We start from the raw sequence: 54,353 nt of genomic DNA, 5'->3' as shown, positions 1-54,353 counted from the left end.
TGACGTGGCGGAAGTCCTTGCTGGAAGCCCCCTCCACCATGTAGGTGGCCAGCGTCCAGGGGCTGCCGGAGAAACCGATCAGCGGCACCCGGCCGTTCAGCTCGCGGCGGATGGTGGAGACTGCGCGCATCACGTAGTCCAGGTCGCGCTCGGCGTCCGGCGCCTGCAGGGCCTCCACCTCGGCCGCGGTGCGCACCGGCTTGCGGAATTTCGGCCCCTCGCCGGTCTCGAAGTAGAGCCCCAGCCCCATGGCATCGGGGATGGTCAGGATGTCCGAGAAGAGGATGGCCGCATCCAGGGGGTAGCGTTCCAACGGCTGCAGGGTGACCTCGCAGGCCAGCTCCTGGTTGCGGCACAGGTCCATGAAGCTGCCGGCATGGCCACGCACCTCACGATACTCCGGCAGGTAGCGGCCGGCCTGGCGCATCATCCATACCGGGGTACGGTCGACGGGTTGACGCGCCAGGGCGCGCAGAAAGCGGTCGTTCTTGAGTTCCATGCGGGCGCTCGTCCACGGAAAATGTGGGCATCATTGTACCCCATCGAACGGCCCGGGGATGAGCCCCGTGACACAACGGTGAGCCGGCCCGGCCTTCCTGATAGAATGGCCCTCCACCCGTCGGCAACGCCGTGGTCTTCCACCGAGGTACATCGTGACGATTCGATTCATCGCCGCCTCCCGGCTGCCCACCCCCTGGGCCACCTTCACCATGCATGGCTTCGAGGACGATGCCACCGGCAAGGACCATATCGCCCTGACACTGGGCGACGTGGCCGATGGCGAACCGGTGCTGGGACGGGTCCACTCCGAGTGCCTGACCGGCGATGCACTCTTCTCCATGCGCTGCGATTGCGGCTTCCAGCTGCAGGAGGCGCTCAAGCGCATCGCCGAGGAGGGGCGGGGCGTGCTGCTCTACCTGCGGCAGGAAGGCCGCGGCATCGGCCTGCTCAACAAGATCCGCGCCTATCACCTCCAGGATGCCGGCGCCGACACCGTGGAAGCCAACGAACAGCTGGGCTTCGCCGCCGACCTGCGCCGCTACGACCTCTGCGTGCCGATGCTCGATCACCTGGGGATCAAGGCGCTGCGCCTGATGACCAACAACCCCCGCAAGGTCGACGCCCTGACCCAGGCCGGCGTGGTGGTCGTGGAACGCGTCCCGCTGACCACCGGTCTAAACCCTCACAACGAGCAATACCTCACCACCAAGGCCGGCAAGCTGGGCCACATGATGGCGCTGGGCGACTTCACCCAGGCCAGCGACGTGGATATCGAACGCAAGCCCTGAGCCACCGGGTCCCGGCATCGGGCTGGCTCCTCGGCAGGAGGCTCCCCGATGACCCACCCCGCCCGCGACGACGAGACGCCCTTCAGTGGCCTCGAGGAACTGCTGCACAGCATCAGCCATGGCATCGGCGCGGCGCTCAGCCTTGCCGGAGTGGTGGTGCTGCTGGTGCTGGCCAGCCTGGCCACCCGGGTCGACCCCTGGAAGCTCGTCGGCATCGGCTTCTACGGCGTCAGCCTGGTGCTGCTCTACACCGCCTCCACCCTCTACCATGGGGTCCGCCACCCGCGCCTGAAGGGCCTGTTCCAGTCGCTCGACCACTGCGCGATCTACCTGCTGATCGCCGGCACCTACACGCCCTTCCTGCTGGTCAACCTGCGCGGCCCCACGGGCTGGACGCTGTTCGCCACCGTCTGGTCCCTGGCCCTGGCCGGCATCGCCTGCAAGCTGGCCTGGCCCCACCGCTTCGCCGCGCTGCGGGTCACCATCTACCTGGTGATGGGCTGGCTGATCGTCGTCGCCGGCGACGAGCTGGCGGCCCGCCTCTCCGATACCGGCCTCGCCCTGCTGGTCGCCGGTGGCGTCACCTACACCCTGGGCGTGGCCTTCTATGCCATCAGCGCCATCCCCTTCAATCACGCGATCTGGCACCTGTTCGTCATGGGCGGCAGCGCCTGCCACTACTTCGCGGTCTACACCGCGGTGCTGCCCTTCACGGCCTGAGGGCGCCTCACGCCGGCTCGGCCGCGGCACGCTCGCGAGCCACCGCCCTGGCCAGGGCCGGGCGGGAAGCGCAGCGCTGACGGTAGGCCTCCAGCGCCACCGGCAGGCGGGTCTTGAACTGCACCGCCCAGCTCAGGGTATGCCCCAGCAGCAGATCCGCCAGAGTGAAGTGGTCGCCCACCAGCCAGCCCTCGCCCTCGAAGCGCCGCCCCAGCGCCTCCAGCGCCTGCTGGAACTCCCAGGCCGCGGTGGGGAGCACCGCCGGCACCCGCCGCTCCCGGGGCAGGGCGAACTTGTGCTTGGCCTGGGTCCAGAGCGCCTGCTCCAGCTCGCCCGTGGTGAAGAACAGCCACTGGTCGACCCGGGCGCGATCCTCGAGGGAGGCCGGCAGCAGGCCACCCGGCTCGCCATAGCGCTCCGCCAGGTAGCGGCAGATCGCCGCCGACTCGAACAGCGTCAGGTCGCCATCCACCAGCACCGGCACCTTGCCATCGGGATGGCGGGCGAGATGGGCGCCTTCCCGGCCCACGCCGGCCGCCAGGTTTACGTGCTGGCAGGCGTAGTCGAGCCCCAGCTCCTCCAGGGTCCAGGCGACCCGCAGCGAGCGGGAGGCGGGAAAGCTGTACAGGGTGATCATCGCGCGGCTCCGTGGGCAGTGCATCGGTCCCGCTACGCTAGCGCAGGGCGCGGCCGGTGGCGAGGCGCGGTGACGGCCGGGCGGGCGGCACGGCAGAGACACGAGCACGGCCACCCGGCCGATGTCAGGCGGCGCGCGCCTTGCGGATGCGCTCGTAGGCGCTGCCGATCTCGCTGGTGCGCTCCTTGGCGACCTCGCGCATGCTCTCGGGCAGGCCCTTGGCGGCGAGCTTGTCGGGGTGGTTCTCGCTCATCAGGCGGCGGTAGGCCTTCTTGATCTCGACGTCGCTGGCGTCCTGGTCGACCCCCAGCACCCGGTAGGCATCCTCCAGCGAGGGGCCCTCTTCGCCCGCCCCTCGGGGGCCACCGCGCAGCATGGCCTCGACCTGGGCGATCTCGGCCTCGCTGCACCCCAGGCCCCGCACCACCCGCATCAGCATCTCGTGCTCGGCGGGGTGCAGCTGGCCATCGGCGGCGACCGCGGCCAACTGCACCTGCAGGAAGACCTGACGCAGCGCGGGCTGGTGTGCCGCGATGCGGCGAACCCGGGCGAGCTCGGCGTCCAGGTCGAAGTCGTCGCCCTTGCCGCGGGTAAAGTCGGCGCGGGCCTGGGCGCGCTGGGCCTCGCTGAGCCGCAGCCGATCCCACAGCCGGCGGGAGGCTTCCAGTTCGTCCTCGGAGACCTGGCCATCGGCCTTGCACAGGCACCCCATGACGGCGAAGGTCGATTCCAGGAACTGGGACTGGAGGCCGACCAGCTTGTTCAGCAGGCGCTTGCGCAGGCCTCTACCCAGCCAGTAGCCCAGGGCGCCGCCCACCAGCAGGCCGATGGGGCCGCCGATGGCCAGCCCCAGCAGGGCACCGATCAGTATCAGGAACAGCATCGTAACCTCGTGAGCGAAAGATGACGGGGGTCAGGGCAGCCGAGTGCGGATCGAGGCCTCGAGGCCGTCCGCGTCCAGGCCGCACTCGACGAGCAGTTCGGCGGGCTTGCCGTGCTCGACGAAGGCATCGGGCAGCCCGAGGTTGAGCACTTCCACCTGCACCCCCTCGGCCATCAGCAGCTCGTTGACCGCACTGCCGGCCCCGCCGGCGACCACGTTCTCCTCCAGGGTCACCAGCAGGTCGTGCTCATCGGCCGCGGCCAGCACGGCGTCACGGTCCAGCGGCTTGATCGAGCGCATGTTGAGGTGGCTGGCGTCGAGGCGCTCGGCCACCTCTGCCGCCGGGCCATTGAGGCTGCCGAAGGCCAGCAGGGCCACCCGCGTCGCCTCGCCGCTGCCACGACGCCGCCACTCGGCACGGCCGATCTCGATCGGCTCGAGGTGATCGGGCGTGGTGACGCCCGGGCCGGTGCCGCGCGGGTAGCGCACCGCCGCGGGACCGGGGTGGTGGTAGGCGGCGCTGAGCATCGCCCGGCACTCGGCCTCGTCGGCGGGGGCCAGCACCACCAGCCCCGGCACGCAGCGCAGGTAGGAGAGGTCCAGGCTGCCGTGGTGGGTGGGGCCGTCCTCGCCCACCAGGCCGGCGCGATCGATGGCGAAGGTGACATCCAGCCCCTGCACCGCCACGTCGTGGATCAGCTGGTCGTAGCCACGTTGCAGAAAGGTGGAGTAGATCGCCACCACCGGCTTCATGGCCTCGCAGGCCAGGCCCGCGGCCAGGGTCACCGCATGCTGCTCGGCGATGGCCACGTCGAAGTAGCGCTCGGGGTACTCCTTCGAGAAGCGCACCAGGTCGGAGCCCTCGCGCATGGCCGGGGTGATGCCGACCAGCCGCTCGTCCACCGCCGCCATGTCGCACAGCCAGTCGCCGAAGACGCGGCAGTACTTCTGCTTGCGGCTGGCCGACGGGCTGGCCGGCTTGAGCGGCGGCGGCGTCTCGCCGTTCTTCTCCAGCTTGGTGATGGCGTGGTAGCCGATGGGGTCGGCCTCGGCGGGCAGGAAGCCCTTGCCCTTGCAGGTCTTGACGTGGAGGAACTGGGGCCCCTCCAGGTCACGCATGTTGCGCAGCGTCTGCACCAGCAGCGGCAGGTCATGGCCGTCGATGGGCCCGATGTAGTTGAAGCCCAGCTCCTCGAAGAGCGTGGCCGGGCTGATCATGCCCTTCATGTGCTCCTCGGTGCGCCGCGCCAGCTCCAGGGCCCCGGGCAGGTGGGAAAGCACCCGCTTGCCGCCCTCTCGCATGCTGGTATAGGGCTTGCTGGTGAGGATGCGCGCCAGGTAGCTGGCCATGCCGCCGACGTTCTCGGAGATCGACATCTCGTTGTCGTTGAGCACCACCAGCAGGTTGGCATCCACATGGCCGGCATGGGCCAGGGCCTCGAAGGCCATCCCGGCGGTCAGGGCGCCGTCGCCGATCACCGCGCAGACCCGCCGCTGCTCGCCCCGGGTGCGGGCGGCCAGGGCCATGCCCAGGGCCGCCGAGATCGAGGTGCTCGAATGGCCCACGCCGAAGGTGTCGTACTCCGACTCGGCGCGCCGCGGGAAGGCGGCAAGGCCGCCGTACTGGCGGATGCCGGTCATCGCCTCGCGACGCCCGGTGAGGATCTTGTGGGGGTAGGCCTGGTGGCCCACGTCCCAGACCAGGCGGTCGTAGGGGGTCTCCAGCGCCTGGTGCAGGGCCACGGTAAGCTCCACCACGCCCAGGCCGGCGCCGAAGTGGCCGCCGGAGACGCCCACGCTGTAGAGCAGGTAGGCGCGCAGCTCGTCGGCCACCTGGGCCAGCTGGCCGGCGTTCATGGCGCGCAGTGCGGCCGGGGTATCCAGGGTATCGAGCAGCGGCGTGGCCGGACGCTCGACGGGGATGTCATCGAACAGCTTCATGAGGGCCCTGTAGTGTCAATGGTCACGCTCGATCATGTAGCGGGCCAGGTCGGCCAGGGGGCTGGCGGCCTCGCCCAGTGGCGCCAGGGCCGCCACCGCCGTCTCGACCAGCTCGTCGGCCCGTCGACGGGCACCCTCGAGCCCCAGCAGGCTCGGGTAGGTGGGCTTGGCCCGGGCGGCGTCGGCCCCGGAGGTCTTGCCCAGGGTGGCGGTGTCGCCGGTCACGTCGAGGATGTCGTCGTGGATCTGGAAGGCCAGGCCGATGGCGTCGGCGTAGGCATCCAGGGCGGCCAGCCGGGGGTCGGCCTCGTCCACGGCGACCAGGCCGCCGAGGCGCACCGCGGCGCGGATCAGCGCACCGGTCTTGTGGCCATGCATGGCCGCCAGGGCCGCCGCGTCGGGATGCCCGCCGACGGCGGCGAGGTCCAGCGCCTGGCCGGCCACCATGCCGTCGCGCCCGGCGGCGCCGGCCAGGCCGGCGACCAGTGCCGGCAGCCGGGGATGAGCGGTTCGCGCCAGCACCTCGAAGGCCAGCGCCTGCAGGGCGTCACCGGCGAGGATCGCGGTGGCCTCGTCATAGGCCCGGTGCACCGTGGGCTGGCCGCGGCGCAGGTCGTCGTCGTCCATGGCCGGCAGGTCGTCATGGACCAGCGAATAGGCGTGGACCAGCTCCAGCGCCATGGCCGAGGCGTCCAGATCGTCCTCCGCCGCCCCCAGGGCGCGGCCGGCCGCATAGACCAGCACCGGCCTCAGCCGCTTGCCTCCCACCAGCAGGCCGTGGCGCATGGCCGCCTCGAGGCGCGGCGAGGGGGCCGAGCGCGCCGCGAAGAGGGCCTCGAGACGGGCATCGACCCGGGCCCGGTCCGCGGCCAGCCGGTCGGCCAGGGCATCAGCGCTCACCATCGTCCTCCGCGGCGGGCGCATCGAAGGGTTGCAGGTCGACGCCGCCGGCCTCGCCCTCGGTCAGGGTGCGCACCCGCAGCTCCGCCTCGTCGAGCCGACGCTGGGCGTCGCGGGTCAGGCGCACGCCCTGCTCGAAGGCGGACAGCGACCCCTCCAGCGACAGCTCGCCGGACTCCAGTCGCTCGACGAGCTGCTCGAGCCGCTCGACGGTGGCGGCGAAGTCGGCCGGTGCCGGCTCGGCGCCGTTGCCTTGGCTGTGCTGTTCCGCCATCGCCTCTCTCGCTGGTGGCTGGTTCATGGGCGGACAGTATACACGCTCTCCCCGGGGGGTCGTCTGCCCCGGCCGGCCCCCGCGCAACTTGCATGCCATTCATCCATGGCGCTCAGCATTTTCATCCTCGCTCATGCCGGCTGTGGTAAGCTATCGGCCCTGTTTCGAGCCTGCCCTTGGGCCCCAGGCTCTTCAGCATCTTCATGACACATGCATGCGGCGCGCGCCGACGAAGGGGTTGAATCGACCATGGCCAAAACGTCCCTGGACAAGAGCAAGATCAAGATCCTGCTGCTCGAGGGCGTCCACCAGAGCGCGGTGGACAACCTACTCAATGCCGGTTACACCAACATCGAGCACCTGCCGACCTCGCTGGACGAGGCGACACTGATCGAGAAGATCCGTGACGTCCACTTCATCGGCATCCGCTCGCGCACCCAGCTCAACGAGCGCGTCTTCGACGCGGCCGAGAAGCTGGTGGCGGTGGGCTGCTTCTGCATCGGGACCAACCAGGTGGACCTCGATGCCGCCCTGGTACGCGGCATTCCGGTCTTCAACGCCCCCTTCTCCAATACCCGCTCGGTGGCCGAACTGGTGCTGGCCGAGGCGATCATGCTGCTGCGCGGCATCCCCGAGAAGAGCGCCCGCGCCCACGAGGGCGGCTGGCTGAAGTCGGCCAAGAATGCCCATGAGGCGCGCGGCAAGACGCTGGGCATCATCGGCTACGGCAGCATCGGCTCTCAGCTCTCGGTGCTCGCCGAGTCGCTGGGCTTCGACGTCATCTACTACGACGTGGTGACCAAGCTGGCGATGGGCAATGCCCGCCAGGTGGCCAGCCTCGAGGAGCTGCTGGCCCGTGCCGACGTGGTCAGCCTGCACGTGCCGGACCTGCCCTCCACCCGCTGGATGATCGGCGAGCCCGAGATCGCCCTGATGAAGCCGGGCAGCATCCTGATCAACGCCTCGCGCGGCAGCGTGGTGGTGATCGAGGCCCTGGCCGAGGCGCTGAAGGCCGGCCGCCTCAACGGCGCCGCCATCGACGTCTTCCCGGTGGAGCCCAAGGGCAACGAGGAGGAGTTCGAGAGCCCGCTGCGCGGCCTGGCCAACGTCATCCTCACCCCGCACATCGGCGGCTCCACCCTCGAAGCCCAGGAGAACATCGGTATCGAGGTCTCCGAGAAGCTGGTCACCTACTCCGACAACGGCACCACCGTCAGCTCGGTCAACTTCCCCGAGGTGGCCCTGCCGGCCCACCCGGGCAAGCACCGCCTGCTGCACATCCACGACAACGTGCCCGGGGTCCTCTCCGAGATCAACCGCGTGCTCTCCGAGAACGACATCAACATCCTTGGCCAGTACCTGCAGACCAACGAGCGAATCGGCTACGTGGTCATCGACGTGGACAAGGCCTACGGCTCGCGGGCCCTGGAAGCCCTGCGCCAGGTGAAGCACACCCTGCGCGTGCGGGTACTCTACTCCGAGAGCAGCTACGCCGACTGACCCCCGTTGCCTCCCGTCAGACCGGAGCCGTCGCGTCGATGACGCGGCGGCTCTTTTCGTGAACGGCACCCATGCCGCAGGGTTTCCAGCCGGCTCACTCCCGGTCCCCAGGCACGCCCCTGCCGGTCGCTCTCGAGCAGCATGCCGGGAGCCGACGGGCGTTGAGCACCACGCTCTTGACAGTTGACCCAACGCCTTCCATTTTGTACACAATCCATGCCAGTCAATGGATGACAGTTAGAGTACACACATCATGTCGAAGGTACCTGAACCAGGACTCCGGCCCAGCGCGCGACCTGGGTAACCCTTTGTCCATTCAGCGGCCGCTTGACGGCCCACCGGGAGGACAACATGCCCCAGCCCAACCCGACCCTGTGGATCCGGGCCCCCCGTGCCTGCAGCGATGCGCGTGCCGCCGGCGGCGTGGTGATTCAGGACGGACGCATCGTGGAGGCGATGCCTTCAGGCGTCACACCGACAACACCGGTGGATGAGGTCTTCGACGCCTCGGCGCATGTGCTGCTGCCCGGGCTGGTGAATACCCATCATCACTTCTACCAGACTCTGACCCGGGCCTACTCGCCGGCCCTGAACAAGGAACTCTTCCCCTGGCTGACGACCCTCTACGACGTCTGGGCCAATCTCACCGAGCGCCAGCTCGCCCTCGCCAGCGAACTCGCCATGGTCGAGCTGCTGATGTCCGGCTGCACCACCGTGGCCGACCACCACTACGTCTTCTCCGGCGCGCTGGAGAATGCCATCGACGTCCAGGTGGAGACCGCCCGCCGCCTCGGCGTGCGGGCCGCCCTCACCCGGGGCTCGATGAGCGTGGGCCGCGACGACGGCGGCCTGCCGCCCCAGTCCGTGGTGCAGGACGAGACCACCATCCTCGACGAGAGCGCCCGGCTCATCGACGCCCACCACCAGCGCGGCGACGGCGCCATGACCACCATCGCCCTGGCGCCCTGCTCGCCCTTCTCGGTGAGCCGCGAGCTGATGCAGGAGAGTGCCCGCCTGGCCGAGGAGAAGGACGTGCGCCTGCACACCCACCTGGCCGAGACCGAGGACGAGACGGCCTACTGCCAGCGCCTCTTCGGCATGCGCCCGCTGGACTACCTGGAGGCCACCGGCTGGCTGGGCCCGCGCACCTGGCTGGCCCATGGCATCCACTTCGACGAGGACGAAGTGGCGCGGCTCGGCGCGGCGGGTACCGGCATCGCCCACTGTCCGTCGTCGAACATGGTGCTGGGCTCCGGCATGTGCCGCACCCTGGAGCTCGAGGCCGCCGGCTGCCCGGTGGGCCTGGCGGTGGACGGCTCGGCCTCCAACGATCACTCCAACCTGGCCGAGGAGATGCGCCAGGCCCTGCTGCTGGGCCGGCTGCGCTACTCGCCGAGCCGGGTGACCCATGACGACGTGATCCGCTGGGCCACCCGCGGCTCGGCGGCCTGCCTGGGGCGCACCGACATCGGCGGGCTGGCACCCGGCCAGCAGGCCGACCTGGCGCTTTTCCGGCTGGACGAGGCCCGCTTCTCGGGTGCCGAGAACCCGGTCGCGGCCCTGCTGCTGTGCGGGGCCCACCGCGCCGACCGGGTGATGGTCGCCGGGCACTGGCGCCTGATCGATGGCCGGCCACGGGACCTCGACCTCGACGCCCTGCTGGCCCGACATGACCAGGCCGCCCGCGAACTGCGCGGCTCGCGCTGATTCCCTTCCCGCTCCCTCTGTTCTCAACCACGTCCAACAACGACAACAGGAGACACCCCATGACCACCGAGTCTTCCGCCGACGCGACGGAGCGCCGGGTGCGCAGCACCCAGGACGTCGATACGATGCCGCCCCTGGGGCGCGCCATCCCGCTGGGCATCCAGCACGTGCTGGCCATGTTCGTCAGCAACGTCACGGTGCCCATCATCATCGCCGGTGCCGCCGGCCTGTCCGAGGAGCAGACCACGCTGATGATCCAGGCGGCGATGTTCGTGGCCGGGGTGGCCACCCTGGTGCAGTCGCTGGGGATCGGGCCCATCGGCGCCCGCCTGCCCATCGTCATGGGCACCAGCTTCGGCTTCGTGCCGGTGCTGATCCCCATCGCCGTGGGCATGGGCATTCCCGCCGCCCTGGGCGCGGCTCTCTGCGGTGGCGTGGCCATGGCCCTGGTGGGGCTCTTCCTGCCTTGGGTGCGCTTCCTCTTCCCGCCGGTGGTAACCGGCACCTTCGTGATCATGATCGGTACCCTGCTGATGCCGGTCGGCTTCGCCTATGCGGGGGGCGGCTTCGGCGCCGAGGACTTCGGCTCCCTGCATCACCTGCTGCTGGCCGGCCTGGTGCTGGTGGTCACCGTCGGCCTGCACCAGTTCGGCCGCGGCATCTGGTCGGAGATCTCGCCGCTTGCCGGCCTGGTGTCCGGCTTCGTGGCGGCCGTCGTCTTCGGCTACGTGGACTTCTCCTCCATCGGCTCCGCCGACTGGTTCGCCCTGCCGATCCCCTTTGCCATCGGCCTCGAGTTCCACCTGGCGGCGATCCTGCCGGTGGTGCTGCTGGCCGTGGTGACCTGCGCCGAGTCGATCGGCGACATCGTCGGCACCACCGTCGGCGGGGTGAACCGCGAACCCACCCAGAAGGAGCTCTCCGGGGGCGTGATGGCCGACGGTCTGGCCAGCGTCTTCGCCGCCATCTTCAACGCCTATCCACAGATCAGTTTCAGCCAGAACGTCGGCATCGTGGCGCTGACCGGCGTGGTCAGCCGCTACGTGGTGGCCATCGGCGGCGCCTTCCTGGTCATCGCTGGCCTGCTGCCCAAGCTCGGCGGCCTGGTCTCCAGCATCCCCAACTCGGTGCTGGGCGGCGCGGTGCTGATCATGTTCGGCATGATCGCCAGCGCCGGCATCAAGATGCTCAGCGGCATCGACTTCAACAAGCGCAACATGCTGATCATCGCCATGTCTCTGGCCGCCGCCATCGGCCTGCCCGCCCAGGAGGGGCTCTACGCCGAATACTCCGAGAACGTCCAGGCGATCATCGAATCGGGGCTGATCCCCGGCGCGCTCTGCGCCATCGTGCTCAACCTGATTCTGCCCCGCCAGGACCGGGTGTTCCGCAGCGACGTCTGAGGTCGCCGACCCCGCCCCGCCGCGCCTCGAGTCGGCGGGGCGTCGGCGCTCAGAAGCAGGTCTCGAGGACCTCGACCACCGCCAGCGACTCGTCGACCCGGCACAGGCGCCGCCACTTGTCGAAGGTCAGGCAGGGATGGGAGATGCCGAAGGCGACGATGTCGCCCACGCGCACGTCACCCGCCGCCTCGGGCAGGCGCACGAAGGCGTGCTGGTCCATGAGCTTCTCCACCCGCCAGCCCTCGACCGGCAAGGTCCGTTCCGCCGTCCCGCCTTCGCGATAGCGGCGCAGCGCCCGCGGCAGGCGGTCGCCGCCGACATCGCGACGCCCCATGGCGACGATGGCCAGGCCCGGCTCCGGCAGCGACTGCACCTGGGCGAAGACCTCCAGGGCCGGGCGCAGCCCCTCGCCGAGGGCCGGCCGACGCCCCAGCACCCGGGCCTGCGCCTCGCCGTAGAGCCCGTGGTCGTGGGTCACGTAGCAGCCGGGCCGCATCACCCGGCGGACCTGACCGTCCAGCCCGGCATCGCGGAAGGCCTCGGCGACGATGTCGTGCCAGGCGGACCCCGAGGCAGTGACCAGCGGGCGCGCCACCGCCAGCCGGCCGGCGCGCTGCAGGGCGATGAGGGTGTCGACCAGGTCGGCCGCATAGGCCGCCACCGCCGCCTCCGGAGAGGCCCCCGCCTCGGCCTGGACCAGGCCCTCGTAGCCCTCCACGCCGGCGAGCTCGAGGCTGGCCGCCGCGTCGACCACGGCGGCCAGCGCCAGCACCTCCTCGCGGCTGCGACAGCCGCAGCGCCCGCCCGGCACCCCCCGCTCGATCAGCACCGGCAGGCGCAGGCCACGCCCGGCGAAGAAGGCGTCCAGCTCGCGGGCATTGTCGACGGAGTCCACCAGGCACCAGAGCTCGGCTCCGGCCTCGAGCAGCTCCGCCACGATGGCCATGTTGGCCCGCCCCACCAGCTGGTTGGCCAGCAGCAGGCGCGTCACGCCATGGGCGAAGGCGGCCCGGCACTGGGGGGCGGTAGCCAGGGTGATCGCCCAGGCGCCGCCTTCCCGCTGGCGGCGAAAGAGCGCCGGGGCCATGGTGGTCTTGCCGTGGGGCGCCAGCAGGGCGCCATGGGCATCGCAGAAAGCCTGCATCCAGCCCAGGTTGTGGGCCAGCGATGCCTCGTGCAGCACCGCCGCCGGCAGGCTCACGTCCGCCAGCAGGCGGGGGCCGGTCTCGGGCAGCCCCTTGTGCTCGGCGCGGGCGGGCGCCGCCAGGCAGGCGGTGGACTCGGGGGACACGTCGTTCATGGGCACTCCTCGCCAGGGACCATCTTTGGTCGCAAGCCTAACGAAAGCACTGCCCGGGGCGCTAGGCTGGGAGCTCTTCCTTCCACCGGAGTCCCCACGATGCAGGACGATAGCCCCCTGGTTCGCCGCCATGAAGACGATGGCGTGACCACCCTGACGCTGAACCGGCCGAAGCAGTTCAACGCACTCTCCGAGGAGATGCTCGAGGCGCTGGGTGGCGAGCTCGACCGCCTGGCCGACGACGCGCACGTGCGCTGCGTGGTGCTCGCCGCCGAGGGCCGCGCCTTCTGTGCCGGTCACGACCTCAAGCAGATGCGTGCCAACCCCGACGAGGCCTACTACCAGCAGCTCTTCGCGCGCTGCGGGGCCGTGATGCAGGCCATCGTCGACCTGCCGGTGCCAGTGGTCGCCCGGGTGCAGGGCATCGCCACGGCGGCGGGCTGCCAGCTGGTGGCCAGCTGTGACCTGGCCGTGGCGGCGCGTTCGGCGCGCTTCGCCGTCTCAGGCATCAATGCCGGGCTGTTCTGCTCCACCCCGGCGGTGGCGCTGTCGCGCAATGTCGCCCGCAAGCGGGCCATGGAGATGCTCTTCACCGGCGAGTTCATCGACGCCGACCAGGCCCGCGTCTGGGGGCTGGTCAACCGGGTCGCCGACGACGCGGCTCTCGACGAGGCGCTGAGCGCACTCACCTCAAGCATCTGCGCCAAGAGCGCGGTCGCGGTGCGTACCGGCAAGGCGATGTTCCACCGCCAGCTCGCCATGCCGCTGGACGAGGCCTACGCCTACGCCGGGGAGGTGATGGCCTGCAACATGATGGCCGAGGACGCCGGCGAGGGGATCGACGCCTTCATCGAGAAGCGCCCGCCCCAATGGCGACACCGCTGAGACCACGGCGGCATCGCGGGATGGAAGCCATTTCCGCAACCGCGACAGCGCCCGGTCGACAAGGTATCCTGTGGCCTTAAGAGAACGCGGCAGGAGGACGATCCGGGTGAGCGAAGGCAAGCGCAGGACAGCGGGACGGCCCGCGGGGTCGGGCAAGAGCACCAGTGGCCACAGCCAGTCGCTGGTGCGCGGGCTCAACCTGCTCGAGCGCCTGGCGGCCAGTCCCGGCGGCCTGGCCCTCTCCGAGGTGGCCGAACAGGCGGAGCTCGCCCCCTCCACCACCCACCGGCTGCTGCAGGCCCTGCAGAGCCAGGGCTTCGTCACCCAGGACAGCGAACTCGGCGTGTGGAAGATCGACGTCAAGACCTTCCGCATCGGCAACAGCTTCCTCGAGGCCCGCGACTTCGTGGGTACCAGCCGCCCCTTCCTGCGCCGCCTCACCGCCCAGACCGGCGAGACGGCCAACCTCGGCGTGCGCGACGACGGCACGGCGGTGTTCCTGGCCCAGAGCGAGTCGCCGCAGATGATGCGCATGATCACCCGGCTCGGCTCCCGGGCCCCCCTGCACGCCTCGGGCGTCGGCAAGGCATTGATGGCCTGGCTACCGGACGACGAGCTCGAGCGCATTCTCGACGAGCGGGGCCTGGCACGCGTCACCGAGAATACCCTGCACACCCCCGCATCGCTGCGGGAAGGGCTGGCGGAGATCCGCCGCCAGGGCTTCGCCTGCGACCGGGAGGAGCACGCCATCGGCCTGCAGTGCGTGGCCGCCTGCATCCACGACGAGCATGGCACCCCGCTGGCCGCCATCTCGGTCTCAGGCCCCAAGGCGCGCATCCCCGAGGCGCGACTGGCCGAGCTGGGCGCGCTGGTGCGCGACACCGCCGCCGAGATCACCGCCCGGCTGGGCGGCAAGGTACCGACGGCCTGACCGCGTCGCCTGCCCCCTGACCCGCAGACAGCGCCCGGCCATGGCCGGGCGCTGTCGTGTGGGCGGTGCGCTTAAGAGACAGGCCTAGCCGATCCGCTCCAACTGCCGCTCCAGCTTGCCCATGGCATTGAGCAGGTCACGGTACTCGCCCGCACTGAGGGTCGCCACGAGCTCCGCCTCCCACTCCTGGGCCTCCGGGATCAGCCGCGAGAGCAGCTCGGCTCCCTCGCGGGTCAGGTGCAGGTCATGCACCCGCTGGTCCCTGGCGGAGGGCGTCCGGGTCACCAGGCCACGATCGACCAGCGCCTGCACCGCCCGGGAGACCCGCGCCTTGTCCATGTTGGTGTAGGTGCAGACCTTCTTGGCGGTGAGATCATCGCAGTGGCTGAGCCAGGCCAGCACACGCCACTGGGCCACGTTGAGGTCGTAGCGCTGTGCGTACATGCGCTCCAGTTCGTCGCTGATGCGGTCGGCCAGCCGGTTGAGCCGATAGGGGAGAAACTGGTTGAGGTCCAGCCGGCCGGGCCCCTGCTGCGGTACTCCTTGATGCTCCTCGCCTGACGGCATCCCACCCTCCTCCTTGTCTGAGGCCCCGAACTCATCCACAGACGAATAGTTGCATATGAAACCACCTCGGTCTAGCATCGAGGAATTGGTTTCACTTGAAACTGAATACTGGAGCACAATGACAATGACGGCCCCCCTCCGCTACCAGAGCGGCTTTCGCAACCACTTCGCCACCGAGGCCCTGCCGGGGGCGCTGCCTGTCGGCCAGAACTCGCCGCAGCAGTGCGCCTACGGCCTCTACGCCGAGCAGCTGACCGGCTCCGCCTTCACCGCCCCGCGCCACCAGAACCTGAGAAGCTGGCTCTACCGCATCCGCCCCTCGGTGGTGCAGAGTGCCTACCAGCCGCTGGAGAACCGTCGGGTCCATACGTCTCCCCTGGACAAGCCGGCGGCCGACCCCAACCAGATGCGCTGGGACCCGGTCCCACTGCCCGACGCGCCCACCGACTTCGTCGACGGCCTGCTGACCATCGCCGTCAACGGCGATGCCGGCGCCCAGAGCGGCGTGGGCGTTCACGTCTATGCCTTCAACGAGGACATGACCGAGCGCTTCTTCTACACGGCGGATGGCGAGCTGCTCTTCGTCCCGCAGCAGGGCGCGTTGCGGCTTCGCACCGAGTTCGGCGAGCTCGAGGTCGCCAGCGGCGAGATCGCCGTCATCCCGCGCGGCGTCAAGTTCCAGGTACGCCGTGCCGCCGGCGTCGAGGCCGCCCGCGGCTATCTCTGCGAGAACTACGGCAGCCCCATGGAGCTCCCCGGTCTCGGACCCATCGGGGCCAATGGCCTGGCCAACCCGCGCGACTTCCTGAGCCCGATGGCCGCCTTTGAAGACCTCGAGGGTGACTTCTCCCTGGTGGCCAAGTTCTCCGGCCGCTTCTGGGAGACGCGCCTGAACCACTCGCCGCTGGACGTGGTCGCCTGGCACGGCAACTACGCCCCCTACAAGTACGACCTCGCCAACTTCAACACCATCAACACGGTGAGCTTCGACCACCCCGACCCGTCGATCTTCACCGTGCTGACCTCGGCCTCTGACACCCCGGGAATGGCCAACCTGGACTTCGTGATCTTCCCGCCGCGCTGGATGGTGGCCGAGAACACCTTCCGTCCGCCCTGGTTCCACCGCAACCTGATGAGCGAGTTCATGGGGCTGGTGCATGGCGAGTACGACGCCAAGGCCGAGGGCTTCCTGCCGGGTGGCGCCAGCCTGCACAACTGCATGTCGCCCCATGGACCGGATGCCGAGACCTTCGACAAGGCCTCCACGGCCGAGCTCAAGCCCCAGTATCAGGGCAATACCCTGGCCTTCATGTTCGAGAGCCGCTACGTCTACCACCCCACCGCGGCGGCCCTGGAGGCGGACTTCCGTCAGCGCGACTATGTGGATGTCTGGTCGACCCTGCGCTCGAACTTCACCCCCGATCAGCGCTGACCCGGACCGATGCACCATCGCGGGGCCGGAAGGCCCCGCCCCTGACGAAAGGACCGAATTCGAATGAAACTGGCAACGTTGAAGAAAGGCCGCGACGGCGAACTGATTCTCGTCTCTCGTGAACTCTCCCGCGCAGTAAGCGCCGCCGACATCGCCCCGACTCTCCAGCAGGCCATCGAGGCCTGGGACGCCGTGAGCCCGACGCTCGAGGCCCGCTACGCCGAGCTCAACGACGGCAAGGCCGCGGGCGCCTTCGACCTCGACCAGAGTACTCTGCACTCCCCCCTGCCGCGCACCTACCACTGGGCCGACGGCTCCGCCTACCTCAACCACGTCAAGCTGGTGCGCCAGGCGCGTAACGCCGAGATGCCCGATACCTTCTGGACCGACCCGCTGATGTACCAGGGCGGCGGCGACAAGTTCCTCGCCCCGACCGAGGATATCGAGGCGATCAGCGAGGAGCACGGCATCGACTTCGAGGGCGAGATCGCGGTGATCACCGACGATGTCCCCATGGCCGTCACGCCCGAACAGGCGGCCAGGCACATCAAGCTGGTGATGCTGGTCAACGACGTCAGCCTGCGCGGCCTGATCCCCGGCGAGCTCGCCAAGGGCTTCGGCTTCTTCCAGGCCAAACCGGCTTCCGCCTTTTCGCCCATCGCGGTCACCCCGGACGAACTGGGCGATGCCTGGCAGGAAGGCAAGGTGCACCTGCCGCTGACCGTGCACTTGAACGGCGAGACGTTCGGCACGCCGGAGGCCGGGCCGGACATGATCTTCAGCTTCCCGCAGCTGGTGGCCCATGCGGCGAGGACCCGCTACCTGGGCGCAGGCGCCATCGTCGGTTCCGGCACCGTCTCCAACCCGGACCCCGACGGCGGCCCCGGAAAGCCGGTGACCGAGGGCGGCGTGGGCTACAGCTGCCTGGCCGAGGTGCGCATGGTGGAGAAGATCCTCCACGGCGACAGCAGGACCCCCTTCATGCGCTTCGGCGACCGGGTCCGCATCGAGATGTTCGACCGGGAAGGCAGGAGCATCTTCGGCGCCATCGACCAGCAGGTCGTCAAGTACGAGCCCGAGTAAGCGAGCGGAGATGCGACGATGACCACGCTCTACGGCTACTTTCGCTCGTCGGCCGCCTACCGGGTGCGGATCGCCCTGAACCTCAAGGGTCTGGCCTACGACCAGGCCCCGTTAAACCTGGTGCAAGGCGAGCAGCTCGCGGAGACGAACCTGGCGCGCAACCCCCAGGGCCTAGTGCCCTCGCTGATCACCGATGAGGGCGTCACCCTGACCCAGTCGATGGCCATCTGCGAGTACCTCGACGAGCGCTACCCGGAACCGCCGCTGCTGCCGGAGGACATCACCGAGCGCGCCCGGGTGCGTGCCCTGGCCCAAGTCGTGGCCTGCGAGATCCATCCCCTCAACAACCTGCGGGTACTCAAGCATCTGGTCGGTGAACTCGGGGTGGACGAGGAGACCAAGCTGGCCTGGTACCGCCACTGGATCGCCGAGGGCTTCCAGGCGCTGGAGTCCCTACTCACCGCCGAGGCCGGAACCGGCGATTTCTGTCATGGCGACACGCCAAGCCTGGCAGATATCTGCCTGGTGCCTCAGGTGTATAACGCTGAACGTTTCGAATGCGACCTCTCTGCCTACCCGACGATCCAACGTATCTCGGCCAACTGTCGTGCCCTGCCTGCCTTCCAGCAGGCGGCACCGGAGGCACAGCCAGACGCTCGCTGATCGCCCAAGCGAGCCAATGAAGCGGGCAAGGCACTCGGCAAGTTGCAATCAACCGGGGGACAGATACCGGCATATGGCCAGGGCCCAATGACACGTTTCGCCGGATGACCTCAGCCAGCGGCGAGGCGGTCGAACGCCCTGGCGTTGGGGCAGAAACCGCGGCACGCCTCGACCTCGGCACCGGCGCGCATGGCCTTCCAGCACTGGCCAACGACCGGGCAGCCATTGCAGGTCTTGCGCATCGCGTTATAGCCCGGCTCCGCAGCCACCTCGGCCTCCTGCAGGCCGAAGCGCTGCATCATCACCGGCATCAGGGTCCTGGCCGGCACGAAGTCACTCGGTTGCCCCGCCGCAAGCTGTCGCGCCATCTCGCGCTCGAAGCCGGGCTCGAGGGGGCTCTCCAGGTCATTGAGCAGCTCATCGTAGGTAGGACCCGCCTGGTACTGGACGTCACGTACCAGCTGGGCCGTGGACGTGGCGTAGCAGCGTTCGGTCAGGCGTTGCCACCAGGAAGCAGTGCGAGTGGTCTGTGCAGTGGCCATGGGGGTTCTCCCGTCAGGTGGTCTTGATGTCGGTATCAGTATCGACCCGGGAGCACCGGGCGGCCTTGACTCGGGGCAAGGCAGTTTCACATGAAACCGAACGCCGATTGTGCCGTGAAGGCCTTCCCGGGGAGGGTTACACTAGCGCCCGTCCCCCAGCCACCAGCCGAGGCCCGTGATGAGTTCCCACCTGCTCTCCATCGACTCCCTGTCCCGCGACGATATCGACCACCTGATGCGCGTCGCCGCAAGGATGGAGCCCATCGCAAGTCGCCGCAAGATCACCCGGGTGCTGGAAGGCGCCGTGCTCGGCAACCTCTTCTTCGAGGCCAGCACCCGCACCCGGGTCAGCTTCCATGCCGCCTTCTCGCGGCTCGGCGGCAGCGTCTGCGACACCACCGGTTTCACCTTCTCCTCCATGGCCAAGGGCGAGTCGCTGTACGACACCAGCCGGGTGATGAGCGGCTACTGCGACGCCATCGTCATGCGCCACCCGGACCAGGGCTCGGTGGCAGAGTTCGCCGCCGCGACGAAGGTGCCGGTGATCAACGCCGGTGACGGCCCCGGCGAGCACCCCAGCCAGGCGCTGCTGGACTTCTACACCATCGACAAGGAGTTCGCCCTCCAGGGCAAGGCGCTCAGGGACGCCCACGTGCTGATGACCGGCGACCTGAAGTACGGCCGCACCGTGCACTCCCTGATCAAGCTGCTGTCACGCTACGCCCCGATGCGCATCACCCTGGTGGCGCCGCCCGGCCTCGAGATGCCGAGCCACCTGATCGAGCGGGTCAGCCGCCAGGGGCTCAGCGTGGAGGTCCGCGAGAGCCTGGCCGGCGACTTCTCCGACGTGGATGTGGTCTACACCACCCGCATCCAGAAGGAGCGCTTCACCGCCGAGATGAGCGAGGGCTTCAACCTCTCCCGGGACTTCACCGTGGATCGCGCCTTCCTGGACAGCCGCTGCGGCCCCGCCACCATCGTCATGCACCCGCTGCCCCGCGACAGCCGTCCCGAGGCCAACGACCTGGACGTGGACCTCAACGGCGACCCGCGCCTGGCGATCTTCCGCCAGACCGATAACGGCATCCCGGTGCGCATGGCGATCTTCGCCACCCTGCTCGGGGTCGAGGAACTCATCGGCAAGGACCTGCGCGACGTGCCCTGGTTCGTCCCCGACCGCCTGGGCGTTGACGACGCCACCTTCTGAGTAGCCTGCAGGTCGCGACCGATCGCCTATGCTGGTGGGGAACGACAATCCGCGTCGCCGCACATGGCGACCAGGCCTGGAGGCGCAACACCGATGAACCTGAAGCGTGCGTATCTGTTGCTGTGTGGCTTCTATACCCTGCTGATCCTGATCGGCGCCATCGCCCTGCTGATGGGTGGCGGGTCGCTTACCGCCATGATCCAGCTGGGCGTGGGGGCGGTGGTGGTGATCGGGCTGTGGGGCTATTTCCTGGACCGGGGCTTCATGAACCCGCGGATGTGGCGCCCCCTGGCGGGACTGCTGGCGCTGGGCATCGTCGTGCAGCTGGTCGCGGTGTTCACGGCGCATCTCTCCGGTGCGGCGATGACCTGGACCCTCACGACGGCCATCTTCTCGGTGCTGCCGATGATCTTCCTCTATCGCTACGGCGACCGTGACCAGCCCCTCTGGGCCTCGCCCGAGGAGCGCGAGGGGGGCAAGGTGCTGGGGGAGCTGCTCGAGGGGCAGCAAGAGCTGCTGGTCGAGAAACAGGCCGAGGACAGCCAGGCGACCGTCAGGGTGCGCAAGGCCGGTGACGCCTACCTGGCGAGCGTCGAGCGGGAACGGGAAGGAGAGGTGGAAGCCTTCGAGGAGCGCTTCCGCTGCCCGGCGACCCTGGCGTTCTTCATCGAGAAGTTCACCTGCATCTCGGTGGGCGACTTCGCCCGGAAATATCGCGACGGCGGCGCCAGCCCGGCCTGATCAGCGCGGCGGCAGGCCCTCGCCCCGGGCGAACCAGCCCTCCAGGATCAGCACCGCGGCGATGCCGTCGACGCCCTGTTCACGGAAGTTGCCGCGGTGGCCGGCCTCCCTAGCGATCGACTTGGCCTCGCGGGTGGAGCCACGCTCGTCGACCATCTCGCAGGGGATGCCGTAGCGGCCGTAGAGGCGCTTGCCGAACTTGCGCGCTCGGGTGCTCATGACCGACTCGCTGCCGTCCAAGTTGAGCGGCAGCCCCACCACGAAGAGGTCCGGGCGCCACTCGTCCACCAGCCGCGCCACCTGCGCCCAGTCGGGGATGCCGTCCCGGGCCGGCAAGGGCGCGAGCTCCCGGGCGCTGGCAAGCAGCTCGTTGCCCACCGCCACGCCGATGCGCCGGGTACCGAAGTCGAAGGCCAGGATCAGTCGCGAGCCGGCATCGGCCATCAGGCCGGCTCCGTCATCACGCGCAGGCCCTTCATCAGGAGTGGCCCGCCTCGCGGGTCATCAGGTTCAGGTCGATGCCCAGGATGCCCGCGGCGGCGCCCAGGCGCTGCTCGGGCGGCACCGTGAAGAGGATGTCGGCGCGCCCCTCCACCGTGAGCCAGGCGTTCTCCTTGAGCTCTGCCTCCAGCTGGCCCGACTCCCAGCCGGCACAGCCCAGGCAGACCAGGAACTGCTCGGGCCCCTTGCCGTCCGCCAATGCCTGGAGGATGTCCATGGAGGTGGTCAGGGCGATGTCATCGGCGACCTGGATGCTGGAATCCCAGGCGTCGCTGGCGCCGCGATGCAGGATGAAGCCGCGATCCTTGTGGGTCGGGCCGCCATAGTAGACCGGCGCATCGCGATGGGGGCTCTCGTCGCCGCCCAGCTCGAGCTGCTCGAAGAGGGCGTCCAGGGTCAGCTCCAGGGGCCGGTTGACGATCACGCCCATGGTGCCGTTCTCGTCATGGTCGCAGAGGTAGCTGAGGCTGCCGGCGAAATTGGGGTCTTCCAGGTGCGGCATCGCCAGCAGGAAGTGGTTTTTCAAGCCGAAGTGTTGCACGGATTGCATGAGACTCCCCGGCGGACCTATTGCACGCCGTAATGATTGCCTTGGCCGAACCGCCAGACCCGGGTGATGGACAGGCTGTCCAGGTTGCCCATGCCCCGGTCGAAGGGGCGATAGGGCGCGGCACCATGCACCGTGTCCAGGGCCGCCTGGTCGAGTTCGGCATGTCCCGAGGATTGTATCACCTCTGCCCGGCGAACCTGACCGTCGCGGCCGATCACCACGCGGATGCGCAGCTGCCCCTCCAGGTGACGCGGCGCCGGGTGCACCCGGTTGCCGTAATCCTCGACCCGGCGGGTCCAGTCGTCGATGTAGCGCGCCTCGGCGGCCTGCTGGGCGGCCTGGCGCCCCTGCCCGGGCTGCTCGCCGGCGAACTCCGACGAGAGCCCCTGCTCGCGGATGCTGGTGGTGGCCTGGGCGAGCAGGTCGCGTCCCGAGGCGGAGGGGGCCGAGGCGGTGGGCGGCGCCGAGGTCTCGGCCGACTGGGGGGCACTGTCGCGAGGCTCGGGGGTCGCCTGGGCCTCGCGGGGGCGCTCGGCCGCCGGGGGCTCGGGTGCCTCGCTGTCGCGGTCGGGCTCCGGGCGGGCGGCACTCTCCGGCTCGGCCGGGGTAGCCGGGTCCACCTCGGGCTCGGCCGCCTGCAGCTCCGGCAGCTCGTCCATGGGCGCGGCCCGGGCCTCCGCCGGGGCCTGCTCCTGGGGCGTGCCGGCGGCGCGCTGATCGGCCTCGGCGATGGCCGCGGCCTCCACGGCCTCCGGGGACGGCCGGCTCACCAGCACCACGTCGATGCTGGAGCGTTCGACGGGCGCCGGCGCGAACTGGCGGCTGGCCACCACGCCGATGACCACTAGGTGAAGCAGCAGCGCCAGCGACCAGGCCAGCCAGTGCCGGTACGGCCGGGTGACCGGGGCATACCGGATGGGGTCGCTGAGGGGGCTGCTCGTCATGGGCCACAGGCCTCCGGGATCAGCGCCGCTCGCCGAGACGACGCTGGATGGCGTCCATCAGCTGGCCGGCAATATCGGTGCCGCGCTGGTCGTCGATCTCGCGCACGCAGGTGGGGCTCGTGACGTTGATCTCGGTGATGTAGTCGCCGATCACGTCGAGGCCGACGAACATCAGTCCCTTCTCCCGGATCGTCGGCTGGACCTGCTCGATAAGCCAGTGGTCGCGAGCGGTGAGCTCGCGACTGACCCCGGTGCCGCCGGCGGCCAGGTTGCCGCGGGTCTCCCCGGCCATGGGCACGCGGGCCAGGCCGAAGGGGATCGGCTCGCCGTCCACCAGCAGGATGCGGGTATCGCCCTCGCTGATCTCGGGGATGTAGCGCTGGGCCATGATCTGGCGCCTGCCGCGCTCGCTGAGCATCTCGATGATGGCGCCCAGGTTGCGGCCCTCGGGGCGCACATGGAAGATCCCGGTGCCGCCCATGCCGTCCAGCGGCTTGAAGATCACGTCGCCGTGCTCGGCGTGGAAGTCGCGCAGCACGGCCTCGTTGCAGGAGACCAGGGTCGGGGTGCAGCACCCCGGGAACTGCTGGGCGAAGAGCTTCTCGTTGCACTCCAGCAGCGCCTGGGTGGGATTGACCACCAGCACGCCCTCGCGCTCGGCGAAGCCCAGCAGGTAGACGGCGTTGAGGAAGTAGCCGTCGACCGGCGGGTCCTTGCGCATCAGGACCACGTCGAGCTCGGCCAGGGGCGCCACCTCGGGCTCCCCCAGGTCGAACCAGTGACCGGGGTCGCGGTGCACCTCCAGCGCGCGCATCCGGCCGAAGGCGCGCCCCTCGCGCAGGAAGAGGTCCTCCTGCTCCAGGTAGTGCAGCGACCAGCCGCGGTCCCTGGCGGCCCACAGCATGGCCAGGCTGGTGTCCTTCTTGTAGGTGAGATCCGCGATGGGATCCATCACCACGCCGATCTTCAGCGCGCGTTCGCTCATGGCGTCGGGTTTCCGGTCTGGGGAGTGAATGCAGTCAGTATGCCGCAGGGTATCGAGTCCACCAAGGCGGTTAGTCTGACCACCGAGTCGCATAGAGCGAGAGGCGCCGGGGCCAGGTCGTAGAGGGGGTCCTATGCCAGGGACGGCATCGGTAGCGCCCAGGGAAGGGTTCACAGCGCCCCCTCGTAGACCTGTCGCCGGAACAGCCTCAGACGGAAACACCAGGATGCTGGGTTAGTCCCCGCCCGGTACCAGGCGGATCCCGCCGGGCTCCAGGGTGATCAGCTCGCGCTTGTAGAGCCGACCGATGGCCTGCTTGAAGGCGTTCTTGCTCACCTCCAGCCGCGCCTGGATCTCTGCCGGCTCGCTCCTGTCACCCAGGGGCAGGTAGCCGCCGCTCTCGCGCAGCGCCTTGAGCACCCGCTCACCGACCACGTCGAGCCGCGCTTCGCCCGGCGGCAGCAGCGAGAGGTCCAGGCGTCCGTCGTCACGCAGGCGCTTCACGTAGCCGGTGAGGCGCTGGCCGCGGCGCAGCGGCCGGTTCAGGTCGTCCCGGTAGAGCAGGCCCCAGAAGCGCTGGTTCACCACCGCCTTGAGCCCCAGGTCGGTCTGGTCAGCGATCACCAGCGACACCGCATCGCCCGCTTGCAGGCCCGCGGCCTCGTCGGCGATGAAGCGCTCGAGCTTCTGGGAGGCCACCGGCCGGCCCTGCTGGTCCTCGTAGATCATCACCAGCACCCGCTTGCCCACGCTGGGACGGAAGCGCTGCTCTCCGAAGGGCAGCAGCAGGTCGCGGGGGTGGCCCCAGTCGAGGAAGGCGCCGGTCTCGTTGACGGTCACCACCTCGAGGTAGGCCACGTCGCCGACGGCCGCCCTGGGCGCACGATAGTTGCGCGTGCCGGCGGGGCGAGGCGAGGTGGATGGACGGCGGTCTCGGGAGTCGGGCATGGGGGAGCTCCGGTGAGGGGAGGCACAAGGCGCCGGGGACGCATCGGCGTTCACAGGTCCCCGAAGCGGGATTGCAGCAGCGACAGCGCCACCACCGGCGCGGTCTCGGTGCGCAGGATGCGCGGGCCGAGGGACAGGGGGACGAAGCCGCCGGCCAGGGCCGTCTCGACCTCGGCCTCGGACAGCCCGCCCTCCGGGCCGATCAGCAGGGCGGCGGTGGCGGGCGCTTCCCGCTGTTCCAGGGCTCCGGCGGTACCGGGATGCAGCACCAGGCGCAGCGCCTCGTGGCGGCCCGCCAGCCAGTCGGCCAGGCCGGCGGGGGGGTGCACGGATGGCAGGGTGGCGCGACCGCACTGCTCGCAGGCGCTGGCGGCCACGGCCTGCCAGTGGGCGAGCTTCTTCGCCTCGCGCTCGCCCTTGAGGCGCACGTCACCATGCTCGGTATAGAGCGGGGTGATCGCCGCCACGCCGAGCTCGACCGCCTTCTGGATGGCGTAGTCCATGCGGTCGCCCTTGGAGATCGCCTGCCCCAGGTGCACCGCGAGCGGCGACTCGCCGGTGCCGGGAGCCACGGCCTCGATGCGCGCCACCACTCGCTTGCGGGAGGCCTCGGTGATCACCGCCCAGGCCTCCCGGCCGGCGCCGTCGAAGAGCCGCAGCGACGCGCCCTCGGCCAGGCGCAGCACCCGGGCCACGTGGCGGGCCGGCCCCTCGGGCAGAACGACGTCGCCGCCGACGGCAAGGTCGGCGGCGACGTGGATGCGCGGGGCCCTCACGTGCAGGACGTTCACTGACACGGGCCGCTTACCCTTACTGGGTCGCCTGCTCGCCCGACTGCTGGGCCTGTTCGGCCTCGCGCTTCTTCTTCTGGGCGTAGATCGCCTCGAAGTTGACCGGCGCCAGCATCAGCGGCGGGAAGCCGCCCCGGTTGACCAGGTTGTCGATGCACTCGCGGGCATAGGGGAAGAGCATGTTGGGGCAGAAGGCGCCCAGGGTGTGGTCGAGCTGCTGCCCCTCGATGCCGCTGATGCGGAACAGGCCGGCCTGCTCGATCTCGGCCAGGAAGGAGGTGGTACCTTCCTCGCTGTGGGTGACCTGGGCGGTGACCTTGACGACCACCTCGTAGAGGCCTTCCCCGACCTGGCGGCTGGTGGTGTTCAGGTCCAGGCCGACCTTGGGCTTGAACGGCTGCTGGAAGACCGTCGGCGAGTTGGGGGCCTCGAAGGAGATGTCCTTGACGTAGATGCGCTGCAGGGCGAACTGCAGCTGGGGCTTGTCCTGCTGGCCGGCCGCCTGGCCGTTGGCGCCGGCGTTCTGGTTGTTCTCTTCCGCCATGGGAAAGGTCCTTTGATTCGGTGAATGCGTGTCGATGATGCGTCGCGGCCTGGTGGCGCTACTTCTTGACGACCGGCAGGCCATCGGCCTGCCATTGGGCCATGCCGCCCTTGAGCTTGAGCACCCGCTCGAAGCCCGCCTTGGTCAGCTTGGCCTGGGCGACGCCGGCGCTCTGGCCATGCTTGCAGGCCACGATGATCGGCTTGCCCTTGAACTTGTCGAGCTCGCGCATGCGCTCGTCGAGCTTGCTCTGGGGGATGTTGCGCGCCCCGGCGATGTGGCCCGCCTTGAACTCGCCGGCCTCGCGGAGGTCCAGCACCACGGCGTCCTCGCGATTGACCAGCTGGGTCGCCTCGCCGGAGGTCACGCCTCCACTGCTGCTGTTGCGGACCTCGTAGGCGATCCAGGCGGTCAACACCAGCAGGAAGGCCCCCACCAGCAGCGGGTGATTCTGCACGAATTCGAACAGCTGATCGATCATGGGTTCGGCTAACTCTTGTCTCGGGTACACGGTGAATGAGGCCGGCCAGTCGCGGCGGCGCCCAGTATACACAAAGCCACGGCAGGCCGCGGCCTGCGGGCAGGGCAATCGCAGTTACCCGAAGCGAGAGGCGCCGGGGACAGGTCGAAGGGGAGGTCCTATGCCAGGGATGGCATCGGTAGCGCCCAGGGAGGGGTTCACAGCGCCTCCCAGAAGACCTGTCGCCGGAACAGCCTCGAGCGTTACTTCCATCTGCGATAGTCCTGAGGCCGGGGGCCGCTCAAATGACGTCCGGCGGTGCCCTGCGATATGATGCCGCAAGCAGATGCAAGTCGCGACCCCGGTGACCGCCCGCGCGCCTGCCGGGGCTGACAAGGACAAAGAGGCCCTCCCCATGACCGAATCCCGCAACCCCACCCCGCGTCCGGTGGCGCTGATCATCCTCGACGGCTATGGCTACAACGAGGACGCCAGGGACAACGCCGTGCTCGCCGCCCGCACCCCGGTGATGGATCGCCTGTGGCAGGAGCAGCCGCACACCCTGATCCATACCGACGGCCGCCACGTGGGCCTGCCGGATGGCCAGATGGGCAACTCCGAGGTCGGCCACATGAACCTGGGCGCCGGGCGCATCGTCTACCAGGACTTCACGCGCATCACCAAGGCCGTCGAGGATGGCGACCTGGACACCATCGCGGCCCTGACCGCGCCGATCGATGCCGCCGTGGCAGAGGCCAAGGCGGTGCACCTGCTGGGCCTGCTCTCGCCAGGCGGCGTGCACAGCCATGAGGAGCACTTCCTGGCGATGGCCGAGCTGGCCGCCCGCCGCGGCGCGCGGCGGATCTACGTCCACGCCTTCCTCGACGGCCGCGACATGCCGCCGAAGAGTGCCATGGCCTCGCTGGAGCGCACCAACGCCCGCCTCGCCGAACTGGTCGGCCCCGAGAACGGCTTCGTGGCCTCGATCATCGGCCGCTACTACGCCATGGACCGCGACAACCGCTGGGACCGCGTCGAGAAGGCCTACCGCCTGATCACCGAGGGCGAGGGCGAGTTCGAGGCAATCGGGGCCGAGGAGGGGCTGCGCCGGGCCTACGAGCGCGACGAGACCGACGAGTTCGTCACCGCCACCAGCATCCGCCCGAGCGGCGCGCCGGTGGCCATGGCGGACGGCGATGCCGCCATCTTCATGAACTTCCGCGCCGACCGCGCCCGGGAGCTGACCCGCGCCTTCGTCGAGGAGGGCTTCAGCGGCTTCGAGCGCCGCGTACGGCCCAGGCTCGCCGCCGACGGCCTGGTGATGCTGACCCAGTATGCCGCGGATATCCCGGCGCCGGCGGCCTTCCCGCCGGCGGAGCTCGTCAACACCCTGGGCGAGGTGATGGAGAAACGCGGCCTCACCCAGCTGCGCATCGCCGAGACCGAGAAGTATGCCCACGTCACCTTCTTCTTCTCCGGCGGCCGCGAGGCGGAGTACCGGGGCGAGACCCGGGTGCTGGTCCCCTCCCCCCAGGAGGTGAAGACCTACGACGAGAAGCCCGAGATGAGCGCCGAGGAGGTCACCGACCGGCTGGTGGAGGCGATCGATGGCGGCACGTTCGACCTGATCGTCTGCAACTACGCCAACGGCGACATGGTGGGCCACACCGGCGACTTCGAGGCGGCGGTGAAGGCCATCGAGGCGGTGGACGCCTGCGTCGGCCGGGTCGTGGAGGCGATCCAGCGCGTCGGTGGTGCCTGCCTGGTCACCGCCGACCACGGCAACGCCGAGCAGATGGTCCACCCCGAGACCGGGGCGCCCCAGACCGCTCACACCACCTTCGAGGTGCCGCTGATCTATGTCGGCGGGCACCCGGCGCGACTGCTGGACGACGGCAGCCTGTGCGACATCGCCCCGACCCTGCTGACGATGATGGACCAGCCGATCCCCGAGGAGATGACCGGCCGGGTGCTGATCGAGCGCGACTGAGACGGTCGGGGAGGCCAGGGAATGGCAAGAGGCGTGGCGGCGCTCGGCACATGGCTGCCGGGGCTGGTCCTGCTGCTGGGCCTGGGCCTGGCATCGCCGCTTGCCGCCCAGCCCTCCGAGCGGGAGGCGCAGGCGCGCCTCGATGCCCTCGGCGAGGAACTCAAGGCGGTCTCCGCGCAGCTCTCCACCACCCGTGAGGCCCGGGACGAGGCCAGCGAGGCCCTGCGCGAGGTGGAGACGGCACTCGCCGAGACTCACCGCCGCCTCGACGCCCTGCAGGCCGAGCGACGCACCCTCGGCGACGAGATCGCCAGCCTCGAGGCACGCCGCGACCAGCTGGCCGCCGAGCGCACCGAGCAGGTCGAGGCCCTCTCGGCCCAGCTCGATGCCCTCTACCGCCTCGGCCGAACCCCCCAGCTCAAGCTGCTGCTCAACCAGGACGACCCGGCGCGGCTCGACCGCCTGCAGACCTACCTCAACCGCCTGGCCCGGGCGCGCAATAAGCGCCTCGACGCGCTGGCGAGGCTCGATGCCGAGCTGGCGGACACTCGCCGGGCGCTGTCGCAGCGCGTCGAACGCCTCGAGGCCGTGGCCGAGGAGCTCGCCGCGCGCAGCACCACCCTGGCCGAGCAGATATCGGAACGTGCCACCCTGGTGGCCCGGCTCGACGAGCGCTTCGCCAGCGAACAGGCCCGCCTGGCGACGCTCGCCCAGGACCGGGCGCATGCCGAGCGCACCCTGCGCGAGGTGCAGGAGCGGCTGGCCCGCCTGGAGCGGCCGCCCCCCTCTACCGCCATCGAGCAGACCCGCGGCGAACTGCCGTGGCCGGTGCAGGGCAGCATCGCCTCCACCTTCCACGAGGGGGCCGGCGTGCATCGCAACGGCCTGCTGATCCGGGCCGCCGCGGGCACCCCGGTCAAGGCCGTGCACGCTGGTCGGGTGGTGTTCGCCGACTGGATGCGCGGTTTCGGCAACCTGCTGATCGTCGATCACGGCGACCGGGTCATGACCCTGCATGCCCACCTGCAGCACTTCACGGCCGGGGTAGGGGCTGCCGTCTCCCGCGGCGACACCCTGGGCGCGGTGGGCGACAGCGGTGGCCAGCAGCGGCCGGGGCTCTACTTCGAGGTACGCCGTGGCGGCGACCCCATCGACCCGCGGCGCTGGATCGCCCGCCAGCCCTGAGGCCCGGCTATTCCATAGACGCCCGGCCACGGGCTATGCTGGGCTGCCACCTCCGGAACCGCGAGAATCTGCATGCCCCTACGTCCCGCCGCTCTGCCCACCGTGACGCGCCGCCTGGTGTCGGCACTGCTGCCGGCCGCCCTGCTGGCGCTCGCCCCCCTGCCCGTCGCCGCCCAGGGCCAGGGCCCGGAGGATGAGCTGCCCGTGGCCGAGATCCAGGCCTTCGCCGAGGTGTTCGAACGCATCAAGCGCGCCTATGTGGAGGAGGTCGAGGATGCCGACCTGCTGCGCAACGCCATGCGCGGCATGCTCAGCGAGCTTGATCCCCACTCGGCCTACCTGGACAGCGAGGAGTTCGAGAGCCTGCGCGAGTCCACCCAGGGGGAGTTCGGCGGCGTGGGCATCGAGGTGGGCATGGAGGATGGCCAGCTGACGGTGATCACGCCCATCGACGATACCCCGGCCTCCCGGGCCGGCCTGCAGTCCCGGGACAAGATCCTGCGCATCGACGACACGCCCACCGACCGGCTCTCGCTGCAGGAGGCGGTCAACCTGATGCGCGGCGACCCCGGTACCGAGATCCGCCTGACCATCCTGCGCCAGGGCGAGAACGCTCCCCGGGAGGTCACCCTGACCCGCGAGATCATCCGCACCGAGAGCGTCAAGAGCGAGCTGCTGGAGGCGGGCTACGGCTACCTGCGGGTCAGCCAGTTCCAGACCCGCACCGGTGAGCAGGTCGGCAGCGCCATCCGCCGCCTGGAACGCGACGGGCCGCTCAAGGGCCTGGTGCTCGACCTGCGCAACAACCCCGGCGGGGTGCTGCAGGCCGCGGTGGACGTGGCCGATGCCTTCCTCGACGAGGGACTGATCGTCTATACCGAGGGGCGCCTGCCGGACAGCGAGATGCGCTTCTCAGCCGGTCGCGAGACGGCGGCCGCCGACGTGCCGCTGGTAGTGCTGATCAACGGCGGCAGCGCCTCGGCGGCAGAGATCGTCGCCGGCGCCCTGCAGGACCAGCGCCGCGGCGTGGTGATGGGAACCGAGAGCTTCGGCAAGGGCTCGGTGCAGCAGATCATGCCGCTGGGCAACGGCGAGGGGCTCAAGCTGACCACCGCGCTCTACTTCACCCCCGACGGGCGCTCGATCCAGGCCCAGGGCATCGAGCCCGACGTGGAGGTGATCCGCGGCCGCCTGGAAGTGGCCGAGGGCAGTGGCCTGGACGTGCGCGAATCGGACCTGGAGGGCCACCTGGGCTCCCGTGAGGAAGAGCGCACCCGCAGCGAGATGAGCGAGCGCCTGCGCGAGGACTACCAGCTCGGCGAGGCCCTCAACCTGCTCAAGGCCCTCAACGTGCTCAGCCAGCGGCGCGGCGGATGAGCGGCCGGCAGGCGCGAGGCAGGCGACCGCGATGCCCCGTCGCCTGCTGCATCAGCAGGCGCTTGAGCGGCCCCAGCCGGTCGACGCCCGAGAGCCCCAGGTTGCGCGCCAGGGTGAGCGCCGGGTGGCGCGCCCCGAAGAGCAGCCGGAAGCCGTCCATCAGCGCCAGCATGGCGGCATTGTCGCCGCGCCGCCGCCGGGCGTAGCGGCCCAGCAGTGCCGCATCCCCCGGGGAGAGCCCCCGCCGCCGGCCCGTGACCAGCTCCTCGGCGAGCACCGCCGCATCCATCAGCCCCAGGTTCACTCCCTGGCCCGCCAGGGGATGGATGCTGTGTGCCGCATCCCCCACCAGGGCGAAGCCCGGCAGCACGTAGCGCTCGGCGTGGCGCTGGGTGAGCGGCACCGCCAGCGCCCGGTCCGTCACCGTCACCTCGCCCAGCCGGTGCTCGATGGCCGCCGCCAGCTCCAGGCCCAGTGCCTCGCCGGGCAGGGCCACCAGACGCTCGGCCTCCTCCGGGGAGGTGGACCAGACGATGGAGCAGTGGCGGTCGCCACCCTCGACATGCAGCGGCAGGAAGGCCAGCGGCCCCGTGGGGAGGAAGACCTGGCGTGCCACACCGCCATGGGCGAGGCGGGTACGCACCGTGGTGACCACGGCCACCTGGCCGGTGTCGCGGGAGCGGACGTCGATGCCGGCCATCTCGCGCAGCGGTGAGCGGGCGCCGTCGGCGGCCACTACCAGCGGGGCCGTCAGCCGGCTGCCATCCTCCAGCCGAACCGTCCGCCCGTCGTCGCCGGACTCGAGCGCAGCCACCCGGGCACCGAAGCGCGCATGGACATCCGGCAGCTCCGCCAGACATGCCTCCAGCGCCGCCAGGGTGACGTCGTTCTCGACGATATGCCCCAGCACCGGCACCCCGGCCTGCTCCGCGGAGAAGTTCACCTCGCCGCTGCCCTCGCCATCCCAGACCTGCATGAAGCGGTAGGGGCTCACCCGGCGCGAGGCCATCCACGCCCAGGCCCCCAGCCCCTCCAGCAACTGCCGCGATACCGGGGTCAGGGCACTGACCCGCATGGAGGGCGGCCCCTTTCCCGCGACGTCGGGGTCGAGCGGTGCCTCGCGGGCATCCAGCAATGCCACCTCCAGCCCGGCCCGCCCCAGCAGGCAGGCCAGCGCCGTGCCCACCATGCCGCCGCCGACGACGATCACCTCGAACGACGCCGGCGCGCCTTCCTGTTCTGCACTCATGACCTCTGCTCCCCGTGATGGCCCCGATGGCCATGCTCTCTGTCCCGCGTGTCGATGCCCCATCCTCCCTCCGGGGTTCCTGTCCCTGTCGTTCCGGCGACCGTTGCCCCAGCCGCTTTCCCATCAGCCGCTATCTTTCCAATCCCATGGCCCGGCGGGCCAGGCCGCGGCGCAGTGGTCCCGTCAGGTTCAGGCCCACAAGGCCGGCTGCTCGGGCATGGGAAAGCAGGGGAAGATCAAGCCCGAACAGGCGGATCAGGCCGTCGCTGAAGCGGATGACGTTGCCACGGTCGGCGTCCCGGCGCGCCTCGAAATCCTGCAGGACCGCCGAACTCCCCGGGCGCTGGTCCCGCTCGATGCCGGTCTCGATGGCAGCCACCAGGTCCATGACCCCGCGCAGTGCCAGGTTGAACCCCTGGCCGGCCACCGGGTGCAGGGCATGGGCGGCGTTGCCCAGCACCGCCAGCCCGGGGCGAGCGGTCTCGCGGGCGGTGATCAACGAGAGCGGATAGGCATGGCGTCGACCCACCCGCCGGAAATGCCCGGCCCGATCTCCGAAGGCCTGCTGCAGCTCGGCCAGGAAGTCCCCATCGGACAGGGCCAGGCGACGCTCCTCCTGGCCGCGCTCATGGGTCCAGACCAGCTCCATGGCCTGACCCTGGAGGGGCAGCAGGGCGATGGGCCCCGCCGGGGTGAAGCGCTCGTAGGCGACGCCCTCGTGGGGACGGCTGACCTCGACGCTGGCGATGAGCGCCACCTGGTCGTAGGGCCGCTCATGGCTCTCGATCCCCAGCCGCTCCTTGAGCCCCGAGCGACCGCCGTCGGCGAGCACCGTCAGCCCGGCCTCCAGCTCGCTGCCATCCGATAGCTGCAGCCGATGCCCCTCGGCGACGGGGTGGATCGCCTCGACCCTGGCCGGACAGTGCCAGGCCAGCGGCAGCTCGCTCAGCCGGCCATGCAGCACCCGCCCCATCCAGGCATTGGGGATCACGTGGCCCAGCGCCTCGACGCCCAGTTCCGCGGCGCGCAGCCGGGTCACGCCCAGCCGGCCCCGCTCGCTGACGTGGATGGTGCGGATCGGGGCCGCCATCTCGGCCATGCGCTCCCAGACGCCCAGGCTCGCGAAGTGTCGCGCGGAACCGCCAGCGATGGCACTCGCCCGGGCATCGAAACTGGGTTGCCAGGGCTCGGCCCGCTGCGGCAGCAGCGGTGCGGCCTCGATCACCGCCACCCTGAGCCTCGCCCCTTCGACGAGCGCGGCCAGGGCACAGCCCAGGCTGGCGCCCACCAGGCCGCCACCGATGATGGCGATATCCACCTTCTCGTCATGCTTCGGTGTCATGATCGCCGCCCTATCATTTCATAACGTACATTACATAAAGGCATTGGCAACGACTCCTCGACTGGTCACTTCCTGTCCATCAGGGCCTCGATTTCCGCCACCCGCTTCGGCACGTCCGCGGTCAGCACCTCGTGGCCGTCGGGCGTCACCGCCACGTCATCCTCGATGCGGATACCGATGCCGCGGAAGGCCTCCGGCAGGTCGTCGTCGGCGGGCACGTAGAGGCCGGGCTCCACGGTGAGCACCATGCCGGGCAGCAGGGCGCGGGGCTGGCCCTCGTGGCGATAGGCCCCGACGTCATGCACGTCGAGTCCCAGCCAGTGGGAGGTCGAGTGCAGGTAGAAGCGCTTGTAGCTGCCATCGTCGATGCGCGCCTGGACGTCGCCCTCCAGCAGCCCGAGCTCGATGAGACCGGCGGTGAGGTCGTGCACCACGCCCTCGTGGATCGTCGCCAGGGTGACGCCGGGGCGGACCGCGGCGACGGCGCGCTCCTGGGCAGCCAGCACCACCTCGTAGAGGGCCCGCTGGGCCTCGGAGAAGCGGCCGTTGACCGGGAAGGTGCGGGTGATGTCGCCGGCATAGAGATCGAACTCGGCGCCGGCATCGATCAGCACCAGCGCGCCATCCTCCAGGGGGGCATGGTTCTCAATGTAGTGCAGCACACAGGCATTGATGCCGCCACCGACGATGCTGGCGTAGGCCGGGCCGCTGCCGCCCTGCCAGCGGAACTCGTGCTCGAGCTCGGCCTGCAACTGTCGCTCCATGAGCCCCGGGCGGGACGCGCGCATGGCCCGCACATGGGCCCGGGCGGAGATCGCCCCGGCATGGCGCATCAGGGCCAGCTCCGCCTCGCTCTTGCGAAGGCGCTGCTCGTGGATCAGGTCGCTGACGTCGGCAAAGGCCGATGGCGCCACCGCCCCGCGGCGTGCACGGCCGGCCAGCTCACCGCGCACCTCCTCGGCGAGCGCCAGGGCCTCGGCATCGCCCAGCGGCAGGTAGAGGGCATGACGACCGTCGAGCAGTTCGGCCAGGCGCTCCTCGCGCTCGGCATTCTCGAACGCCTGGTCGATGCCATGCTCGCGCACGGCGCCCTCGGCGCCCAGGCGGATGCCCGTCCAGGCTTCCAGCGTCGGGTCGCGGTCCTGGCAGAACAGCACGCTCTCGCCGGCCTCGCGGCCCGGCAGCAGCAGCAGCAGAGCCTCGGGTTCGGGAAAGCCGGTCAGGTAGTGGAAGTCGCTGTCCTGTCGGAAGGGGAACTCGCTGTCCCGCGAGCGGGTGACCAGTGCCGCACCGGGCAGCAGCACGGCGCTGCCGACGGGCAGCCGATCCATCAGGACCCTGCGACGGGCGCTGTACTCGTCATTGGTGATGGGGGCGGGGCGGGGCAGGATCTCGGGGTGCATCACGGCTCCTGGGTGGGTGGGGATTGTGTGGCCGACCTCAGTGGCGGGTGGGCTCGTCGACCTGCTCGACCTGGGGCTTGCCGGGATGCTGCTCGGTGTAGAGCAGCATCGCGGCCATGCGTGCATGCTCGGTGAGGGCGAAGAGGTCGTTCTCGTTCTCCGGACTGTCCTCGATATCGGTCTCGATGCTCGTCAGGCCCTCGAGGTCCTCCAGCGCCTCGCGCAGGGCCGGCGACCAGGCACCGCGCGGCGCCTCGCCGGCATCGGCCACCACCTCGAGGAAACCGAGAGTCCACTCCTGCAGGCCCAGGGCACGCTCGGCCAGGGAGAAGAGCTCGTCCGGGAGCAGGGGCTCGAAGTTGAGCTCGGCGGCGGAGAGGGCCTCGAGGGTCTGGCGGCGCCAGCCCAGCAACCGCTCGGCACTGGGCTCGTCGCGGGGCTGGTCGACCCCGAGGCTCAGGCAGACCTCTTCCAGCCAGGCCTCGGGCGTCAGGTCATGCAGCGCGAGCTCGGCACAGAGGCGTCCGTCGAGGAAGGCCGGCGACTGCATGCTCCCGTGGAGCAGGAAGGTGTCGGCAATGGTCGAGAAGTCCTGGCGTTCGTTGATCAATGACATGGCAAGATCCGCTGGTGGGAGCCGTCCGGCGCGTTGACCGCCCGCAAACGGCTCTCTTATAGTGACTGGCATTCATCCTGTGGCCTCGATGTTAACGCATCGGCTCCTTGTGACGCGCACCCGGCGTGCGATCCCTTCCCCTGGCCCTTTCCGGAGCCTGCCATGACCGAGCCCAAGCGGCCCACCACCGAGATCACCCTCCTGGAGCGCAGCTATGCCATCGCCTGCCCACCGGAGGAGCAGGACAAGCTCGAGCGGGCTGCCCGCTACCTCGACCGCGCCATGCAGGGCATCCACTCCCGAGGGCGGGTGATCGACCGCGAGAAGATCGCCATCATGGCGGCCCTCAACATCGCCCACGAGCTGCTCGAGGCCCTGGACGACCAGCGGGCCGGCGAGCAGAGCCTCAACGAGCTCAATGCCCGCCTCGAGAAGGCGCTGGATGCCATGCCCGAGCGTTGAGACGGCGCAATCATCCCTTTGGCCCCGCCCGTGCCTCTGGTAGGATGAAGTTGTTCCCTGGGGTGTTTGCCAGTCGTTATCGTCCCTCGAGCCTATGCGCAGTACCCAGGGGGCCAAATGCTAGCCGGACCCGTGTGCATGTCCGTGCGTCGGAAAGCCTGACGGTTCGGCTGCGGCCACCCACCTTGAACCACTGGGTTCAAGGGCCAGAACGACAGCGGCACTCTGGGGAACCCTTATCCGACATGACCCACATGCAGGATACCGCCGCCACCCCCCCGACCGACGACGCCCGTCGCCGGCTCAGGCGTGAATTGCGCCTTCGCCGTCGCCAACTGAGCGCCGAGGCCCGCCGTGATGCCGCCGAACGCCTCTGCCGACAGCTCCGACAGCTGCCGGAGATCCAGCGCGCCCGCCGCCTGGCCCTCTACCTGCCCAATGACGGCGAGATCGATCCCACCCCGCTGATTCCCTGGCTCGAGCATCGCGGCGCCCGTGTGCACTTGCCGGTTCTCAAGCCGCTCTCCCGCAACCAGCTGTGGTTCGTGCACTACCACTCGGGGACGCCCATGGTGGCCAACCGCTTCGGCATCCCGGAACCCGAGACCCGCCACGGGGCGCACCGCGCCCGGCGAACGCCGGCCTGGGCCCTCGATGTGATCCTGCTGCCGCTGGTGGGCTTCGATGACGAGGGGCAGCGCATGGGCATGGGCGGCGGCTTCTACGACCGGACCCTGGCCTTCACCCGCCGCCCGGGCCCGCGCCCTCGACTGATCGGCCTGGCCCATGACTGCCAGCGGGTCGAGCGACTCCCCGCCGCCCCCTGGGACGTGCCGCTGGATGCCATCGTCAGCGATGCCCGGGTGATACGCCCCTGAGGGACCCTGCGGCACGAACGACGAAGGCCGATGCATCTGCATCGGCCTTCGTCATCAGGCGGTTACGGTCGAGGCGCTCATTACCCGGCTTGCGGGGGAGTCAGCCGCCCGCCAGCGCCTGGGCATAGCCGGTCGCCACGACCCCGATGCCGAACACCAGCACCAGTGCCATGACCAGATCGGGCTTGCGCTTCATTGTCGACTCCGTGGGAGGCAGGACCGCGAGGGTCGTTGTGGATGTTGTTGTCGGGTCACCGCAAGGGCGCGGTGACGACGAAACTATAGGGCCTGATGCCTGCGTATGACAACCGGCATACTTAGGGTGTTACATTTTTAAACACTCGGCATCCCGAGGCTCCGCGGTGAGTCAGCGCTCACTCGACGCTTCGAGGATTGCCCGGCGTCAGGCCATGAAGAGCCGGTAGGCCGGATTGTCGCTCTCCTTCCAGTAGCGATAGCCGATGTCGTCGAAGTACTCCTCGACGTGGGTGCGGTCGCCATTGGGCACCTGCATGCCCACCAGCACCCGGCCATAGGCGGCCCCGTGGTTGCGGTAGTGGAACAGCGAGATGTTCCAGTCGTGGGGCAGGTGGGTGAGGAAGTTCATCAGCGCCCCGGGGCGCTCCGGGAACTCGAAGCGGTAGACCTCCTCATCGAAGCGCTCCTTCGGCCGGCCGCCCCCCAGGTGGCGGATGTGCAGCTTGGCCAGCTCGTTGTCGGTGAGGTCCTCCACCGGGTAGCCGGCACCAAGGAGCTTGTCGATCACCGCCTGGCGGTCCTCGCCACCGGGCTTCACCTGGACGCCGACGAAGATGTGCGCCTTCTCGGGGTCCGCGTAGCGGTAGTTGAACTCGGTGACCATCCGCTTGCCGATGGTGCGGCAGAACTTCTTGAAGCTGCCGGGCCTCTCGGGGATGGTCACGGCGAGAATCGCCTCGCGCTGCTCGCCGAGCTCGGTGCGCTCGGCGATGTGCTGGAGGCGGTCGAAGTTGGTGTTGGCCCCGGAATTGATGCAGACCAGTGTCTGGTGCTCGGCACCGGTCTGCTGGATGTACTTCTTGAGGCCCGCCAGCGAGAGCGCCCCGGAGGTCTCGGAGACCGCCCGAGTATCCTCGAAGATGTCCTTCACCGCGGCACACATCTCGTCGGTGTTGACGGTGATGACGTCGTCGACCAGGTCCCGGGCGATGTCGAAGGGCACCTTGCCGACCTGGGCCACGGCGACCCCCTCGGCGAAGACCCCCACCTGGTCGAGGGTGACCCGCTTGCCCGCCTCGCGCGCCGCCTTGAAGCAGGCGCTGTCCTCGGACTCCACGCCGATCACCTTGATCTCGGGGCGCAGGTACTTGACGTAGGCCGCCACCCCGGCGATCAGTCCGCCGCCGCCCACCGGCACGAAGATGGCGTCGATCGGTCCGCCATGCTGACGCAGGATCTCCACGGCGATGGTGCCCTGGCCGGCGATGACGTCGATGTCGTCGAAGGGCGGGATGTAGGTGTAGCCATGCTCGGCGATCAGCTCCTGGGCGTAGGCTGCCGCCTCGGCGAAGGCATCCCCCTTGAGCACCACCTTGGCGCCCCGCGCCCGGACCGCCTGGACCTTGATCTCTGGCGTGATGCGGGGCATCACGATCACCGCCTTGACGCCCATCAGCTTGGCCGCCATCGCCAACCCCTGGGCATGGTTGCCCGCCGAGGCGGCAATCACCCCCTTGGCCTTCTGGGCGTCGGTGAGCTGGGCCATCTTGTTGTAGGCGCCGCGAATCTTGAAGGAGTAGACCGGCTGCAGGTCCTCGCGCTTGATCAGGATGGTGTTGTTGAAGCGGCGGGAGAGGAAGGGAGCCGGGGAGATCGGCGTTTCCCGGGCGGCTTCGTAGACCCGGGCCTGGAGAATCTTCTTGACGGTAGCTTCGAGCATCCTGATATCCCAGAGGCGTGACGCGGGGCGGCAGATCTTGCTGCGCTGCAGAGAACCCCTATTGGTAGCATTGCGGCGGCCATGGCGTCCAGCACCCGCCATCGGCATCGCCTATAATGGCGCGGCATTCGCCATCCACCCGACAGCGAGCACGACATGACCCAGGACGAACTCAAGGACGCCGTGGCCGCCGCCGCCATCGACGAGATCCGCCCCCGCCTCGAGCGCGACACCATCCTTGGCATCGGCACCGGCTCCACCGCGAACCGCTTCATCGACCGGCTGGCGGCGCTGCGCCATGACTTCCGCGGCGCCGTGGCCAGTTCGGAGGCCAGCGCCGAGCGCCTGCGCGGCCACGGCATCGAGGTCTTCGAGCTCAACGAGGCCGGTACCGTGCCCTTCTATATCGACGGTGCCGACGAAGTGAACGCTCACCTGCACATGATCAAGGGGGGCGGTGCGGCCCTGACCCGGGAGAAGATCGTCGCCGCCTGCGCCGAGCGCTTCATCTGCATCGCCGACGCCTCCAAGAGAGTCGAGCGGCTAGGCCACTTCCCGCTGCCGGTGGAGGTGATCCCCATGGCTCGCTCCTACGTGGCCCGGGAACTGGTCAAGCTGGGGGCCGACCCGGTCTATCGCCAGGGAGTGGTCACCGACAACGGCAACCAGATCATCGACTGCTTCGAGTTCATGATCGACGACCCGGTGGCCATGGAGGCACGGCTCAACGCCATCGTCGGCGTGGTTACCAACGGCCTGTTCGCGGCCCGCGGTGCCGATGTGCTGCTGCTGGGCACCGCGCAGGGCGTGGAGCGCCTGCTGCCCGCCTGACCCGATATGTCGAAGCGAGCACTCACTCCGCCGGCATGAGGCCTTCCAGCCCCGCCAGGGTGCGCGCCAGGGCCCCCCGGTTGGCCGCGACCACCTCGCGGCCGGCCTCGGCGAGGCGCTGTCGCGCCTTCCGGTCGCCGAACAGGCGCAGCAGCTCGGCGGCCAGCGCCCCGGCATCGTCGACCTCCACCAGGGCCCCGGCCCCGCGCATCGCCTCGGCCACGTCCTCGAAGTTGGCCAGTGTCGGCCCGGTGAGCACCGGCGTGCCCACTGCCGCCGGCTCCAGCAGGTTGTGTCCGCCGATGGGCGCCAGGCTGCCGCCGACGAAGGCCAGATCGGCCGCGCCATAGAACGCCAGCAGCTCCCCCATGGTGTCCCCCAGGTAGACCGCCGTGTCGTCCCCGGGCCACTCGTCGCGCGAGCGGCGCGCCAGCGTCAGGCCTGCCTGGCGGCACAGTGCGGCCACGTCGTCGAAGCGGCGGGGGTGGCGGGGCACCAGGACCAGCAGGGCATCGGGAAGCCGCTCACGCAGGCGGGCATGGGCGGCCAGCACCTGCTCGTCCTCGCCGGGGTGGGTGGAGCCGGCCACCCAGACCGGCCGGTTGCCCAGCCGAGTGCGCAAGCGCTCACTCACCTCGCGGGCCTCGTGGTCGGTGCCGATATCGAACTTCAGCGAGCCCACCACCGTGGTGCGGGCCGGTGCCATGCCCAGGTCGACGTAGCGTCGGGCATCGACCTCGGACTTGGCCGCCAGCCAGGCCACATGGCTCAGGGCCTCCGCCATCAGGGGGCGCAGTCGACGGTAGCCCTGGAAGGCGCGGGACGAGAGACGACCGTTGACCACCGCCACGGGCACCCCCGCCCGGTCACAGGCGGCCAGCAGGTTGGGCCACAGCTCGGTCTCGAAGAAGAGGGCGAGGTCGGGCTGCAGCCGGGCGACGAAGCGACGGGCCGCCCCGGGGAAGTCCAGCGGCACGAAGTGATGGCTCACTTCGCCCTCATCCCCCGAGCCATGGCGACTCCCTGCCAGCGCCAGCACCCGCTCCGCCCCGGTGGCGGTCATGGTGGTGATGACCAGGTGGTGACCGGGCCAGCGTTGCCGGAGCGCCTCGATCAAGGGCCGGGCGGCCTGCACCTCGCCCACCGAGGCGCAGTGCAGCCAGAGGGTGCGTGCCCCCCTGGCGTAGGGCGGGATGAGGCCCAGCCGCTCGCGGCGCGGCCGCCCGGGCAGCTGCTCGCGCCAGACGCGTCGCCAGATCAGCGGCGCGAGAAGATAGAGGAGCGTCGCATAGCCCCGACGGATCCAGGGTCGTGGTGCCGGCATCAGGTCTCACGGTCGAGGATGGTGGAGATCATCGCCGTGGTGGAGACGCCATCCTCGAAGCCCAGCACCCTGACCTCGCCCCCCGCCTCGCGGACGGCCGCGCCGCCGGCGATCTCCTCGGGACGATAGTCACCGCCCTTGACCAGCACGTCGGGCAGCACCGCCTCGATCAGCCGCTGGGGGGTGTCCTCGCCGAAGGGCACCACCCAGTCGACGGCGCCCAGGCCGGCCAGCACCTGCATGCGCCGCGCCAGGGGATTGATGGGCCGTTTGGGGCCCTTGAGGCGGCCGATGGATGCATCGTCGTTGACCGCCACCACCAGCCGGTCGCCGAGGCGCCGGGCCTGTTCCAGGTAGGCGACGTGGCCGGCGTGGAGGATGTCGAAGCAGCCGTTGGTCATCACCACCCGCTCGCCACGCGCCTGGGCGGCACGCACCGCCTCGATCAGCGCGGGCTCCTCGATCACCCCGAACTCGGCCAGCTTGTCGCCGTGCAGGGCGGTATAGAGCTCGGCAATGGAGAGGGTCGCGGTACCGGGCTTGGCCACCACCAGGCCGGCGGCCAGATTGGCCAGGGTCATCGCCTCCGCGAAGCCGTGCCCGGCCGCCAGCGCCAGGCCGAGCACGCCGATCACAGTATCGCCCGCCCCGGTGACGTCGAAGACCTCGCGGGCCCGGGTGGGCAGGTTCAGCGGCTCGTGTCCCTCGCGAATCAGCGTCATCCCCTTCTCGCTGCGGGTGATGAGCAGCGCCTCCAGCTCCAGCTCGGCGCGCAGCGCCTCGCCCCTGGCGGAGAGCTCGGCGTCGTCCCGGCAGTGGCCCACCACGGCCTCGAACTCGCCCAGGTTGGGGGTGATCACGCTGGCCCCGCGGTAGCGGCTGAAGTCGCTGCCCTTGGGGTCCACCAGCACCCGCTTGCCGGCGGCCTTGACCAGCCGGATCAGCGCCTCGACCCGGTTGAGGGTGCCCTTGCCGTAGTCGGAGAGGATCACCAGGTCGCAGTCGGGCAGGGCCGCCTCGACCCGTGCCAGCAGCCCGGTGGTGTCGACATCGCCGAGCCCCTCCTCGAAGTCCAGGCGGATCAGCTGCTGGTTGCGGCTCATCACCCGAAGCTTGGTGATGGTGGGAATACCGGGGCTGCGGTCGAAGTGAGTGCTCACCCCGGCATCCTCCAGCCGGGAGGCCAGCCGGTCGGCATTGTCATCGTCACCCACCAGGCCGGCCAGGGCGGCATGGGCGCCCAGGGAGGCGATGTTGAGGGCCACGTTGGCGGCCCCCCCGGGGCGGTCCTCGGACTCGTCGACCCGCACCACCGGCACCGGCGCCTCCGGGGAGATGCGCGAGGTGCCGCCATGCCAGTAGCGGTCGAGCATGACATCGCCCACCACCAGCAGGCGGGAGCGCTCCAGGGCGGTCAGGTCAAGCTTCATCGGGGGACTCCGTGTCCTGTGGGGTCTCGGGTAGGGCCAGCACTGCCTCGAGGCGGTCGATCACGTCCTCGGCACGAATCAGCGACATGGCATCGGGGTGACGGACCCGCTGGCCCCAGGAGAGTTCCGCGGGCTCCTTGTGCAGGAAGGTACGCGCGGCGTCCGCATAGCGGTCGACCACGAAGTCGCGCCAGCGGTAGGGGCCGGCCCGGTCGGGATTGGTGGTGGCGTAGAGCCCGACCACCGGGGCACCCAGGGCATTGGCCATGTGCACCGGGCCCGAGTCCGGGGCGATCACCGCGCGGCTCCCCCGGATCAGTGCCAGCAGGCCCTTGAGCGAGGTCTCGCCGATGACATCGATCACCACCCCGCCGGGACAGAGGGCCTGGATGCGCTCGCCGAGCTGGCGCTCCTGGGTGCTGCCACCGCCGGTGAGCACCGTCTTCAGGCCATGCTGGCGCCAGGCATGCTCGACCACCGCCGCATAGCCCTCGGCGGACCAGTTGCGGAAATTGCGCAGGCGCGGGTTGGCGCACGGGCTGATCAGCAGGTAGGGCGACTCCCCGGTAATCTGCCGCGCCTCCTCGACGGCCGCGTCGGGCACCGGCAGGTCCCAGGCCAGCGAGAGGTCCTCGACGCCCAGCAGGCGCGCGAAGTCGAGGTACGACTCCAGCACATGGGCCCGGGGGTGGGGCGCCAGGTGGCGCTGGGTGAACCAGTGCTGGGCATCCTTGGCACGGGCCTTGTCGTAGCCCACCCGCACGTCGGCCTTGAGCCCCAGGGAGAGCACGCTGGCCCGCAGCGCCTGCTGCATGTGCAGCAGCACGTCGAAGCGGGTATCGGCCAGCTCGCGCCACAGGGCGCGCATGCCCGCAAGCCCCGTCGCCTTGTCGTAGACGACGAACTCGACCCCGGAGAGGCCCGCCAGTAGACTGTGCTCGCCCTTGCCGATGATCCAGGTGAACCTCGCCTCGGGCCACTGGCGCTGCAGGGCACGCACCGTCGGCACCAGGTTACAGACATCGCCCAGGGCGGAGAGCCGCAGTACGCAGATATGCTGGGGTCGGGCGGGCAGAGGATGCTTCATGCGGTTGGCAACGTATCGAGCGGGAAAGATTTTCATTCTATATGATGCGGACAGTTTATGTGACGCCGACCGGGGGTCACAAACGGCGCCGCTCCTCCCCCCTCACGGCTTCGATCCCGACTACTGGCGCGACGCCGGCCGGGTCATCGGCGAGGCCCCGGGGCGCGGGGCCAGCCTCTTCCTGGATGCCAGCCCCTTCGAGGCAGGCGCCCAGTGGGTGCTCAGACCCTATCGTCGCGGTGGCCTCATCGCCCGGCTCAGCGACGACCGCTACCTGTGGACCGGCCTGGAGCGGACCCGCGCCTTTCGCGAGTCTCGCCTGACCGCCGACCTGCATGCGCGCGGCCTGCCCGTGCCTCGGCCGGTCGCCGCTCGGGTGACCCGCCATGGCCTCACCTACGACGCCGCCCTGATCACCGAGCGCATCCCCGGCGCCCGCGCCCTGGCAGACCTCCTGCAGCAAGATGAAGCCGGCGCCGCGCTGCTGGCGCGCGTCGGCACCACCATCCGGCGCTTCCACGATGCCGGCCTGGATCACGTGGACCTCAATGCCCGCAACCTGCTGGTCGACCCACAGGACGAGGTGTGGCTGATCGACCTCGACCGCTGCCGGCTGCGTCCCGAGGGCGCCTGGCAGGCAGGCAACCTGGCGCGTCTCGAACGCTCGCTGGTGAAGTTCGGCGCCCCCGAAGCCATGGTGGCCATCCGCGAGGCCTATGAGCTGCCCACCAAGGCGTCGGCATAAGCCTCCACCAGGCCCTGCACGTGGGCCGCCAGGGTGAAGTGAGCATTCACTTTCTCTCGAGCCGCCTCCCCCAGGCACTGCCTCAGTGTGGCGTCCCCGGCCAGCTCCCCCATGGCGTCACGCCAGGCCAGGGGATCATCGGGCGCGGCAAGGCGGCCCGTCTCGCCGTCGATGAGCTCGGGAATGGCCCCGCTGTCGGCGCCGACCACGGCCTTGCCGGCGGCCATGGCCTCGATCACTGTCAGGCCGAAGGCCTCGTTGCGCGACGGCACACAGACGATGTCGAGGGCCTCGAACAGCCTCGGCAGGTCCGCCCGGAAGCCGGCGAAGGTCAGCCGCTCGCCCAGGCCGAGTTCGGCCACGCGGTCGCGTAGCTCGGCCACGAAGGCCTCGCTGCTGCCCTCTGCGGCGGTCAGCCCGCCGATCAGCACCCCGTGCCAGGCCAGCGCCGGATAGCGCTCGGAGAGCCCGGCCAGCGCCTCGATCCAGATGCCCTGGCCCTTGCCCGGGGTCAGCCGGCCTGCCAGGCCGATCGCCACCGCCCCCGGCGGGATACCGAGCGAATCGCGCAGCGCCTGCCGCTCTGAACCGGTGAGGCGCGGCACATAGGGTGCCGGGTCGATGCCTAGGTAGAGCCGGCGGATGCGCCCGGGCGGCAACGGGAAGGCCGCCAGGTTACGTTGCCGCGTCGCCTCGCTGATGGAAAAGATGCGCGTCACCTTGCCGTAGGCCCAGCGGTGGTAGGGATCCTTCTTGGGACGCGTGACGCCCATGTGGTCGGTGAAGAAGAGCCGCAGCGAAGGACGCAGGGTCACCAGCAGCGCCCCCAGGCGCAGGTCGCTGGACTTGTGGCAGTGGAGTATCCGGATATCGTGGGCCTTGAGGTATCGGAGCAGGCGCCCCACCCTCAGCAGGGCCTGGCCACGGGAGGCCACGGTCAGCGGCGTGACGCCGGCATCAACAAGGCTGGCGGCGACCCGTGAGCCCGACAGCGCCAGGCCATGGGCCGCCCACCCCTGCCGCCTCAGCTCGGGTATAATCCGCGATGAATACATTTCCAGTCCGCCCCAGCCGTTCGAGAGGCAGATATGCATGACCTTGCGGGACAAGGGGGTCTCCTTTGCGGTGACGGGGCTCGGGAGCCCGGATGATGACACTTCGCCCTGCCGGCGGGGACGGCGACCGCCCTCGCCTGCTGGTGGTTCGCAACGACAAGCTCGGGGATTTCATGCTCGCCTGGCCGGCACTCGCCTGCCTAAAGGCCGTCGAACCGGCGCCCCGTGTCAGCGTCCTGGTTCCCGCCTACACCGCGCCGCTGGCCAGGCAATGCCCCTGGATCGACGAGGTGCTGATCGACCCCGGTGACGCCGGCGGCCGAGCGGGGCGCCGGACGCTGCTCCAGCGCCTGCACGAGGCGCGCTTCGATGCCCTGCTGACCCTCTTCTCCACCCCGCGCATCGGCTGGCTGGGCTGGCGGGCCGGCATTCCCCTGCGCCTCGCTCCGGCCACCAAGTGGGCCCAGCTATTCTACAACCGACGCATCGTGCAGCGCAGGTCGCGCTCCGAGAAACCGGAGTACCTCTACAACCTGGAGCTGGCCGAGGCCCTGCTGGCGGAACTCGGGCTCGCAGTGCCGGCACGCCCCGAGCCGCCCTACTGGCCGCTCCCCGAGGGGACCCGCGCGACGCAGCGAGCGCGCATTGCCGATGAGCTGAGCCTGGACGGCTCGCGACCCTGGCTCTTCCTGCATCCCGGCAGCGGCGGCTCGGCCGTGAACCTCACCCTCGAGCGCTATGCCACCCTGGTGCTGGGCGTGGAGGCACGACTGGCCGCGGCGAGTCGCCCCGCCCCGGCCTGGGTGCTCACTGCCGGCCCGGGCGAGGAGGCCGCGGCCGACCGGCTCCGCGAGCGCCTGGTCGGCGAAGGAGTGACGGCAGGCCTGCTGCCACCCCGCCGCGGGCTCGATGACTTCGCCCTCAGCCTGTCGGCCGCCGACCTGTTCATCGCCGGCTCCACCGGCCCCCTGCACATCGCCGGCTGCCTGGACCGCCCCACCGCGGGCTTCTATCCGTCCCGCCGCTCTGCCACCCCGCTGCGCTGGCAGACCTGCAACGCCGAGGCCCACCGGCTCGCCTTCTGTCCGCCCCCGGGTGCCGGTGAGCGCGACATGGCGAGCATCGACCTGGAGGCCGCGGCGAGCCGGATCGCCGGCCACCTGGGCCACTTCCCGACCCGCGAGACGACACCATGACGCCGATCACCGGAATCATCATCACCCTCGATGAGGCGGAGAACATCGCCGACTGCATCGCCTCGCTGCGCCCCGTCTGCGACGAGATCATCGTCGTGGACTCGGGGAGCCGCGACGATACCGTGGCGATCGCTGAACGCGAGGGTGCCAGCGTCATCCATCAGCCCTACCTGGGAGACGGTCCCCAGAAGGCCTTCGCCGTGCCCCGGGCACGCAACGACTGGATACTGGCCCTCGATGCCGACGAGCGCCTCGAGGAGGATGCCGTCGCGGCCATCCGGGCACTGGCGCTGGAGGATCCCGACATGGCCTATCGCTTCAAGCGACGTAACTTTGCCGGCCACCACTGGATCAGGGCGGCCGGCTTCTACCCGGATCCCGTGACACGGCTCTACAACCGTACCACCTCGGGTTACCTGCCGAAGAAGGCCCACTCCTCCGTGCAGGCACCGCAGGTCCTGGACACGGGGGGCCATATCCGGCACTTCACCTACCGCGACCTCTCCCACTGGATCATCCGCATCGATCAGCTCTCGAGCCGCGATGCCTGGGCGATGAAGCAGCGGGGGAAGGGACCCTCCCGCTACCGGCCAACCTGGCATGCACTCAGTGCCCTGTTGAGGAAGCTGATCCTCAAGGGGGGCCTGTTCCAGGGCGCGGACGGGATGACGGTGGCCGTGACCACCGCGTTTCATGCCTACATGAAGTACGCCAAGCTCAACGAGCTCCACGAGAGGGAGCGTTCCGACCATTCCGAGTCGGCCTGACACCCTGATCACGCCCGCCCGTGCCTCGGCCTGGGTGAACGGCACTCAGGAAGGCGTCCTGAAACGGGTGGCACGAACAGGCCATGGCAGAATCATGAAGCTCAAATAACAGAATGTACTAATATTATGGTAAGCATCTGGCGCACCCTGAAGAGCGCCCATCGGTGCATTCGTTTCCTGTCCCTTGGTAAGCTGGTGCCGAACTCACCTCAGTGTCCCTCCCTCATGCCCAGCCGTTTCCTGCCACCCCCGCATCGCCAGCCGCGCTGGTGGGCCCTGCTCGTCATCGGGCTGTGGCTCGGTTTCACCGTGGCGACCCTGACGCGCCTCCCCACCTGGGGCCTGGTGCCGGTCGCCGGGGGATGGCTGCTGCTGGCCCGCCGGTGGCGCTGGGGGGCACCGCCGCAACCCCACCCCGTGCGCAGGGTCTGGCCCTGGTCGCTGCTGCCGATCGCCCTGTGGGGGCTCTACGTCTACCTCGCCGACAGCTTCGGTATGGTCGATCTCGGCGCGGTGTTCTTCCATCTCCAGGCCGGCATGGAGGAGCATGGCGGCGGGGAGCGCATCGGCGCCGCCATCCTCTATACCCTGAGCATGCTGCTGCTGCTGGTCTCCTTCACCTGGCTGGTGCGGGTCGACCATCGCTGGCGACTGGCGGAGCGACTGCTCGCCCTGGCCCTGCTGGCAGGCAACCCCATGCTCTATGGCATCGGTCAGCGCGGCGCCGCCATCGTCACCGAGGATGGCGCCTGGCTGGAGCGCCAGTATGTCGAGCCGGTCATCCTCGAGGCCCCGCGCGACCCGCCCAACCTGCTGCTGCTCTACCTGGAGAGCCTCGAGCGCACCTATGCCGACCGGGAGCGCTTCGGTGATGCCTATGCTCACCTGGAGGCCCTGGGCGAGAAGGCCGTGGTCTTCGAGGGGGTCCGCCAGGTCGACAACACCGGCTGGACCATGGCCGGCATGATCGCCAGCCAGTGCGGCACGCCGCTGATGCCCGCCGGGCTGCTGCATGACAGCCAGTTCGAACCCCTCGGCAAGGTGGTGCCGGGCGTCGACTGCCTGGGTGACCTGCTCGACGCCCGGGGCTACTCCCTCACCTACATGGGCGGTGCCAGTACCCGGTTCGCCGGCAAGGGTGTCTTCTACCGGGACCATGGCTTCGACAGGGTCCTGGGACGGGAGGAACTGGAGCCAGGGCTCGAGGCCCCCGACTACGTGAACAGCTGGGGCCTCTACGACGATACCCTGTATGACCTCACCGTCGAGGAGATGCGCCGGCTGGAGCGCCAGGACGGCCCCTGGGGCCTGGTCAACCTGAGTATCACCGGGCATGCCCCCAACGGCTACCCGGCCCGCGACTGTCGGGAGAGGCAGGGCGAGTTCGACGGCGTGGACATCCTCTATTCGGTGGAGTGCTCGGCCTGGCTGGCCCGCCGGCTGGTGGAGCGGCTCGAGGAGGAGGGTCTGCTGGAGAACACCCTGGTGGTGGTCGCCAGCGACCACCTGACCATGCGCGTCTCCGCCTGGGAGCAGCTGGTCGCCGGGGAGCGGGACAATACCTTCATGCTGCTGGGGGAACAGTTGCAGCCGCGCCGGCTCGAGGTCGAGGCATCGACCATGGATCTACTGCCCACGGTGCTCGAGGCCATGGGTTTCGTGATCGACTGGCATCGCGCGGGGCTGGGAGTGTCGCTGCTCTCTGCCGAGCCGACCCTGGTCGAGGAGCACGGGCTGGATACCCTGAATGCCCGCCTGAGGGAGGAAACGGCCCTACAGGAGCGCCTGTGGGAAGGCCTGGAGCCGCCGCAGGGCCCACCGCCGCCCCCGGAGCCGGTCGTCGAGCAGGTCGTCGAGACCCCCAAGGACCAGGCGCTCGAGGCGCCCGAGGAGTTGCCCTAGCTCGCCAGGATTGCCTGCAGGATTCGCTCGGGCATGAGCTGATTCAGGCAGTTGGTATGGCCCAGCGGGCAGGTGCGCTGGAAGCAGGGCGAGCAGTCGAGGGCGAGATAGTGCACCTCGGCGTTCTCGGTCAACGGCGGTGTATAGGCCGGCGACGATGACCCGTAGATGGCCTGTACCCGGGTCCCTACCGCGGCCGCCACGTGCATCAGCCCGGAGTCGTTGGTCACCACCTGCTGGCAGTCACCGAGCAGGTCGACGGCATCCGCCAGCCGCGTCCTGCCGCACAGGTTGTGGGTGTGGGGAAGCGCATCGGCGATCACCTCGCCGGCCTCCACGTCCTTGGGACCTCCCAGCACGCGGACCTCGAACCCCTCTACCACCAGCGATCTCGCCAGTTCCCGGAAATAGGCGAGCGGCCACTGCTTGGCGGGACCATATTCGGCCCCCGGCATCATGCCGATAGCCGGGCGCGACGAGAGCCCCAGTTCGACACGGCGCTCGACCAGGTTCTCGGTGTCCAGGCGCAGCCGGGGCCGGGGTATCGGGAAGTCGCCCCGGGTGGCCTCCTCCGCCGGAAGCCCCAGGGCCACGAAGCGCTTGACGGTCTGGTCCAGTACCGCCTTGTCGAGCCGCCTGCGGTCATTGAGCAGCCACAGGCGCTGCTCCCCGGTGAAGCCGGTCCGCCGGGGGATCCGCGCCAGGAAGGGCACCAGCGCCGACTTCCAGGAACGCGGCAGCACGATGGCATGGTCGAACCGCCCCTGCAGGGAGCGGGCGAGGTGCCGCCGGGTGGCCAGGCCGAACTGGCCATGCCCCACCTCGAGGCTGGCCACCTCGTCGACCTCGTCCATCCGCTCGAGGATCGGCCGCGACCAGGCGGGGGCCACCACGGTGATCCGGCTGCCCGGCTGCCTCGCCTTCAGGGTCTTGAAGAGGCTCTGCGCCATGACCATGTCGCCGACCCAGGAAGGCCCGACCACCAGGATGCGAGGCTCTCGAGAGGCCGGCACCTGCGGGGCCTCAGCCATTCAGCCACTCAAGGTACTCACGCACCCCCTCGGCCACGGTACGAAACTCGCCATCGTAGCCTGCCTCGCGCAGGCGGCTGATGTCGGCGCGCGTATAGCTCTGGTAGCGCCCCTTCAGTTCCTCGGGAAAGTCGATGTACTCGATCCTGCCGCGCCCATAGTAGTCGACCACAGTCTCGCCGATGGCCTTGAAGGGCTCGGCGCGGCCGGTGCCCAGGTTGAAGATGCCGGAGGCCTCGGGGTGATCCAGGAACCAGAGGTTGACGTCCACCACGTCGCCCACATAGACGAAGTCGCGGCTCTGCATGCCGGCCTCATAGCCCTCCCAGGCACCGAACAGCTTCACGTTCTGGCCGGCGCTGATCTGGGTATGGTGATGGTAGGCGACGCTGGCCATCTTGCCCTTGTGCTGCTCCCGGGGCCCGTAGACATTGAAGTAGCGAAAGCCCACCACCTGGCTGGTGAAGTCGTCGTGGCGGGCACGCACGTACTGGTCGAACAGCAGCTTGGAGTAGCCGTAGACGTTGAGCGGCTTCTCGTGCTCCGGGGCCTCGAAGAACACCTCGCTGCCCCCGTAGGTGGCCGCCGAGGAGGCGTAGAGGAAGGGAATGCCCTCGCGCTGGCAGAAGTGCAGCAGCACCTTGGAGTACTCGAAGTTGTTCTCGAGCATGAAGCGCCCGTCCCACTCGGTGGTGTCCGAGCAGGCGCCCTCGTGGAAGATGGCCTCGATGGGCGGCAGGTGCGACACCTCGCCATTCATCGCCGCCTTCACCCGGGCGAGGAAGTCATCCTTGTCCAGGTAGTCGCCGAGGGTGCAGTCGGCGAGATTCACGAACTTGGTACCGTCGCTGAGGTCGTCGACCACCAGCACATCGTCCCGGCCACGGGCATTGAGTGCCTTGACCAGATTCGAGCCGATGAAGCCGGCCCCGCCTGTCACTACGATCATGGGAATCCTCTCGTCTCCGGGCCTGCGCCTATAACCGATCTTCCGGTGATTGTATACTTGACGGCTCGTGAATTCATGGCCAACGGTGCTTCCAATGACACAGTCGACGCCAGACGTGACAACCTTCCAGGGCCTTATCCTCGCCCTGCAGCAGTACTGGGCCGATCAGGGCTGCGTGATCCTCCAGCCCCTGGACATGGAGGTGGGCGCCGGCACCTTCCACACCGCCACCTTCCTGCGCTCCATCGGTCCCGAGACCTGGAACGCGGCCTACGTGCAGCCCTCCCGCCGCCCCACCGATGGCCGCTACGGCGAGAACCCCAACCGCCTCCAGCATTACTACCAGTTCCAGGTGGTGATGAAGCCCTCCCCCGCCGACCTGCAGGAGCTCTATCTGGGCTCCCTCAAGCACCTGGGGCTCGACCCGCTGATCCATGACATCCGCTTCGTCGAGGACAACTGGGAGTCTCCCACCCTCGGCGCCTGGGGCTTAGGCTGGGAGGTCTGGCTCAACGGCATGGAGGTGACCCAGTTCACCTACTTCCAGCAGGCCGGGGGCCTGGAGTGCTATCCGGTCACCGGCGAGCTTACCTACGGTCTCGAGCGCATCGCCATGTACCTGCAGGATGTCGACAGCGTCTACGACCTGGTCTGGACGGTGGCACCGGATGGCAGCCGCGTCACCTACGGCGACGTCTACCTGCAGAACGAGCGCGAGCAGTCGGCCTACAATTTCGAGCACGCCGACGTCGACTTCCTCTTCGCCTCCTTCGACCACCAGGAGCGCGAGTGCACCAAGCTACTGGACGCCAGCCTGCCGCTGCCCGCCTACGAACAGGTGCTCAAGGCCTCGCACACCTTCAACCTGCTGGATGCCCGCCACGCCATCTCGGTGACCGAACGCCAGCGCTACATCCTGCGCGTGCGCACCATGGCCCGTGACGTGGCCCAGGCCTACTTTGACTCGCGCAAGGCCGCCGGCTTCCCGCTGGCCCCCGAGGCCTTGCGCCACGAACTGCTTGCCGAACAGGGAGACGCTTGATGGCTGCCAATACCCTACTGGTCGAACTGGGCGTCGAGGAGCTGCCACCGGGCGCCATCGATGATCTCTCCGACGCCCTTGCCGAGGGCATCCGCCGGGGTCTCGTCGAGGCCGACATCGACTTCGGCGAGGTCCTCGCCCATGGCGGCCCGCGCCGCCTGGCCGTCCAGGTGCGCGAGCTGGCCGACAAGCAGCCCGACCGCGAGGTCGAGCGTCGTGGCCCGGCCCTGGCCGCCGCCTTCAAGGAGGGCCAGCCGACACGCGCCGCCGAGGGCTTCGCGCGCTCCTGCGGGGTCGGCGTCGACGACCTGATCCACCTGGAGACCGACAAGGGCACCTGGCTGGGTTACCGCGAGCAGCAGCAGGGCGAGGCGACCACGGCCCTGCTCCCCGCCATCGTCGAGAAGGCCATCGGCGCCCTGCCGGTGCCCAAGAACATGCGCTGGGGGGCCTCCCGGGTGGAGTTCTCCCGGCCCGTCCACTGGCTGGTCATGCTCTACGGTGACGAGGTGGTCGAGGCCAGCGCCCTGGGCCTGCAGGCAGGACGCACCACCCGCGGCCACCGCTTCCACGCGCCGGCACCCATCGAGCTGGCCCACGCCGAAGACTACCTCGACGCCCTGGAACAGGCCTGGGTGCTGGCCGACCGCGACAGGCGCCGCGAGCGCATCCGCGAACAGGTACTGGCCGAGGCCGAGGTCCAGGAGGCCACGGCCGTGATCGACGAGGAATTGCTCATAGAGGTCAGCGGCCTGGTGGAGTGGCCCGTGGCCCTGACCGGCAGCTTCGACGAGCGCTTCCTCGCGGTCCCCGCCGAGTGCCTGATCTCGTCCATGAAGGCCAACCAGAAGTACTTCCACCTGCTCGACCACGAGGGTCGCCTCAAGCCGCTGTTCATCACCATCGCCAACATCGACAGCCACGAGCCGGAGCAGGTCATCCAGGGCAACGAGAAGGTGATCCGCCCGCGCCTGGCCGATGCCGCCTTCTTCTACGACACCGACCGCCGCCGCCCGCTGGCGGAGCGGGCCCCGGAACTGGCCGGCGTGGTGTTCCAGAAGGCCCTGGGTACCCTGGCCGACAAGGCGCATCGCAGCGCCGCCGTGGCGGCCTTCATCGCCGGTCGCATCGACGGTGACGTGGCCCAGGCACGGCGCGCCGCTGAGCTCGGCAAGTGCGACCTGGTCACCGAGATGGTCCTCGAGTTCCCGGAACTCCAGGGCATCATGGGACGCTACTACGCCGCCAACGACGGCGAGGCCGCCGAGGTGGCCCAGGCCCTCGAGGAGCAGTACCTGCCCCGCTTCGCCAGCGACGCGATCCCCCGGACTCGTACCGGCCTGTCGCTGGCACTGGCCGATCGCCTCGACACCCTCACCGGCATCTTTGGCATCGGCCAGCGCCCCAGCGGCACCAAGGACCCCTTCGCCCTGCGCCGGGCCGCCATCGGCGTGATCAACATCCTGGTCAAGGGCAAGCTGGCCCTCGACCTGCGTGAGTTGCTGGAACTGGCCGCGGCGCAACACCAGGAGCTTCCTTACGCGGAGGGACTGGTGGACGAGGTGCTCACCTACATGCTCGACCGCTTCCGCGCCTGGGCTCGGGACGAGGGCATCGACACCGAGGTCTATCTCGCCGTGCGTGCCCGCCCGGTGACCCAGCCCCTCGACTTCGCGCGTCGCCTGCGCGCCGTCCAGGGCTTCTCTCGTCGCGAGGAGGCCGCCGCACTGGCCGCCGCCAACAAGCGGGTCTCCAACATCCTCACCAAGCAGCAGCACGACGGCAGCACCGAGGTAGAAGCCGACCTGCTCCAGGAACCCGCCGAGCAGGCGCTCTACGAGGCCCTGGCGTCTCGCCGCCAGGCGGTGATGCCGCTCTTCGCCGAGGCGCGCTACAGCGAGGCGCTGGACGCCCTAGCGGGCCTGCGCGAGCCGGTGGACACCTTCTTCGACCAGGTCATGGTCATGGCCGAGGACCCGGCGGTTCGCCGCAACCGGTTGGCCCTGCTCGCCGCCCTCCAGGCCCTCTTCCTGGAGGTGGCGGATATCGCCCTGCTCCAGCAGTAAGCAATCCTCGCAATGAGAAACGAGGCCGGCGATCCACGCCGGCCTTTTTCATGCCCGACACCGTCTGTTCCACGAGAAACACTGGTGGCGGCTTGGCGGCTTGGCGGCTTGGCGGCTTGGCGGCTTGGCGGCTTGGCGGCTTGGCGGCTTGGCGGCTTGGCGGCTTGGCGGCTTGGCGGC

General features: G+C 69.7%; 52 protein-coding genes and 1 other RNA gene (1 of these 53 running past the window's edge). 25 read left to right on the top strand and 28 right to left on the bottom strand.

All coding sequences use genetic code 11. The features are described 5' to 3' along the window. Positions 1-499 carry the 5' end (the start) of a uroporphyrinogen decarboxylase gene (gene hemE / locus DFP85_RS12970; protein WP_133636715.1) on the bottom strand. 578 nt of this gene lie to the left of the window's left edge, so the window shows 499 of its 1,077 coding nt (coding positions 1-499); it begins with the start codon at positions 497-499; its stop codon lies off the left edge, out of view. A 154-nt stretch (positions 500-653) separates the two neighbouring features. Here hemE and ribA point away from each other — a divergent pair, with 154 nt between their 5' ends. Next, positions 654-1,289 (top strand): GTP cyclohydrolase II, encoded by a 636-nt coding sequence (gene ribA, locus DFP85_RS12965; protein ID WP_133636713.1) that lies wholly within the window; start codon positions 654-656, stop codon positions 1,287-1,289. 48 nt (positions 1,290-1,337) lie between these two features. Then, a complete protein-coding gene (gene trhA / locus DFP85_RS12960; RefSeq protein WP_133636711.1) occupies positions 1,338-2,009 on the top strand; it encodes a PAQR family membrane homeostasis protein TrhA in 672 nt (223 codons plus the stop codon). 7 nt (positions 2,010-2,016) lie between these two features. Here the strand turns inward: trhA and DFP85_RS12955 are convergent, their stop codons facing one another. The 5 genes from DFP85_RS12955 to DFP85_RS12935 all read right to left on the bottom strand — a co-directional run bounded on the left by DFP85_RS12955 (position 2,017) and on the right by DFP85_RS12935 (position 6,644). Then, positions 2,017-2,646, bottom strand: a complete 630-nt coding sequence (locus tag DFP85_RS12955; protein WP_133636709.1) for a glutathione S-transferase family protein — start codon at positions 2,644-2,646, stop codon at positions 2,017-2,019. Between the two features lie 124 nt (positions 2,647-2,770). Beyond that, positions 2,771-3,529: a co-chaperone DjlA gene (djlA, locus tag DFP85_RS12950; protein ID WP_133636707.1), complete on the bottom strand. Its 759-nt coding sequence runs from the start codon at positions 3,527-3,529 to the stop codon at positions 2,771-2,773. 30 nt (positions 3,530-3,559) lie between these two features. Next, complete coding sequence (dxs, locus tag DFP85_RS12945) at positions 3,560-5,470, bottom strand: 1-deoxy-D-xylulose-5-phosphate synthase (protein ID WP_133636705.1); 1,911 nt, start codon at positions 5,468-5,470, stop codon at positions 3,560-3,562. A gap of 15 nt (positions 5,471-5,485) precedes the next feature. Continuing rightward, a complete protein-coding gene (locus DFP85_RS12940) occupies positions 5,486-6,373 on the bottom strand; it encodes a polyprenyl synthetase family protein (RefSeq protein ID WP_133636703.1) in 888 nt (295 codons plus the stop codon). Continuing rightward, a complete protein-coding gene (locus tag DFP85_RS12935; RefSeq protein WP_133636701.1) occupies positions 6,360-6,644 on the bottom strand; it encodes an exodeoxyribonuclease VII small subunit in 285 nt (94 codons plus the stop codon). Before DFP85_RS12935 ends, DFP85_RS12940 begins: the two co-directional genes overlap by 14 nt. Positions 6,645-6,893: 249 nt before the next feature. Here DFP85_RS12935 and serA point away from each other — a divergent pair, with 249 nt between their 5' ends. The 3 genes from serA (at position 6,894) to DFP85_RS12920 (ending at position 11,254) form a co-directional block, all read left to right on the top strand. Beyond that, positions 6,894-8,144, top strand: a complete 1,251-nt coding sequence (serA, locus tag DFP85_RS12930; RefSeq protein ID WP_133636699.1) for a phosphoglycerate dehydrogenase — start codon at positions 6,894-6,896, stop codon at positions 8,142-8,144. A gap of 351 nt (positions 8,145-8,495) precedes the next feature. Continuing rightward, complete coding sequence (locus tag DFP85_RS12925) at positions 8,496-9,851, top strand: 8-oxoguanine deaminase (RefSeq protein ID WP_133636697.1); 1,356 nt, start codon at positions 8,496-8,498, stop codon at positions 9,849-9,851. A 59-nt stretch (positions 9,852-9,910) separates the two neighbouring features. Then, positions 9,911-11,254 carry a uracil-xanthine permease family protein gene (locus DFP85_RS12920; RefSeq protein ID WP_133636695.1) on the top strand — a complete coding sequence of 448 codons (1,344 nt, stop codon included), beginning with the start codon at positions 9,911-9,913 and terminating at the stop codon, positions 11,252-11,254. A 49-nt stretch (positions 11,255-11,303) separates the two neighbouring features. Here the strand turns inward: DFP85_RS12920 and DFP85_RS12915 are convergent, their stop codons facing one another. Then, positions 11,304-12,554, bottom strand: coding sequence for an amino acid deaminase (locus DFP85_RS12915; protein WP_133636693.1), 1,251 nt, complete (start codon positions 12,552-12,554; stop codon positions 11,304-11,306). Between the two features lie 99 nt (positions 12,555-12,653). On the opposite strand from DFP85_RS12915, the gene DFP85_RS12910 reads away from it, so the two are divergent. Next, positions 12,654-13,439, top strand: a complete 786-nt coding sequence (locus DFP85_RS12910) for an enoyl-CoA hydratase (RefSeq protein ID WP_133636691.1) — start codon at positions 12,654-12,656, stop codon at positions 13,437-13,439. Positions 13,440-13,545: 106 nt separating this feature from the next. Next, the gene (gene bhcR, locus DFP85_RS12905; RefSeq protein ID WP_133636689.1) at positions 13,546-14,370 is read left to right on the top strand and encodes an HTH-type transcriptional regulator BhcR; all 825 of its coding nucleotides are present in this window, start codon (positions 13,546-13,548) and stop codon (positions 14,368-14,370) included. A gap of 84 nt (positions 14,371-14,454) precedes the next feature. On the opposite strand, the gene DFP85_RS12900 is transcribed toward bhcR, so the two are convergent. After that, entirely contained in the window at positions 14,455-14,937 is a 483-nt protein-coding gene (locus tag DFP85_RS12900) for a MarR family winged helix-turn-helix transcriptional regulator (protein ID WP_133636687.1), read from the bottom strand. A gap of 124 nt (positions 14,938-15,061) precedes the next feature. Between DFP85_RS12900 and hmgA the strand changes: the two genes are divergently transcribed. The 3 genes from hmgA to maiA all read left to right on the top strand — a co-directional run bounded on the left by hmgA (position 15,062) and on the right by maiA (position 18,115). Next, positions 15,062-16,369 carry a homogentisate 1,2-dioxygenase gene (hmgA, locus tag DFP85_RS12895; protein WP_133636685.1) on the top strand — a complete coding sequence of 436 codons (1,308 nt, stop codon included), beginning with the start codon at positions 15,062-15,064 and terminating at the stop codon, positions 16,367-16,369. Positions 16,370-16,432: 63 nt separating this feature from the next. Continuing rightward, the gene (locus DFP85_RS12890) at positions 16,433-17,452 is read left to right on the top strand and encodes a fumarylacetoacetate hydrolase family protein (protein WP_133636683.1); all 1,020 of its coding nucleotides are present in this window, start codon (positions 16,433-16,435) and stop codon (positions 17,450-17,452) included. Positions 17,453-17,470: 18 nt separating this feature from the next. Beyond that, positions 17,471-18,115: a maleylacetoacetate isomerase gene (maiA, locus tag DFP85_RS12885; protein ID WP_133636681.1), complete on the top strand. Its 645-nt coding sequence runs from the start codon at positions 17,471-17,473 to the stop codon at positions 18,113-18,115. 110 nt (positions 18,116-18,225) lie between these two features. On the opposite strand, the gene DFP85_RS12880 is transcribed toward maiA, so the two are convergent. Continuing rightward, a complete protein-coding gene (locus DFP85_RS12880; RefSeq protein ID WP_133636679.1) occupies positions 18,226-18,657 on the bottom strand; it encodes a hypothetical protein in 432 nt (143 codons plus the stop codon). A gap of 178 nt (positions 18,658-18,835) precedes the next feature. On the opposite strand from DFP85_RS12880, the gene pyrB reads away from it, so the two are divergent. Beyond that, a complete protein-coding gene (gene pyrB, locus DFP85_RS12875; RefSeq protein ID WP_133636677.1) occupies positions 18,836-19,864 on the top strand; it encodes an aspartate carbamoyltransferase in 1,029 nt (342 codons plus the stop codon). Positions 19,865-19,957: 93 nt separating this feature from the next. Beyond that, positions 19,958-20,605, top strand: coding sequence for a hypothetical protein (locus DFP85_RS12870; protein ID WP_133636675.1), 648 nt, complete (start codon positions 19,958-19,960; stop codon positions 20,603-20,605). Here the strand turns inward: DFP85_RS12870 and ruvX are convergent, their stop codons facing one another. From ruvX to DFP85_RS12830, 8 genes are all read right to left on the bottom strand, one after another. Next, positions 20,606-21,049, bottom strand: a complete 444-nt coding sequence (ruvX, locus tag DFP85_RS12865; protein ID WP_133636673.1) for a Holliday junction resolvase RuvX — start codon at positions 21,047-21,049, stop codon at positions 20,606-20,608. It lies immediately after the preceding gene. 34 nt (positions 21,050-21,083) lie between these two features. Next, on the bottom strand, positions 21,084-21,656 hold the full coding sequence (locus DFP85_RS12860) for a YqgE/AlgH family protein (RefSeq protein WP_106231117.1): 573 nt from the start codon (positions 21,654-21,656) through the stop codon (positions 21,084-21,086). Between the two features lie 17 nt (positions 21,657-21,673). Beyond that, complete coding sequence (locus DFP85_RS12855) at positions 21,674-22,600, bottom strand: energy transducer TonB (protein ID WP_133636671.1); 927 nt, start codon at positions 22,598-22,600, stop codon at positions 21,674-21,676. 19 nt (positions 22,601-22,619) lie between these two features. Continuing rightward, positions 22,620-23,585: a glutathione synthase gene (gene gshB / locus DFP85_RS12850; RefSeq protein ID WP_133636669.1), complete on the bottom strand. Its 966-nt coding sequence runs from the start codon at positions 23,583-23,585 to the stop codon at positions 22,620-22,622. A 234-nt stretch (positions 23,586-23,819) separates the two neighbouring features. Then, positions 23,820-24,533 (bottom strand): CvfB family protein, encoded by a 714-nt coding sequence (locus DFP85_RS12845; protein WP_133636667.1) that lies wholly within the window; start codon positions 24,531-24,533, stop codon positions 23,820-23,822. A gap of 50 nt (positions 24,534-24,583) precedes the next feature. Beyond that, positions 24,584-25,330 (bottom strand): 16S rRNA (uracil(1498)-N(3))-methyltransferase, encoded by a 747-nt coding sequence (locus DFP85_RS12840; RefSeq protein WP_243737300.1) that lies wholly within the window; start codon positions 25,328-25,330, stop codon positions 24,584-24,586. A gap of 13 nt (positions 25,331-25,343) precedes the next feature. Further along, positions 25,344-25,868 (bottom strand): protein-export chaperone SecB, encoded by a 525-nt coding sequence (gene secB, locus DFP85_RS12835; protein ID WP_106231121.1) that lies wholly within the window; start codon positions 25,866-25,868, stop codon positions 25,344-25,346. A 58-nt stretch (positions 25,869-25,926) separates the two neighbouring features. Further along, positions 25,927-26,349 carry a rhodanese-like domain-containing protein gene (locus DFP85_RS12830; protein WP_106231122.1) on the bottom strand — a complete coding sequence of 141 codons (423 nt, stop codon included), beginning with the start codon at positions 26,347-26,349 and terminating at the stop codon, positions 25,927-25,929. A 394-nt stretch (positions 26,350-26,743) separates the two neighbouring features. On the opposite strand from DFP85_RS12830, the gene gpmI reads away from it, so the two are divergent. From gpmI to DFP85_RS12815, 3 genes are all read left to right on the top strand, one after another. Continuing rightward, on the top strand, positions 26,744-28,318 hold the full coding sequence (gpmI, locus tag DFP85_RS12825; protein WP_133636665.1) for a 2,3-bisphosphoglycerate-independent phosphoglycerate mutase: 1,575 nt from the start codon (positions 26,744-26,746) through the stop codon (positions 28,316-28,318). Between the two features lie 21 nt (positions 28,319-28,339). Further along, a complete protein-coding gene (locus tag DFP85_RS12820) occupies positions 28,340-29,503 on the top strand; it encodes a murein hydrolase activator EnvC family protein (RefSeq protein ID WP_133636663.1) in 1,164 nt (387 codons plus the stop codon). Between the two features lie 72 nt (positions 29,504-29,575). Beyond that, positions 29,576-30,880, top strand: a complete 1,305-nt coding sequence (locus DFP85_RS12815; RefSeq protein WP_133636661.1) for a S41 family peptidase — start codon at positions 29,576-29,578, stop codon at positions 30,878-30,880. On the opposite strand, the gene DFP85_RS12810 is transcribed toward DFP85_RS12815, so the two are convergent. From DFP85_RS12810 to DFP85_RS12795, 4 genes are all read right to left on the bottom strand, one after another. Beyond that, positions 30,858-32,129 (bottom strand): UbiH/UbiF/VisC/COQ6 family ubiquinone biosynthesis hydroxylase, encoded by a 1,272-nt coding sequence (locus DFP85_RS12810; RefSeq protein ID WP_133636659.1) that lies wholly within the window; start codon positions 32,127-32,129, stop codon positions 30,858-30,860. The genes DFP85_RS12815 and DFP85_RS12810 overlap by 23 nt on opposite strands. A gap of 130 nt (positions 32,130-32,259) precedes the next feature. Then, positions 32,260-33,471: a 2-octaprenyl-6-methoxyphenyl hydroxylase gene (gene ubiH, locus DFP85_RS12805; protein WP_133636657.1), complete on the bottom strand. Its 1,212-nt coding sequence runs from the start codon at positions 33,469-33,471 to the stop codon at positions 32,260-32,262. A gap of 65 nt (positions 33,472-33,536) precedes the next feature. Further along, positions 33,537-34,874 (bottom strand): Xaa-Pro aminopeptidase, encoded by a 1,338-nt coding sequence (pepP, locus tag DFP85_RS12800; protein ID WP_133636655.1) that lies wholly within the window; start codon positions 34,872-34,874, stop codon positions 33,537-33,539. 37 nt (positions 34,875-34,911) lie between these two features. Next, on the bottom strand, positions 34,912-35,490 hold the full coding sequence (locus DFP85_RS12795; protein WP_133636654.1) for a UPF0149 family protein: 579 nt from the start codon (positions 35,488-35,490) through the stop codon (positions 34,912-34,914). A gap of 162 nt (positions 35,491-35,652) precedes the next feature. Between DFP85_RS12795 and DFP85_RS12790 the strand changes: the two genes are divergently transcribed. The 3 genes from DFP85_RS12790 to DFP85_RS12780 all read left to right on the top strand — a co-directional run bounded on the left by DFP85_RS12790 (position 35,653) and on the right by DFP85_RS12780 (position 36,830). Then, complete coding sequence (locus tag DFP85_RS12790) at positions 35,653-35,952, top strand: cell division protein ZapA (RefSeq protein ID WP_133636653.1); 300 nt, start codon at positions 35,653-35,655, stop codon at positions 35,950-35,952. Positions 35,953-36,003: 51 nt separating this feature from the next. After that, a non-coding RNA gene (gene ssrS, locus DFP85_RS12785) (6S RNA) lies at positions 36,004-36,188 on the top strand. A gap of 9 nt (positions 36,189-36,197) precedes the next feature. Continuing rightward, positions 36,198-36,830 carry a 5-formyltetrahydrofolate cyclo-ligase gene (locus DFP85_RS12780; protein ID WP_133636652.1) on the top strand — a complete coding sequence of 211 codons (633 nt, stop codon included), beginning with the start codon at positions 36,198-36,200 and terminating at the stop codon, positions 36,828-36,830. Positions 36,831-37,233: 403 nt separating this feature from the next. On the opposite strand, the gene ilvA is transcribed toward DFP85_RS12780, so the two are convergent. Next, positions 37,234-38,748: a threonine ammonia-lyase, biosynthetic gene (ilvA, locus tag DFP85_RS12775; protein ID WP_133636651.1), complete on the bottom strand. Its 1,515-nt coding sequence runs from the start codon at positions 38,746-38,748 to the stop codon at positions 37,234-37,236. Positions 38,749-38,904: 156 nt separating this feature from the next. On the opposite strand from ilvA, the gene rpiA reads away from it, so the two are divergent. Continuing rightward, positions 38,905-39,579 (top strand): ribose-5-phosphate isomerase RpiA, encoded by a 675-nt coding sequence (rpiA, locus tag DFP85_RS12770; protein WP_133636650.1) that lies wholly within the window; start codon positions 38,905-38,907, stop codon positions 39,577-39,579. 22 nt (positions 39,580-39,601) lie between these two features. Here rpiA and waaA read toward each other — a convergent pair whose 3' ends face one another. Genes waaA through DFP85_RS12755 form a run of 3 tightly spaced genes read right to left on the bottom strand, consistent with a single transcriptional unit; the run spans position 39,602 to position 43,420 of the window. Beyond that, a complete protein-coding gene (gene waaA, locus DFP85_RS12765; protein ID WP_133636649.1) occupies positions 39,602-40,903 on the bottom strand; it encodes a lipid IV(A) 3-deoxy-D-manno-octulosonic acid transferase in 1,302 nt (433 codons plus the stop codon). Next, a complete protein-coding gene (hldE, locus tag DFP85_RS12760) occupies positions 40,903-42,333 on the bottom strand; it encodes a bifunctional D-glycero-beta-D-manno-heptose-7-phosphate kinase/D-glycero-beta-D-manno-heptose 1-phosphate adenylyltransferase HldE (RefSeq protein ID WP_133636648.1) in 1,431 nt (476 codons plus the stop codon). The genes waaA and hldE overlap by 1 nt, the downstream gene beginning before the upstream one ends. Beyond that, complete coding sequence (locus tag DFP85_RS12755) at positions 42,323-43,420, bottom strand: glycosyltransferase family 9 protein (RefSeq protein ID WP_133636647.1); 1,098 nt, start codon at positions 43,418-43,420, stop codon at positions 42,323-42,325. The genes hldE and DFP85_RS12755 overlap by 11 nt, the downstream gene beginning before the upstream one ends. Here DFP85_RS12755 and DFP85_RS12750 point away from each other — a divergent pair. Beyond that, a complete protein-coding gene (locus DFP85_RS12750; protein ID WP_133636646.1) occupies positions 43,419-44,165 on the top strand; it encodes a 3-deoxy-D-manno-octulosonic acid kinase in 747 nt (248 codons plus the stop codon). The two genes, DFP85_RS12755 and DFP85_RS12750, sit on opposite strands and share 2 nt — an antisense overlap. Here DFP85_RS12750 and DFP85_RS12745 read toward each other — a convergent pair. Continuing rightward, positions 44,135-45,274: a glycosyltransferase family 4 protein gene (locus DFP85_RS12745; RefSeq protein WP_243737299.1), complete on the bottom strand. Its 1,140-nt coding sequence runs from the start codon at positions 45,272-45,274 to the stop codon at positions 44,135-44,137. The two genes, DFP85_RS12750 and DFP85_RS12745, sit on opposite strands and share 31 nt — an antisense overlap. 41 nt (positions 45,275-45,315) lie before the next feature. Between DFP85_RS12745 and DFP85_RS12740 the strand changes: the two genes are divergently transcribed. The 3 genes from DFP85_RS12740 (at position 45,316) to DFP85_RS12730 (ending at position 49,085) form a co-directional block, all read left to right on the top strand. Then, positions 45,316-46,416, top strand: coding sequence for a glycosyltransferase family 9 protein (locus tag DFP85_RS12740; RefSeq protein ID WP_133636645.1), 1,101 nt, complete (start codon positions 45,316-45,318; stop codon positions 46,414-46,416). After that, a complete protein-coding gene (locus tag DFP85_RS12735; RefSeq protein WP_133636644.1) occupies positions 46,413-47,183 on the top strand; it encodes a glycosyltransferase family 2 protein in 771 nt (256 codons plus the stop codon). The genes DFP85_RS12740 and DFP85_RS12735 overlap by 4 nt, the downstream gene beginning before the upstream one ends. Positions 47,184-47,408: 225 nt before the next feature. After that, the gene (locus tag DFP85_RS12730; protein ID WP_133636643.1) at positions 47,409-49,085 is read left to right on the top strand and encodes a sulfatase-like hydrolase/transferase; all 1,677 of its coding nucleotides are present in this window, start codon (positions 47,409-47,411) and stop codon (positions 49,083-49,085) included. Here DFP85_RS12730 and waaF read toward each other — a convergent pair. After that, positions 49,082-50,116, bottom strand: a complete 1,035-nt coding sequence (gene waaF / locus DFP85_RS12725; protein ID WP_133636642.1) for a lipopolysaccharide heptosyltransferase II — start codon at positions 50,114-50,116, stop codon at positions 49,082-49,084. The genes DFP85_RS12730 and waaF overlap by 4 nt on opposite strands. Next, positions 50,109-51,065, bottom strand: coding sequence for an ADP-glyceromanno-heptose 6-epimerase (gene rfaD, locus DFP85_RS12720; protein WP_133636641.1), 957 nt, complete (start codon positions 51,063-51,065; stop codon positions 50,109-50,111). The genes waaF and rfaD overlap by 8 nt, the downstream gene beginning before the upstream one ends. 94 nt (positions 51,066-51,159) lie before the next feature. Between rfaD and glyQ the strand changes: the two genes are divergently transcribed. Then, complete coding sequence (gene glyQ, locus DFP85_RS12715) at positions 51,160-52,107, top strand: glycine--tRNA ligase subunit alpha (RefSeq protein ID WP_106231142.1); 948 nt, start codon at positions 51,160-51,162, stop codon at positions 52,105-52,107. Beyond that, positions 52,107-54,173, top strand: coding sequence for a glycine--tRNA ligase subunit beta (glyS, locus tag DFP85_RS12710; RefSeq protein WP_133636640.1), 2,067 nt, complete (start codon positions 52,107-52,109; stop codon positions 54,171-54,173). The genes glyQ and glyS overlap by 1 nt, the downstream gene beginning before the upstream one ends. The last annotated feature ends 180 nt before the right edge of the window (positions 54,174-54,353 follow it).

The organism is Halomonas ventosae, assembly GCF_004363555.1.
Lineage (GTDB): Bacteria > Pseudomonadota > Gammaproteobacteria > Pseudomonadales > Halomonadaceae > Halomonas > Halomonas ventosae.
Note: the sequence above shows the minus strand (reverse complement) of the source record. Positions and strands in the feature narration are given on the sequence as shown.

What these genes read in the sequence shown, in the direction of transcription:
- trhA (WP_133636711.1), top strand. Translation starts at nt 1,338, where the DNA reads ATGACCCACCCCGCCCGCGACGACGAGACGCCCTTCAGTGGCCTCGAG.
- DFP85_RS12955 (WP_133636709.1), bottom strand. Translation starts at nt 2,646, where the DNA reads ATGATCACCCTGTACAGCTTTCCCGCCTCCCGCTCGCTGCGGGTCGCC.
- djlA (WP_133636707.1), bottom strand. Translation starts at nt 3,529, where the DNA reads ATGCTGTTCCTGATACTGATCGGTGCCCTGCTGGGGCTGGCCATCGGC.
- dxs (WP_133636705.1), bottom strand. Translation starts at nt 5,470, where the DNA reads ATGAAGCTGTTCGATGACATCCCCGTCGAGCGTCCGGCCACGCCGCTG.
- DFP85_RS12940 (WP_133636703.1), bottom strand. Translation starts at nt 6,373, where the DNA reads ATGGTGAGCGCTGATGCCCTGGCCGACCGGCTGGCCGCGGACCGGGCC.
- DFP85_RS12935 (WP_133636701.1), bottom strand. Translation starts at nt 6,644, where the DNA reads ATGGCGGAACAGCACAGCCAAGGCAACGGCGCCGAGCCGGCACCGGCC.
- serA (WP_133636699.1), top strand. Translation starts at nt 6,894, where the DNA reads ATGGCCAAAACGTCCCTGGACAAGAGCAAGATCAAGATCCTGCTGCTC.
- DFP85_RS12925 (WP_133636697.1), top strand. Translation starts at nt 8,496, where the DNA reads ATGCCCCAGCCCAACCCGACCCTGTGGATCCGGGCCCCCCGTGCCTGC.
- DFP85_RS12920 (WP_133636695.1), top strand. Translation starts at nt 9,911, where the DNA reads ATGACCACCGAGTCTTCCGCCGACGCGACGGAGCGCCGGGTGCGCAGC.
- DFP85_RS12915 (WP_133636693.1), bottom strand. Translation starts at nt 12,554, where the DNA reads ATGAACGACGTGTCCCCCGAGTCCACCGCCTGCCTGGCGGCGCCCGCC.
- DFP85_RS12910 (WP_133636691.1), top strand. Translation starts at nt 12,654, where the DNA reads ATGCAGGACGATAGCCCCCTGGTTCGCCGCCATGAAGACGATGGCGTG.
- DFP85_RS12900 (WP_133636687.1), bottom strand. Translation starts at nt 14,937, where the DNA reads ATGCCGTCAGGCGAGGAGCATCAAGGAGTACCGCAGCAGGGGCCCGGC.
- hmgA (WP_133636685.1), top strand. Translation starts at nt 15,062, where the DNA reads ATGACGGCCCCCCTCCGCTACCAGAGCGGCTTTCGCAACCACTTCGCC.
- DFP85_RS12890 (WP_133636683.1), top strand. Translation starts at nt 16,433, where the DNA reads ATGAAACTGGCAACGTTGAAGAAAGGCCGCGACGGCGAACTGATTCTC.
- maiA (WP_133636681.1), top strand. Translation starts at nt 17,471, where the DNA reads ATGACCACGCTCTACGGCTACTTTCGCTCGTCGGCCGCCTACCGGGTG.
- DFP85_RS12880 (WP_133636679.1), bottom strand. Translation starts at nt 18,657, where the DNA reads ATGGCCACTGCACAGACCACTCGCACTGCTTCCTGGTGGCAACGCCTG.
- pyrB (WP_133636677.1), top strand. Translation starts at nt 18,836, where the DNA reads ATGAGTTCCCACCTGCTCTCCATCGACTCCCTGTCCCGCGACGATATC.
- DFP85_RS12870 (WP_133636675.1), top strand. Translation starts at nt 19,958, where the DNA reads ATGAACCTGAAGCGTGCGTATCTGTTGCTGTGTGGCTTCTATACCCTG.
- ruvX (WP_133636673.1), bottom strand. Translation starts at nt 21,049, where the DNA reads ATGGCCGATGCCGGCTCGCGACTGATCCTGGCCTTCGACTTCGGTACC.
- DFP85_RS12860 (WP_106231117.1), bottom strand. Translation starts at nt 21,656, where the DNA reads ATGCAATCCGTGCAACACTTCGGCTTGAAAAACCACTTCCTGCTGGCG.
- DFP85_RS12855 (WP_133636671.1), bottom strand. Translation starts at nt 22,600, where the DNA reads ATGACGAGCAGCCCCCTCAGCGACCCCATCCGGTATGCCCCGGTCACC.
- gshB (WP_133636669.1), bottom strand. Translation starts at nt 23,585, where the DNA reads ATGAGCGAACGCGCGCTGAAGATCGGCGTGGTGATGGATCCCATCGCG.
- DFP85_RS12845 (WP_133636667.1), bottom strand. Translation starts at nt 24,533, where the DNA reads ATGCCCGACTCCCGAGACCGCCGTCCATCCACCTCGCCTCGCCCCGCC.
- secB (WP_106231121.1), bottom strand. Translation starts at nt 25,868, where the DNA reads ATGGCGGAAGAGAACAACCAGAACGCCGGCGCCAACGGCCAGGCGGCC.
- DFP85_RS12830 (WP_106231122.1), bottom strand. Translation starts at nt 26,349, where the DNA reads ATGATCGATCAGCTGTTCGAATTCGTGCAGAATCACCCGCTGCTGGTG.
- gpmI (WP_133636665.1), top strand. Translation starts at nt 26,744, where the DNA reads ATGACCGAATCCCGCAACCCCACCCCGCGTCCGGTGGCGCTGATCATC.
- DFP85_RS12820 (WP_133636663.1), top strand. Translation starts at nt 28,340, where the DNA reads ATGGCAAGAGGCGTGGCGGCGCTCGGCACATGGCTGCCGGGGCTGGTC.
- DFP85_RS12815 (WP_133636661.1), top strand. Translation starts at nt 29,576, where the DNA reads ATGCCCCTACGTCCCGCCGCTCTGCCCACCGTGACGCGCCGCCTGGTG.
- DFP85_RS12810 (WP_133636659.1), bottom strand. Translation starts at nt 32,129, where the DNA reads ATGAGTGCAGAACAGGAAGGCGCGCCGGCGTCGTTCGAGGTGATCGTC.
- ubiH (WP_133636657.1), bottom strand. Translation starts at nt 33,471, where the DNA reads ATGACACCGAAGCATGACGAGAAGGTGGATATCGCCATCATCGGTGGC.
- pepP (WP_133636655.1), bottom strand. Translation starts at nt 34,874, where the DNA reads ATGCACCCCGAGATCCTGCCCCGCCCCGCCCCCATCACCAATGACGAG.
- DFP85_RS12795 (WP_133636654.1), bottom strand. Translation starts at nt 35,490, where the DNA reads ATGTCATTGATCAACGAACGCCAGGACTTCTCGACCATTGCCGACACC.
- DFP85_RS12790 (WP_133636653.1), top strand. Translation starts at nt 35,653, where the DNA reads ATGACCGAGCCCAAGCGGCCCACCACCGAGATCACCCTCCTGGAGCGC.
- DFP85_RS12780 (WP_133636652.1), top strand. Translation starts at nt 36,198, where the DNA reads ATGACCCACATGCAGGATACCGCCGCCACCCCCCCGACCGACGACGCC.
- ilvA (WP_133636651.1), bottom strand. Translation starts at nt 38,748, where the DNA reads ATGCTCGAAGCTACCGTCAAGAAGATTCTCCAGGCCCGGGTCTACGAA.
- rpiA (WP_133636650.1), top strand. Translation starts at nt 38,905, where the DNA reads ATGACCCAGGACGAACTCAAGGACGCCGTGGCCGCCGCCGCCATCGAC.
- waaA (WP_133636649.1), bottom strand. Translation starts at nt 40,903, where the DNA reads ATGCCGGCACCACGACCCTGGATCCGTCGGGGCTATGCGACGCTCCTC.
- hldE (WP_133636648.1), bottom strand. Translation starts at nt 42,333, where the DNA reads ATGAAGCTTGACCTGACCGCCCTGGAGCGCTCCCGCCTGCTGGTGGTG.
- DFP85_RS12750 (WP_133636646.1), top strand. Translation starts at nt 43,419, where the DNA reads ATGCGGTTGGCAACGTATCGAGCGGGAAAGATTTTCATTCTATATGAT.
- DFP85_RS12755 (WP_133636647.1), bottom strand. Translation starts at nt 43,420, where the DNA reads ATGAAGCATCCTCTGCCCGCCCGACCCCAGCATATCTGCGTACTGCGG.
- DFP85_RS12740 (WP_133636645.1), top strand. Translation starts at nt 45,316, where the DNA reads ATGACACTTCGCCCTGCCGGCGGGGACGGCGACCGCCCTCGCCTGCTG.
- DFP85_RS12735 (WP_133636644.1), top strand. Translation starts at nt 46,413, where the DNA reads ATGACGCCGATCACCGGAATCATCATCACCCTCGATGAGGCGGAGAAC.
- DFP85_RS12730 (WP_133636643.1), top strand. Translation starts at nt 47,409, where the DNA reads ATGCCCAGCCGTTTCCTGCCACCCCCGCATCGCCAGCCGCGCTGGTGG.
- waaF (WP_133636642.1), bottom strand. Translation starts at nt 50,116, where the DNA reads ATGGCTGAGGCCCCGCAGGTGCCGGCCTCTCGAGAGCCTCGCATCCTG.
- rfaD (WP_133636641.1), bottom strand. Translation starts at nt 51,065, where the DNA reads ATGATCGTAGTGACAGGCGGGGCCGGCTTCATCGGCTCGAATCTGGTC.
- glyQ (WP_106231142.1), top strand. Translation starts at nt 51,160, where the DNA reads ATGACACAGTCGACGCCAGACGTGACAACCTTCCAGGGCCTTATCCTC.
- glyS (WP_133636640.1), top strand. Translation starts at nt 52,107, where the DNA reads ATGGCTGCCAATACCCTACTGGTCGAACTGGGCGTCGAGGAGCTGCCA.